The 55,960-nt window shown below is 69.4% G+C and carries 51 protein-coding genes and 5 pseudogenes (1 of these 56 cut by a window edge); 23 read left to right on the top strand and 33 right to left on the bottom strand.

Annotated features, from left to right (window positions below; genetic code table 11):
- The 10 genes from ACFY16_RS25800 to ACFY16_RS25755 form a co-directional block, all read right to left on the bottom strand.
- Positions 1-345 carry the 5' portion of a histidine phosphatase family protein gene (locus ACFY16_RS25800; protein WP_390649726.1) on the bottom strand. It extends 258 nt beyond the left edge of the window, so the window shows 345 of its 603 coding nt (coding positions 1-345); the start codon lies at positions 343-345; its stop codon lies off the left edge, out of view.
- A 56-nt stretch (positions 346-401) separates the two neighbouring features.
- Complete coding sequence (locus tag ACFY16_RS25795) at positions 402-1,169, bottom strand: phosphotransferase (protein ID WP_390649555.1); 768 nt, start codon at positions 1,167-1,169, stop codon at positions 402-404.
- A complete protein-coding gene (locus ACFY16_RS25790; RefSeq protein ID WP_390649554.1) occupies positions 1,166-2,008 on the bottom strand; it encodes a class I SAM-dependent methyltransferase in 843 nt (280 codons plus the stop codon). Before ACFY16_RS25790 ends, ACFY16_RS25795 begins: the two co-directional genes overlap by 4 nt.
- Positions 2,009-2,042: 34 nt before the next feature.
- Complete coding sequence (locus ACFY16_RS25785; protein ID WP_390649553.1) at positions 2,043-2,555, bottom strand: topology modulation protein; 513 nt, start codon at positions 2,553-2,555, stop codon at positions 2,043-2,045.
- Positions 2,556-2,651: 96 nt separating this feature from the next.
- The gene (locus tag ACFY16_RS25780; protein WP_390649552.1) at positions 2,652-3,704 is read right to left on the bottom strand and encodes a hypothetical protein; all 1,053 of its coding nucleotides are present in this window, start codon (positions 3,702-3,704) and stop codon (positions 2,652-2,654) included.
- Entirely contained in the window at positions 3,701-5,431 is a 1,731-nt protein-coding gene (locus tag ACFY16_RS25775) for a carbamoyltransferase (protein ID WP_390649551.1), read from the bottom strand. The genes ACFY16_RS25780 and ACFY16_RS25775 overlap by 4 nt, the downstream gene beginning before the upstream one ends.
- Positions 5,428-6,384: a thymidylate synthase gene (locus tag ACFY16_RS25770; protein WP_390649550.1), complete on the bottom strand. Its 957-nt coding sequence runs from the start codon at positions 6,382-6,384 to the stop codon at positions 5,428-5,430. Before ACFY16_RS25770 ends, ACFY16_RS25775 begins: the two co-directional genes overlap by 4 nt.
- On the bottom strand, positions 6,381-7,592 hold the full coding sequence (locus ACFY16_RS25765; protein WP_390649549.1) for a hypothetical protein: 1,212 nt from the start codon (positions 7,590-7,592) through the stop codon (positions 6,381-6,383). The genes ACFY16_RS25770 and ACFY16_RS25765 overlap by 4 nt, the downstream gene beginning before the upstream one ends.
- Positions 7,593-8,197: 605 nt before the next feature.
- Positions 8,198-8,878, bottom strand: coding sequence for an HAD family hydrolase (locus ACFY16_RS25760; protein ID WP_390649548.1), 681 nt, complete (start codon positions 8,876-8,878; stop codon positions 8,198-8,200).
- A 95-nt stretch (positions 8,879-8,973) separates the two neighbouring features.
- Positions 8,974-9,585: an ATP-binding protein gene (locus ACFY16_RS25755; RefSeq protein ID WP_390649547.1), complete on the bottom strand. Its 612-nt coding sequence runs from the start codon at positions 9,583-9,585 to the stop codon at positions 8,974-8,976.
- 139 nt (positions 9,586-9,724) lie between these two features.
- Between ACFY16_RS25755 and ACFY16_RS25750 the strand changes: the two genes are divergently transcribed.
- Together ACFY16_RS25750 and ACFY16_RS25745 are read left to right on the top strand one after the other, a co-directional pair.
- The gene (locus tag ACFY16_RS25750) at positions 9,725-11,113 is read left to right on the top strand and encodes a Tat pathway signal protein (protein ID WP_390649546.1); all 1,389 of its coding nucleotides are present in this window, start codon (positions 9,725-9,727) and stop codon (positions 11,111-11,113) included.
- A gap of 73 nt (positions 11,114-11,186) precedes the next feature.
- A complete protein-coding gene (locus ACFY16_RS25745) occupies positions 11,187-11,672 on the top strand; it encodes a TrmO family methyltransferase (RefSeq protein ID WP_390649545.1) in 486 nt (161 codons plus the stop codon).
- A gap of 477 nt (positions 11,673-12,149) precedes the next feature.
- On the opposite strand, the gene haaN is transcribed toward ACFY16_RS25745, so the two are convergent.
- The gene (gene haaN / locus ACFY16_RS25740) at positions 12,150-12,623 is read right to left on the bottom strand and encodes a cyclophane-containing RiPP N-acetyltransferase HaaN (protein ID WP_390649544.1); all 474 of its coding nucleotides are present in this window, start codon (positions 12,621-12,623) and stop codon (positions 12,150-12,152) included.
- 47 nt (positions 12,624-12,670) lie between these two features.
- The gene (locus ACFY16_RS25735) at positions 12,671-13,054 is read right to left on the bottom strand and encodes a hypothetical protein (protein WP_390649543.1); all 384 of its coding nucleotides are present in this window, start codon (positions 13,052-13,054) and stop codon (positions 12,671-12,673) included.
- Here ACFY16_RS25735 and ACFY16_RS25730 point away from each other — a divergent pair.
- Positions 13,032-13,466 carry a tyrosine-type recombinase/integrase gene (locus ACFY16_RS25730; RefSeq protein WP_390649542.1) on the top strand — a complete coding sequence of 145 codons (435 nt, stop codon included), beginning with the start codon at positions 13,032-13,034 and terminating at the stop codon, positions 13,464-13,466. The two genes, ACFY16_RS25735 and ACFY16_RS25730, sit on opposite strands and share 23 nt — an antisense overlap.
- Here ACFY16_RS25730 and ACFY16_RS25725 read toward each other — a convergent pair.
- The 3 genes from ACFY16_RS25725 to ACFY16_RS25715 form a co-directional block, all read right to left on the bottom strand.
- On the bottom strand, positions 13,378-14,259 hold the full coding sequence (locus ACFY16_RS25725) for a hypothetical protein (protein ID WP_390649541.1): 882 nt from the start codon (positions 14,257-14,259) through the stop codon (positions 13,378-13,380). The genes ACFY16_RS25730 and ACFY16_RS25725 overlap by 89 nt on opposite strands.
- A gap of 940 nt (positions 14,260-15,199) precedes the next feature.
- Positions 15,200-16,741: a recombinase family protein gene (locus ACFY16_RS25720; protein WP_390649540.1), complete on the bottom strand. Its 1,542-nt coding sequence runs from the start codon at positions 16,739-16,741 to the stop codon at positions 15,200-15,202.
- Positions 16,742-16,807: 66 nt separating this feature from the next.
- Complete coding sequence (locus tag ACFY16_RS25715; protein WP_390649539.1) at positions 16,808-17,230, bottom strand: secondary thiamine-phosphate synthase enzyme YjbQ; 423 nt, start codon at positions 17,228-17,230, stop codon at positions 16,808-16,810.
- Between the two features lie 117 nt (positions 17,231-17,347).
- Here ACFY16_RS25715 and ACFY16_RS25710 point away from each other — a divergent pair.
- Together ACFY16_RS25710 and ACFY16_RS25705 are read left to right on the top strand one after the other, a co-directional pair.
- Positions 17,348-17,885: pseudogene (locus ACFY16_RS25710) on the top strand (ABC transporter permease); the annotation flags it as partial.
- Between the two features lie 166 nt (positions 17,886-18,051).
- Positions 18,052-19,128 (top strand): NAD(P)-binding domain-containing protein, encoded by a 1,077-nt coding sequence (locus tag ACFY16_RS25705; RefSeq protein ID WP_390649538.1) that lies wholly within the window; start codon positions 18,052-18,054, stop codon positions 19,126-19,128.
- A 10-nt stretch (positions 19,129-19,138) separates the two neighbouring features.
- On the opposite strand, the gene mltG is transcribed toward ACFY16_RS25705, so the two are convergent.
- Positions 19,139-20,050, bottom strand: coding sequence for an endolytic transglycosylase MltG (mltG, locus tag ACFY16_RS25700; RefSeq protein ID WP_390649537.1), 912 nt, complete (start codon positions 20,048-20,050; stop codon positions 19,139-19,141).
- A gap of 43 nt (positions 20,051-20,093) precedes the next feature.
- Positions 20,094-21,896 carry an ABC transporter ATP-binding protein gene (locus ACFY16_RS25695; protein WP_390649536.1) on the bottom strand — a complete coding sequence of 601 codons (1,803 nt, stop codon included), beginning with the start codon at positions 21,894-21,896 and terminating at the stop codon, positions 20,094-20,096.
- 93 nt (positions 21,897-21,989) lie between these two features.
- Between ACFY16_RS25695 and ACFY16_RS25690 the strand changes: the two genes are divergently transcribed.
- The gene (locus ACFY16_RS25690; protein ID WP_390649535.1) at positions 21,990-22,445 is read left to right on the top strand and encodes a MarR family winged helix-turn-helix transcriptional regulator; all 456 of its coding nucleotides are present in this window, start codon (positions 21,990-21,992) and stop codon (positions 22,443-22,445) included.
- 68 nt (positions 22,446-22,513) lie between these two features.
- Here the strand turns inward: ACFY16_RS25690 and ACFY16_RS25685 are convergent, their stop codons facing one another.
- Positions 22,514-24,163 carry a peptide-N4-asparagine amidase gene (locus ACFY16_RS25685; RefSeq protein ID WP_390649534.1) on the bottom strand — a complete coding sequence of 550 codons (1,650 nt, stop codon included), beginning with the start codon at positions 24,161-24,163 and terminating at the stop codon, positions 22,514-22,516.
- A 105-nt stretch (positions 24,164-24,268) separates the two neighbouring features.
- A complete protein-coding gene (locus ACFY16_RS25680) occupies positions 24,269-25,036 on the bottom strand; it encodes a L,D-transpeptidase family protein (RefSeq protein ID WP_390649533.1) in 768 nt (255 codons plus the stop codon).
- 255 nt (positions 25,037-25,291) lie between these two features.
- Between ACFY16_RS25680 and ACFY16_RS25675 the strand changes: the two genes are divergently transcribed.
- The 4 genes from ACFY16_RS25675 (at position 25,292) to ACFY16_RS25660 (ending at position 30,343) form a co-directional block, all read left to right on the top strand.
- Positions 25,292-27,148, top strand: a complete 1,857-nt coding sequence (locus tag ACFY16_RS25675; RefSeq protein WP_390649532.1) for an ABC transporter ATP-binding protein — start codon at positions 25,292-25,294, stop codon at positions 27,146-27,148.
- Entirely contained in the window at positions 27,145-28,926 is a 1,782-nt protein-coding gene (locus ACFY16_RS25670) for an ABC transporter ATP-binding protein (RefSeq protein WP_390649531.1), read from the top strand. Before ACFY16_RS25675 ends, ACFY16_RS25670 begins: the two co-directional genes overlap by 4 nt.
- A gap of 619 nt (positions 28,927-29,545) precedes the next feature.
- A complete protein-coding gene (locus ACFY16_RS25665) occupies positions 29,546-30,016 on the top strand; it encodes a DUF5709 domain-containing protein (RefSeq protein ID WP_390649530.1) in 471 nt (156 codons plus the stop codon).
- Positions 30,017-30,067: 51 nt separating this feature from the next.
- Entirely contained in the window at positions 30,068-30,343 is a 276-nt protein-coding gene (locus ACFY16_RS25660) for a type B 50S ribosomal protein L31 (RefSeq protein WP_390649529.1), read from the top strand.
- Positions 30,344-30,390: 47 nt separating this feature from the next.
- Here the strand turns inward: ACFY16_RS25660 and ACFY16_RS25655 are convergent, their stop codons facing one another.
- Entirely contained in the window at positions 30,391-31,185 is a 795-nt protein-coding gene (locus tag ACFY16_RS25655) for a metal-dependent hydrolase (RefSeq protein WP_390649528.1), read from the bottom strand.
- 145 nt (positions 31,186-31,330) lie between these two features.
- Here ACFY16_RS25655 and ACFY16_RS25650 point away from each other — a divergent pair, with 145 nt between their 5' ends.
- Both ACFY16_RS25650 and ACFY16_RS25645 read left to right on the top strand, forming a co-directional pair.
- Positions 31,331-33,844 carry a DEAD/DEAH box helicase gene (locus ACFY16_RS25650; protein WP_390649527.1) on the top strand — a complete coding sequence of 838 codons (2,514 nt, stop codon included), beginning with the start codon at positions 31,331-31,333 and terminating at the stop codon, positions 33,842-33,844.
- 19 nt (positions 33,845-33,863) lie between these two features.
- Positions 33,864-34,730 (top strand): acyl-CoA thioesterase, encoded by an 867-nt coding sequence (locus ACFY16_RS25645; RefSeq protein ID WP_390649526.1) that lies wholly within the window; start codon positions 33,864-33,866, stop codon positions 34,728-34,730.
- Between the two features lies 1 nt (position 34,731).
- Here ACFY16_RS25645 and ACFY16_RS25640 read toward each other — a convergent pair whose 3' ends face one another.
- Together ACFY16_RS25640 and ACFY16_RS25635 are read right to left on the bottom strand one after the other, a co-directional pair.
- Positions 34,732-35,640, bottom strand: a complete 909-nt coding sequence (locus tag ACFY16_RS25640) for a DUF6397 family protein (RefSeq protein WP_390649525.1) — start codon at positions 35,638-35,640, stop codon at positions 34,732-34,734.
- A gap of 126 nt (positions 35,641-35,766) precedes the next feature.
- On the bottom strand, positions 35,767-36,180 hold the full coding sequence (locus ACFY16_RS25635) for a roadblock/LC7 domain-containing protein (protein ID WP_390649524.1): 414 nt from the start codon (positions 36,178-36,180) through the stop codon (positions 35,767-35,769).
- A 93-nt stretch (positions 36,181-36,273) separates the two neighbouring features.
- On the opposite strand from ACFY16_RS25635, the gene ACFY16_RS25630 reads away from it, so the two are divergent.
- On the top strand, positions 36,274-36,702 hold the full coding sequence (locus ACFY16_RS25630) for a PPOX class F420-dependent oxidoreductase (RefSeq protein ID WP_390649523.1): 429 nt from the start codon (positions 36,274-36,276) through the stop codon (positions 36,700-36,702).
- Between the two features lie 30 nt (positions 36,703-36,732).
- Here the strand turns inward: ACFY16_RS25630 and ACFY16_RS25625 are convergent, their stop codons facing one another.
- From ACFY16_RS25625 to ACFY16_RS25605, 5 genes are all read right to left on the bottom strand, one after another.
- Complete coding sequence (locus tag ACFY16_RS25625) at positions 36,733-37,338, bottom strand: ATP/GTP-binding protein (protein ID WP_390649522.1); 606 nt, start codon at positions 37,336-37,338, stop codon at positions 36,733-36,735.
- Positions 37,339-37,587: 249 nt separating this feature from the next.
- Positions 37,588-37,989, bottom strand: a complete 402-nt coding sequence (locus ACFY16_RS25620; protein WP_390649521.1) for a DUF742 domain-containing protein — start codon at positions 37,987-37,989, stop codon at positions 37,588-37,590.
- A gap of 34 nt (positions 37,990-38,023) precedes the next feature.
- Complete coding sequence (locus ACFY16_RS25615; RefSeq protein ID WP_390649520.1) at positions 38,024-38,461, bottom strand: roadblock/LC7 domain-containing protein; 438 nt, start codon at positions 38,459-38,461, stop codon at positions 38,024-38,026.
- On the bottom strand, positions 38,458-40,992 hold the full coding sequence (locus ACFY16_RS25610; protein ID WP_390649519.1) for a nitrate- and nitrite sensing domain-containing protein: 2,535 nt from the start codon (positions 40,990-40,992) through the stop codon (positions 38,458-38,460). Before ACFY16_RS25610 ends, ACFY16_RS25615 begins: the two co-directional genes overlap by 4 nt.
- A 65-nt stretch (positions 40,993-41,057) precedes the next feature.
- Positions 41,058-41,831, bottom strand: a complete 774-nt coding sequence (locus ACFY16_RS25605) for an MHYT domain-containing protein (RefSeq protein WP_390649518.1) — start codon at positions 41,829-41,831, stop codon at positions 41,058-41,060.
- 152 nt (positions 41,832-41,983) lie between these two features.
- Here ACFY16_RS25605 and ACFY16_RS25600 point away from each other — a divergent pair.
- Positions 41,984-42,386, top strand: a pseudogene (locus ACFY16_RS25600) (class I SAM-dependent methyltransferase); the annotation flags it as partial.
- A 34-nt stretch (positions 42,387-42,420) separates the two neighbouring features.
- Here the strand turns inward: ACFY16_RS25600 and ACFY16_RS25595 are convergent.
- Positions 42,421-43,176, bottom strand: coding sequence for an alpha/beta fold hydrolase (locus ACFY16_RS25595; RefSeq protein ID WP_390649517.1), 756 nt, complete (start codon positions 43,174-43,176; stop codon positions 42,421-42,423).
- A 140-nt stretch (positions 43,177-43,316) separates the two neighbouring features.
- On the opposite strand from ACFY16_RS25595, the gene ACFY16_RS25590 reads away from it, so the two are divergent.
- Entirely contained in the window at positions 43,317-43,841 is a 525-nt protein-coding gene (locus tag ACFY16_RS25590) for a PadR family transcriptional regulator (protein ID WP_390649516.1), read from the top strand.
- Here ACFY16_RS25590 and ACFY16_RS25585 read toward each other — a convergent pair.
- Positions 43,827-44,009: pseudogene (locus tag ACFY16_RS25585) on the bottom strand (DUF2236 domain-containing protein); the annotation flags it as partial. The gene ACFY16_RS25590 and the pseudogene ACFY16_RS25585 overlap by 15 nt on opposite strands.
- A 142-nt stretch (positions 44,010-44,151) precedes the next feature.
- On the opposite strand from ACFY16_RS25585, the gene ACFY16_RS25580 reads away from it, so the two are divergent.
- The 3 genes from ACFY16_RS25580 (at position 44,152) to ACFY16_RS25570 (ending at position 46,795) form a co-directional block, all read left to right on the top strand.
- A complete protein-coding gene (locus ACFY16_RS25580; RefSeq protein WP_390649515.1) occupies positions 44,152-44,484 on the top strand; it encodes a hypothetical protein in 333 nt (110 codons plus the stop codon).
- Between the two features lie 8 nt (positions 44,485-44,492).
- Complete coding sequence (locus tag ACFY16_RS25575) at positions 44,493-44,660, top strand: hypothetical protein (RefSeq protein ID WP_390649514.1); 168 nt, start codon at positions 44,493-44,495, stop codon at positions 44,658-44,660.
- A 74-nt stretch (positions 44,661-44,734) separates the two neighbouring features.
- Complete coding sequence (locus tag ACFY16_RS25570; protein WP_390649513.1) at positions 44,735-46,795, top strand: recombinase family protein; 2,061 nt, start codon at positions 44,735-44,737, stop codon at positions 46,793-46,795.
- Here ACFY16_RS25570 and ACFY16_RS25565 read toward each other — a convergent pair.
- A pseudogene (locus tag ACFY16_RS25565) lies at positions 46,744-46,860 on the bottom strand (DUF2236 domain-containing protein); the annotation flags it as partial. The gene ACFY16_RS25570 and the pseudogene ACFY16_RS25565 sit on opposite strands and share 52 nt — an antisense overlap.
- 93 nt (positions 46,861-46,953) lie before the next feature.
- On the opposite strand from ACFY16_RS25565, the gene ACFY16_RS25560 reads away from it, so the two are divergent.
- Positions 46,954-47,247, top strand: a complete 294-nt coding sequence (locus ACFY16_RS25560; RefSeq protein ID WP_390649512.1) for a hypothetical protein — start codon at positions 46,954-46,956, stop codon at positions 47,245-47,247.
- A 136-nt stretch (positions 47,248-47,383) separates the two neighbouring features.
- Positions 47,384-48,349: a hypothetical protein gene (locus ACFY16_RS25555; RefSeq protein WP_390649511.1), complete on the top strand. Its 966-nt coding sequence runs from the start codon at positions 47,384-47,386 to the stop codon at positions 48,347-48,349.
- Positions 48,350-48,833: 484 nt separating this feature from the next.
- On the opposite strand, the gene ACFY16_RS25550 is transcribed toward ACFY16_RS25555, so the two are convergent.
- Positions 48,834-49,016: a hypothetical protein gene (locus ACFY16_RS25550; protein ID WP_073943599.1), complete on the bottom strand. Its 183-nt coding sequence runs from the start codon at positions 49,014-49,016 to the stop codon at positions 48,834-48,836.
- Positions 49,017-49,264: 248 nt separating this feature from the next.
- Between ACFY16_RS25550 and ACFY16_RS25545 the strand changes: the two genes are divergently transcribed.
- The 3 genes from ACFY16_RS25545 to ACFY16_RS25535 all read left to right on the top strand — a co-directional run bounded on the left by ACFY16_RS25545 (position 49,265) and on the right by ACFY16_RS25535 (position 54,978).
- Positions 49,265-52,126: a DEAD/DEAH box helicase gene (locus ACFY16_RS25545; protein WP_390649510.1), complete on the top strand. Its 2,862-nt coding sequence runs from the start codon at positions 49,265-49,267 to the stop codon at positions 52,124-52,126.
- Positions 52,123-53,466 (top strand): SWF or SNF family helicase, encoded by a 1,344-nt coding sequence (locus ACFY16_RS25540; RefSeq protein WP_390649509.1) that lies wholly within the window; start codon positions 52,123-52,125, stop codon positions 53,464-53,466. The genes ACFY16_RS25545 and ACFY16_RS25540 overlap by 4 nt, the downstream gene beginning before the upstream one ends.
- 171 nt (positions 53,467-53,637) lie before the next feature.
- Positions 53,638-54,978: an esterase-like activity of phytase family protein gene (locus ACFY16_RS25535; protein WP_390649508.1), complete on the top strand. Its 1,341-nt coding sequence runs from the start codon at positions 53,638-53,640 to the stop codon at positions 54,976-54,978.
- 23 nt (positions 54,979-55,001) lie between these two features.
- On the opposite strand, the gene ACFY16_RS25530 is transcribed toward ACFY16_RS25535, so the two are convergent.
- Entirely contained in the window at positions 55,002-55,271 is a 270-nt protein-coding gene (locus ACFY16_RS25530; protein WP_390649507.1) for a hypothetical protein, read from the bottom strand.
- Positions 55,272-55,675: 404 nt separating this feature from the next.
- Positions 55,676-55,960, bottom strand: a pseudogene (locus tag ACFY16_RS25525) (xylose isomerase); the annotation flags it as partial.

The following is a 55,960-nucleotide window of genomic DNA, read 5'->3' as shown; positions in this document are numbered from 1 at the left end:
GCGGCAGGCGCGCTCAAGGTAGCCGTTCCAGGTGTCGGATCCGTCCGCCCAAGGCTCGTCCGGGTGGGCATGCGGTCCGCCGTCGGCCGCCGTCTTCACGTCGAACCAGGGTTTGCCGTCAGCAGCACCGTGGATGGGACCGTCGAGGCGCTCGTCGGTGATGAACGGGAGTTGGAGAGCCTGGCTGATGATCTCCGCGGTCTGCCGCAGGCGCAGCCGCGGGCCGGCGTGGAAGACGGTGAAGGGCCGTTCTCGATGTTCGGCGGCCAGTCGTGTCGCGACCCGTCGCACCTGCTCGTACCCGCGGTCAGTCAGTCCAGTGCAGGTTCTGGGGCCACCCACCACTCCGTCGACATTGCACTGGGCTTCGCCGTGGCGGACAAGAACAAGTTCGGTAGTGATCACAGGACGCCGCCTCCGCTCAGGGCGTTGTCGAAGGACTGGCCGTGTCGGTAGCCGTTGTGCCAGATGTACGGGGCAGTGAGCACGGCGTGGAGTCTGGCGAAGTCGTCGAGTCGCGAGCGATCGGTGTCGGCGAGATGGGGATCGTGGCGCTCTGCGGCCTGGTTGTAGGTGGCCAGCGCCTCTTCGACGGCTGGCGGCGGCAGCGGGCCATGGGTGAACGTCAGGGTGACCATCAGCTTCGCCAAGTCGTAGCCCCTGGGGGCGAGCGTGAGGTCGTCTACATCGACGGTGTAGATGGTCCCTTCCTGTGTGATCACGAAGTTCCGGGGGTTGCTGTCCTTGTAGAAGGCGGTCGGTCCTTCGGCCGTCTTCTCCAGCAGGTCCAGCATGGTGTGCAGTGCCTGGTCGTCCGGTAGGTAGCCCTGCTCCCTCCGCCGGTGCAGTGCCGTCCTCCGTGGCGCGAGGTAGTCGCCGAATTCGGTTCCGTCCTGGAATCGATGTGGTACGTCCAGGGAGGCCGTCCGGAGATCGCCGGCCCACGCGGCGCCGTGGGCGTCCCCCAGCAGCGCTGCCAGGCGCGGGAGGTCCTGCGGCTCGGCAGCGCGGCCGTCGATCCGCTCGTAGGTCAGGCTGGTCGGTCCTACGGCGGTGAGGGGCGGCTGTCGCAGCGGGTGGGCGTGCAGAGCGAGCCAGGAGTAATGCCGGGCCGCCCTGGTTGCCTGTTGCGGCGTCTCGTATTGCTTGGTGAAGAGGTAGGTGGTCACGAGTTCCCTCCCCTCGGCTGACCCACCACGTAGGTGATGAGAGAGCTCGTGGTGAAGGGCCTGTCCGGCAAGGACCGGTGGAGGGCTTGCGCGAGTTCACCTGGATTGCTGGGGAGGCCTGGACTGAATTCGTACTTCGGGTTGGTCGCCAGGTACTCGGCCACGTGGTCGTGACCGTCGAAGGTGAAGTGGTGCAACTCCTCCGCGACGGTGACCAGATCAAGTCCTGTGGCAGCGAGTGCCGGGAGGTTGCCGCTGTGCGCGGCGGTGTACAGGCTTTCCCTCCGCTCGGCCTGCGGATCCAGCCCGGCTTCAGCCACCAGGCTGTCCATCTCGCGGTAGCTGTCGAGTGACTTGGTGACGAGCACGGCCAGGCCGTCGGGGGCGAGCACTCGGCTGATCTCCGCGATCGCGGTCTCGGGGTGGGGCGAGTGGTAGAGGCAGAAGGCGGCGACCACCAGGTCGCACGTGCGGGTGGGAAATGGTAGTTGGTGGAAGTCGCCCACGTGGAAGCTCACCTGGACTCCTGGCACCTTGCCGACGCGGCGGCGGGCGTCGCGGATCAGTGGCTCCGCGGCGTCGAGACCGACGATCCGGCGGGGCTTCAGGCGTTCGGCGAGAGTGCGGGTGCTCGTGCCGCGTCCGCATCCGACGTCGACGATCACTCCGAGTCGGGTGGCCGGAGGATGGTGCGCAAGCACCAAGTCGACGACGGTGTCCGGTACGGGATGCCCGTCGGTCTTCGCCCGCATCAGCGCGTTGGAGCGGCAGGCGAGCCTCGTCGCGTGTCCGTAGAGCTCGGTCCGTCGGGCGGGATCGAGGAACGGGTTCTGGATCATGCCGCGCCCTCCCTTTGGGAGGAGGGCCGGGTGCTCAGCGGTGCTCGGCTGCCACCTTGCGCAGCCAGCGCCGCGTCTGTCGCCGGTTGGCCAGCAGCACCACATCGGCGCGGCCGACGGCGAGCTCCTCGATCTTGGCCATGACGCGGGGCCGCATCTTCCGGCGGTACGTGGCCACGTACTTGATCACGCCCCAGTGGATGCGGTTGTGGACACCGTTTCCCTTGTGTCCGGCGCCGTGACGGATCTGCCGGGAGATGATCCCGTACAGCGCTGCGGGCGTCGAGATGTCCATCAGGACCACGGTGTCGCAGGCTTCGAGCCGGATCGGCAGCGTGGAGTTGTAGTTGCCGTCGATCACCCACTTCGGCCGCGCGACGAGCTCGCGCTGCACCTGGGCGAACTTCTCCACGGGCAGTTCGTTCCACTCGTCGTCGTAGAACGCGGCGTCCAGGTGTGTGACCGGGGCGTGCAGGATCCTGCCCAGCTCCCGGGCCACGTAGGACTTGCCGCTGCCTCCGGAACCGACGATGGCCACTTTCTTCATGGTGCTCCAGCCTAGAGCCGCTGTGATGGCCCTGCGGACGTGCCGCCGGGACTCGATCGGACGATGTGGGCCGTACGGCCAGATGGGTGCTTCGCATCACGCCACTCCATGTGCGGCCGGGGCGGGACGAAGGACGGTGCCGAAGACGGCCTCGAGTGCGTCGACCTGTCGGCTGAGACGGAAGAGGTCGAGGCCTTCCAGGCAGGCAGCGATGAGCTCCGCGTGACGCCTGGTGCCGGCGATTCGCCGCAGGTACGCGATGCGCTCGACCACTTCCTCGCCCGACGCCGCGATCAACTCGGACGGCACGAATCTGTCGACGTGGCGGATGTCACTCGGGGCGAGCGGCAGGCAGCCAGCGAGCACCGCTTCGAAGATCCGCTGCGTGACCTGCCCAACGACGGCGTATCGCTCGGGCAGCAGCAGGATGGTGGCCAGCGAGTCGCTGTACACCCGGTACACCTGTTCGAAGGGGATCCGTCCGGCGAAGTAGATGTGCGGCCACCGGCTGGTGTCCGTCCACTTGCCGCCCACCACGTGGTCGTAATGGGCGGCGGCCGGGGCGAAGAAGCGGTCGAAGTGCTCGTCGCGGTCGTACTGGTTACCCACATAGCCGAGGGCGAATTCACGCGGCCCCGCAGCGAGCTGGTCCGGGTCCGCTGTCGCCAGCCGCTGGTCATCGACGGGGAACAGCAGTTTGTGGGCGCCCGGCAAGGGCTCGGCAGCTGCCTCGCACACGGCAACCCGTGGAGACCTCCGCCAAAGGCTTTCGGCTCGCAGCTTGCGGTCCTTGTCCCAGATGACCGTGGGTGTGCCTCGCGTCACGGTGTAGTACCTGATGAGCTCGGCCTGTCGGTGCAGATCGCAGGTATGCCCTACGCTGCCGCACGGCGTGGTGTTCCGGCTCGGGATCGCCCAGCGCCATTCCAGGAACAGGATGTCGATGTCCGGGGTGCCGTCGTTGAAGAGGTAGTCGCCTCCAAGATCGCCCCCGGCTTCCAGGAGGTCCCGGTTGGCCTGCAGGAAGACGATCTGGTGGCCACGGTCGAGGAGGGCGTCCACGAGGGGACGCCGATGGCTTCGGCCCCCATCGGGGGTGTCGGTGATTCCGGTGCCGAGGAATCCCCAAAAGCTGTAACCGATCTTCATTTGGTGATCCACCTCCCTTCCAGGAGCATGGCGTCCAGCCCGGAGTTCGCGAGGCAGTCGAGGGCCATGTTCGGCGTACCGCATATCGGTTTGCCCTTGACGTTGAGCGAGGTGTTGATCAGAACGGGGACGCCGGTGCGGCGGCCGAAGGCCCGCAGGACCTCGTACATGAACGGGTTCTGGTTATGGGTGACCGTCTGGAGCCGCGAGGTCCCGTTGGCGTGGACGACCGCCGGAATGAGCTGTCGCGTCCGGTCTGTCACGCCCGAGGCCATCGACATGTACGGCGCTTCCTGCCCGAGGGTGAAGTACTCGCCGGCATGCTCCGAGAGAACCATCGGCGCGAAGGGACGGAACGGCTCCCGGAACTTCACGGTGGCGTTCAGCCGGTCCACGACGCCAGGCGCCAGGGGCGAGGCGAGGATCGACCTGTTCCCCAGGGCTCGCGGGCCAGCCTCCACCCCGCCTTGGAAGAGGCCGACGATCAGGCCTTGGGCGAGCTGGTCCGCGAGGAACTCGGCGCGGTCGGTGCCGAGGGACTTCTGTCGCAGGCCGGGCCAGGAACTCAGTTCGAGTTCCTGGCCGGCGTACGAGGGCCCGAGGTAGCAGTTCCGGGCGACACCGGACAGGGGTTGCCCGGGCATGCCGTCGGCGTACGCGGCGACGGCCGCGCCAATCGCGGTGCCAGCATCGCCGGGAGCCGGTGGGACAAACACCTCGTCGAAGACGCCTTCTTCGACGATCCTGCCGATGGCCACACAGTTCGTCGCCACCCCGCCACCGACGCAGAGCCGCTGGAGCCCGGTAACCCGCCGTGCCCGCCGGGCGAGGTGGAGCATCACCTGCTCCGTACGTTCCTGTAGGGCGGCTGCGAGGTCCTGATGGACGTCTTCAAGCGGCTCGCTCGGGTGGCGCTGCGGGCAGGTCTCCTGGATGAAGTAGCGCGAGGTCCGGGGGTACCCCGATGTGAGCACCCGCGGCGGGAAGCAGAGGGGATCGACCACAAACCCTGTCGGGGTCGTGCGCACGGCTCGTGCGAACAGTTTCCGGAACCGGGCGGGGTCGCCGAGGGCGGCCAGCGCCATCACGGTGCCTTCCTCGTCCCCGCGGCGCCACCCCAGGTGCTCGGTGACCGCGCCGTAGACATAGCCGAGGGAATCCGGGTCGCTGATCGATTCCAGGGTCTGCGTACGCGGGTTCGCCTTGGCGTGTCCGCGGGCGAGGGTGGTGGTCTGCCGTTCGCCCAGGCTGTCGACAACGAGCACCGCGGCCTCGTCCCATCCGGAGGCCGCGAAGGCGGTCAGCTGATGGGCGCGGTGGTGCTGGACGGAGGTGACGCGGGCGGCGGGAAACCGCTCCCCGAGGTACCGCAGTCTGTCTCGGGTGCGCAGCGCAACCTTCGCGAACCCCCGGGTTCTGGGTAGTGCCCGCTCCCGCGTGCTCGCCGAGAGGGCGAGCCGAAGTGCCGCCGGGCTCTCCGCCAGGTAGCGGTGGGGCTGGAAGTTGTAGGCGACCACGTCCACGTTGTGGGCGTCGAGTCCGGCCTCTCGCAGCAGCCAGTCGATGGCATGGTGCGGGTACTCATGGGTGTGCTTCCGCTGGGAGAGCCGTTCTTCCTCGACGAATCCGATCAGACGGCCGTGGACCACGAGCGCGGCGGAGGAGTCGTGGGTGAACGAGCACAGGCCCAGGACGACTTGGGCAGCATGGCGCCTGGACACGGTCACCTCACCACCATGTCGCCGGAACGGCCGGCCTGTGTGCTGCGTCGGGTGAGCTCCCCGTACCAGGCGGTCAGAGCGGGCCCGAGCGGTTCCTTGATCCCGTCGGCCACTCGCCGAGCCTGTTCGCCCAGGCCGTTCTTCCACAGCCGGTAACTGCGCATGGTCTCGGCCATCGCGTCCCAACCGGGGTGGCCTGTCCCGTGAAAGTTCTCGACGCGGGTCAGCAGGGCGTCGAAGCCGTGCCAGGGCGTGGTGAGGTCCGGCATCACCGCGCTTTCGGTGACCGCGGTGAGCCGCGCGGCCTGGTCGAGGTCCTTCTCGTAGATGTGCAGGGATCCGACGTGGTGGTGGTAGTCGCCCAGTTCGGCGTCGAGCCAGCCCGCGACCAGTTCGTGCAGCGTCGTGGTGAAGAACAGGTCGTATGGGAGACCGATCCAGACATCTTGGCCGCGCATCGTCGTCGACATGTGCAGTCGTCCGCCGCGAAGGTGGAAGCGAAAGCCCAGTGTGCAGGGAACGTCCTTGTGTCCTGCAGTATCCACGGCCGGGTCGTAGAGCTGGATGAGGGCACGGCGTGAGTCGGGGTCCTGTTCGAGGATCTCCACGACGCGGCGTAACTGGTCGACTTGGCCGGCCCAGTTGCGCATGCGTGGCCCGTAGGCACCGCGCAGGACGCCATTGTCGGCGTATTTCCGCAGGCGAGCGTTGTAGTCGTAGATCCACGGTGCGTCGGAGCCGGACAGGTGCCAGACGGTCTCCGCCACGGCGAACGCGGGGTTCAGGATGCGCACCGGCGGCGCGTACAGAAGGCGGGCGCGGGGCTGGGTGAGCCGCATGTGGACGTCGAGGACCTCGCGGGTCGGCATGCCTCGTGGGCTGACCTTGTCGCCGTTCTTGGCCAAAGTCACGGCGCCGGTGACGAGTTCGGCAACACTGTCGGCAGTCAGGTGCGTCATGACGTCGTCGTTCCTTCCATGGCAGAGGAGCCGGATTCGGACTGTTGCTGGTCCGCGCGAGGAATGATCAGGCGGGCGATGTCCGCGGCGCTGGTCCCACGCCAGCGGCACACCGCGTCGACGTTCTTCCGCGTGATCCGCGAACGGCCTTGGCTCAGTTCATTGAGGGCGTGGGCGATGTCGTCGGCAGAGCCGCATTTCTGTGCGAGCCCTTGCTCAGCCAGGCCGAGCGTGTGCTCGCCGGGCAAGCCGAGTTCGAGAACTGGGATGTTCAGCAGGACTGCCTCAATGCCGCACGTCGAGTAGGCGCTCGCCAGGACATCGGCACCGGCGAGGCATCCGCGTGCTCCGACGGCGTGATCCGCAACCGCGGTCGGCGGTCCGCCGGGGCGGTGGAACAGCGACTGGAGCGCATCCCGGCTCTGGGCAGGGTGCGGGGCGACCACGAGCCCCCAGTCGCCGTCGGCTCTCTGCAGCCCGTCGAGGAGGAGCTCGGCCTGGGCCTGGAGGCGATGGGGTACAAGAGGTTGGCAGGCCCAGACGGCGATGCCAGCGGGAGTCGGCCCGGCGCTGTGGACCAGCATGGCCTCCAGGAAGCGACGATGGGAATCGCGGTCGAGTTCGGCGAGGGCGTCGAAGCGCGGTTGTCCGAGTACGTGTACCTGGGCACGCGGATGACGAGCCCATGCCTGCGCCAGCGGAACGTCGCGCTCCCCCATCACCACGATGTCGCGGCTGTGCAGGGCGGCCCAGGAGACGGATTCCGCCGTCCAGGCTCCGTGCTGCACGTGAACGGTGTTGATCCGGCGACGTTGCGCGCAGTGCACCGAGAGGACTCCGAGCGGGCTCGTGTCGTTGCTCACGAGGACGGTGTGGGGCTCGACTGCGGTGAGGACCTCGTTCAGCCACCACTCCGTCCCGACGACCGCTTTCCATGACGGCTGTGTGCACCCAGCGCTCGACGTCGTAATCGCGGCCGCCAGGCGGACCAGCCGCGCCAGGTGGACCTCGTGGTGCTGGATCTCGACCACACGGCCGTCGTCGGGAAGCCGCAGGCCATACACGCCGCCGTTGAACGCGAGCAGGCTCTCCGGCGGAGAGAGCAGGCGCACCCGATCGTCCTCCGGCCTGGGGCAACGCTGAGCCGGATCGGTGGCGAAGTCGAGCAGCAGGCTCTGCCGACCCGCTCGGGCCAGTTCCTGTAGCACCGGGAGCAGCGTCGTGGCATGACGCGACGACCAAGAAACCGCCACTACGTCGGCGCGTGGCGAGGCTATGGGCGACGCGGTCTCGCTGGTCCCCGCCGCCGTCGACCGCATGGGGAGCTTGCGTAACTCCGACGAGTACACCGGGCTTTGGGGCGCGGGCGAGCCCAGGACATAACCGACTCCGGACCAGGTGACCGTGTAGGCCCGGTACTCCCGTGAGCTGGTCGGTCGGAGTCCGACGAGGCCTTCGTACGGTGCCACTCTCAGCGGTCCCGGAGCGGCGGCGAAAGGCTGCCACGCGCTCAGCGCCAGGAGCTTGCGCACGAGCTGTGTCGTCAGTCGGCGCACTGGTACGTGCTGGACGTGCAGCCAGCCCACGCCACCAGAGGTCTGGAGGAGTTGGGCTCCGTAGGAGTCCAGGGCTTCCATCACTCGGTCGACGTGCTCTTCCACCAAGCACGGATCGACCGTCAACGCCTCGAGCTCTCTGGTGGAGATGCTGTCGGGACGGACGTTCTGGAGGGCGGCCTCTCCGATCAGTGCCCAGGAAATGTCTCCGCCGTACTCGGTGCGGGCCGCACCAAGCGCACTGCGATGCATAGTCCTCACAGCACGCTCCCCTCGACGAAGGGCCCGGCGGGTGCCTTGGCATCGACGAGACGGAGCAGGTCCTTGGGCTCTCCCGCGATCTCCGGTGTCGGAAGGCCTGGGGTGCCGTATCCCCACCCTGCGTGCACGTAGGAAACCCCGGCGCGGCGTGCGGCTTCGTGGTCCACCGCCATGTCGCCCACGTACGTCGCGCAGCCAGGATCGGCGCCGAGATCGACGAGAGCGAGCAGTATCGGATCCGGGGCCGGCTTGCCACGCCCGGGGCCGTCCGAGGCCCGGATGGTGGCGAACGGGCAGCCGAGCCGCGTCAGCAGCGGTGCGGCGCGGTCCAGGGTCTTCGACGTGACAACACCGAGTTGCCAACCCGCAGCAGCGAGGGCGAACAGGGTCTCTCTCATGCCGTCGAACTCCCTGGCTGCGGAAGAGGAGTTCGCCAAGGCCTGCGTGTATGTCCGATGGATCGCATCGGTGACGGCTTCGAGGCCGAGAAGTTCCATGATCGCGTCGAAGGGGCGGCCGAGGTGCTGCGCGTATGCCTCGAACGGGATGTTGATCCCGTGGACACGCCGCACCTCACTCCACGCCTGCTCCATCACCGGTCGGGTGTCGAGGAGGACACCGTCCAGATCGAGCAGGAGTACGCGTGGTGCGCGTGGCGATGCGGAATCGGAGATCATCTGCTTCCTCGGGAATGAGCTGAAGTTGGGCTGCAGAAGCGGCTCGTACGGCAAGTCAGCCGCCGCGTCGTCAGGACGGTTCGGTGATGCTCGGGCTACAGGCGCTGCACCAGCGCAAGGACCCGCTTGCCGCTGCCGTCCTCCTTGGGCAAGGCGACCCAGACGTCGGCCGCGTAGGAAACCAGGCAGAGACCGCGGCCACTGGTGGAGTAGGGGTTGAACGACACCGCGGGGATCGGGAGCTTCGGTGAGCTGTCCTCCACCTCGATGCTGACGGCGTCGGCTCGCAGTGCGAGGGTGAGCGTGATGTTCCTGGTCCCACCGGCACCCGGCAGCGACACCGCCTCTCGCGCCGATCGTCCATGACGCTCGGCGTTGGTGGTCAGCTCGCTGACGATCAATACGGAGCGCTCCACGAGGTCTTCGGCTCCCCAGGCGGTGAGCACGTCCCGGGTGAATGAGCGCGCCGTTCCGGGCGCGCGGTCGTTCGCGGCCAGGGTCACGCTCTTCTGCTCCTCAGGGGCGGCGATAACACCGTCCAGTTCACGGAGCAGTTCGGTGTCCTCTCCTTTGCGTCGCTGCCGGTCCGCCACCGCAACGTGGGGCGTTATCTCGGGCGTCCCGAAATCCCGGAGGCGCTCGGAAGCAGTGGGCCGACTGGCTGACGGCGTTCGGGCATCGACACCAGACGGCTGGGCGATGTTCACCGGTTTCCTCCCGCGGCAGGGCAGTTGGTGGTTTCGTTGACACAGAGCGAACCGTGAACCACACCCGGTTGGCATCCCCGTACGGCCAGCGGTGCCGTCAAACCCGTCAAAGATCGTTTTGGTAAGGAGGGGTCAGCCATTGGCGCGCGAGCGGAACGTGAGACTGGCCGCCGTGATCGCGGAAACAGGCTGGTCACAGCCGAAGATTGCGGCTGCCTTCGTACGTGTCGCGGCCGAGGTGGGGGCGCATGAACTCCTCGGCACGGGCCGCTCTCACATCGCCATGTGGGTCGCCGGAACACGGCCCTCGGGCAGAGCACCCCAGATCCTGTGCGAGACGCTGTCCCGGAAACTTCGGCGCCCCGTGTCCCCTGCGGACATCGGCCTCCCAGGGCTGGCAGCGCACATAGCTGCGGCATCCGAATGGCATGTCGATACGCTGACCGCGCTGGTCGACCTTGGGAGGAGCGACGTGGACCTTGAACGCCGCCAACTACTGGCCGGTGCCGCGTACTCGGTGGGCGGACTCGTCCTGCCCGAGCAGCGGTGGTGGGATGAAGCTCCTAAGCAGGCGCAGGCTCGAACTGCTGCCACCAGCCGCAAAGTTGGGACCGCGGAGGTCAATGCCGTCAGGGAGATGACGGAGTTCTTCTCCGCCCGGGACCAACGCCATGGCGGGATGGACGGTCGCAGTGCCCTGCACCAGTACATTCGCGACGACGTTGCCCGCTACGTGGGGAGCACCTTCGCGGACGACCGAACGCGCAGCAACCTTCTGTCGGCTGCCGGCGAGGCCGTGTACGTCGCGGGCTGGATGAGCTTCGACGCGTCGGAACACGAGGCGGCACGACGCTATTTCACACTCGCGCTGAAATTGGCCGCAGAAGCCGACGACGCCCCACTGGCCGGCCACATCCTGAGAGCAATGGCCCACCAGGCCACCGATCTCGGACACGCGAGAACAGGGGTGGAACTCGCGAGGGCATCCGTCGACCGCAAGCGGTACACGCTCGCGACTCCCCGCGAGCGCGCCCTGCTGGGAGTCGTGCGGGCCCGCAGCCTCGCCGCCGACCACCAGAAGCGCGAAGCCGTCGCAGCCCTTCATCGAGCCGAAGACGACCTCGCGGCAGCCAGTCCCGGCGACGAGGACCCGCATCGCGTGTGGTTCTTCCAGCAGGCGTCTCTCGCCCACGAGACCGCCCGTACTCTCTGGACACTGGGAGACCTCGAAGGCGCCCTCCACCAGTTCCAGAGCAGCGTGCTGACAAGGAAGGCGGACACCTTCAGCCGGACCCACGCTGTGACCCTCGGCTACATGGGAACGGTGCAGGCCCGGCAGGGCAACCTCGAAGCCGCCTGCCACACCTGGGCGCAGGCCCTGGACGCCATGGAGGGCGTCCAGTCCGGCCGTGCCCGAGAAGCCGTGGTCAACATGCGCCGCGTACTGTCGCCCTTCCGCAACCGCGGGATCAACGCGGCGGCAGAGATCGACGAGCGGGCCAAGGTAGTCCTCAGCCGAGTAGCCTGACGGCGCGACAGTAACAGGACACTCGTCCAGTGGAGTTGTCATCCGCTGGTCCCGGCGAGGGGAAGGGAAAGCTGTGCCTGCACAGTCCATCGAAGTACCGGTGATCGCGACCGTGGTCGGAGGACACACGGGGCGCCTGGACGACTTCAAGGGCGGCGTGGAGTCGATCATCAGACTGAAACCGGAGTACCCCGTCGAAACCCTGCAGGGCATCGACAAGTTCTCCCACCTGCAGGTCACGTGGTTCTTCAACTTCGGCTCCCCCGACGATGTCGCGCTCCATGCCCGGAGTCCGCGCGACAACCCCGACTGGCCGGCATCCGGAACCTTCGTCCACCACAACCACCGTCGGCCGGCCCGGTTGGCGACTTCGTTCCCGCGACTGCTGGGCGTTGACGGGCGGGACCTGCACGTTACTGACCTCGACGCGGACGATGGCACGCTCGTCGTCGACTTGGTAGCGGCGTTTCAGGAGATGCTGCCTCGTAGTCCCGTCACGCAGCCTTCCTGGCCCAGCGAGATGCTGAACGACTACTGGCGGGATGCGAAGGAACGGTGATGCGGCCCTGCGGTGGGGCTGGAGCGTACTGATCCGGGATCTCCAGCCTCGTCCCCTCATGAGGCGGGCCGTTCGACAGGACGCCAGTTCGGCCAGAGACATCAGGTCCGTTACGAGACAGCCTCCAGGCAGGTACTGCATCGTCTGGTCGCTCGGCGATCAGTGTTGCCTGCTGTGGCGATCGCAGGCGCAGACTCACTCAGGCGGTTCCACAGGCCCGGCGCAGGATCGGGAATCCAGCCCCAGCTGGGTGCCTTGATCAGAGACTCGGTCAGGTGGTCGCAGGCTCCCGGCAGGTGGGCGCATCCGGCTGGCGAGATGAGGATGGTGTCCGGGGCGAAACGCCGCCACTCCTTCGGTACGACGGCCGCGTACCGCTTCCTCGGCACGGCACCGTTGGGCGGGCAGCAGCAGCCCTCGCCAACGATCAGGTCACACCGCTCGCAGTACTGCTTCTTCGGCACGTTCCGTTCCTTGTCACACGCTCTGGGGGGCTACCCGGTAGAAGATCTTTCCTTGGTGTTCCTCGAAGCCCTGGGAGCGGTAGAAGCCGCGGGCGATCGGGTTGTCGCTGTCGGCCATCCACTCGACGCGGCTGCATCCAGGCCGCGCTGCCGCCATGGTGCGTAGCTCGTCCATCATCCGCCCTCCGATGCCCTGACCTCGCAGGGTGTCGCGGACGTAGAGCTCCTTGAGGAACAACGAGTGCGAGGACCCGGCAGCCGGCCAGAAGAAGGAGTAGGCCGCCATCCCGACGAGGTCGCCGGTCTCGTCCTCCACAACGAGGGCGGACGCCAACGGTGGTGATCCGAACAGGGCCTCCTCGACCTGCGGGGTCCGCTCATCCATGGGCTGGATCTCGGTGGCACCGTAGAACTTCTCAATTTCCTCGATCAGTTCGGCCACTGCCTGGACGTCACGCTTCTCGGCCGGGCGGATCGTCACGGTCATCGGGGCTCCCCTCTCTCGTCACTTTATGCACTCACCGGTTACAACGCTCAACGCGCCGGCGGCGGTTCGGTTCGGGCGCTGATTGATCGGGACGGCGTTGACTCGATCGTGCTCCAGTCGTGCTCCTTCAACGGCACCTGTACGTGGCGTATCAGGTATTCCAGGTCCGCGCAGTAGACGGAAGGATTTCGGTAACCGCGGGCGGAGCTGAAGCGGTGTGGGAGGTAACCACCCCCGCAGACTGCGACCAGCGGGCACTCCTGGCAGTTCTTGGCCAGTGCGGCCGGGCCGGACTGCCGGTGCAGCAGCTTCGGGTGGTCCAAGACCTCGTCGAAGGAGTGCCGGAAGACGTCGAAGCCGAGCCACGTGGCGCCCTCCTCGACGGACCGGAGAGTGTCGACGCCCTCGATGGTGCCGTCCGACTCGATCACGACGGTCGACGAGTACCCACCCGTCGAGGTGACCCGACCGTGGGGCAACAAAGGCGGCGACCCGGTCACGGTGCGGCTGATCTTCTACACTCGGGAGAAGACCGCCATTCAGTCGAATTGGTTCAACTCCTACCGCTGGAAGCCCGCTCTGGCGGCGGCCGGCCTCATCAAGCCCCTTGACCCCAACGCGAAGGGACGGCGCTGGGAGAAGTCCCGCGACAAGATGATGCACGCCCTTCGGCACCTGTACGCGTCGATGATGATCAACGGCGGGGTAGACGTGTACACACTCGCGGATCGGCTCGGACACGCCGATCCTGCGTTTACTCTGCGTAAGTACGTGCACCGGATCGTGGGAGCCGGTTCCAAGATCCGCATCGCGGTCCGGAGCGCCTACACGAGGACCGCGTGACTCCTGCAATGTTCGGCTTGTGCAGCGCCCGTGCAAGATGATCTTCGGACGGTTCGTTTGCGCAGGTCAGATGCGTTGTATAGGAGTTCCGGGACTTCTGACCGGCCGCGGTGAGTTTCTGGCTGTAACGGGCCTCGCCGTCATAAGGGGAGACGATCTCCAGTCCGGCCCACGGGACACAGGCCGTGGCGGGATCTGGCCGTCCGTCGGCCTGCGGAGGCAGGGCAGCCCTGCGGGGCATCGTGCGCCGGCTCAACCGGTCGGTGGCGGACTTCGGACCCCGCCACCGCAACCGGCCCGCCGCGTCGTACCAGCACTGCTGCACCCACATCCGCCGTAGCAGTTGGACCTGCAGGAGAACACGCAGCCGTGGCGGACCATCGGCTCGGAAAACCGCTTTCAGCAGCCTCATCCCGTCCTCGCCGACCCGCAGGGCATGCTCCTCCAGGGCCGCCTTGCCCTTGGGCAGGCGGTGGTAGAAGGCCGGACGTCCGTAACGGTCGCCCCAGCCCGGCTCGATCAGTGGCACCAGCCATTCCTCGTCAGCCAGGGCGAGTTGCTCCAGCGCGACCCGCAGGCTCTCGGTGACCAACTCCGTACGATTCAACGTCCGTACCGCGGCCAGCACATGGGTGGGGTGCGTGCGCACTGCACCGCGGCGCTTCACCAGCCCTGCGGCGACGAGGTGGTCAACCATCACGACCAGCAGCCGATCCGCGCGGTTGCCCTCGGCCATCCGGTCCCGGAACTCGCTGAGCACTGAGTAGTCGAACCCGGCATCATCAAGATCCATGCCGAGGCAGTCACCTCCAGCGCCCGATGACACCTACGGAGAAGTTCGAGTACCCCCACCACCAGGCAACACGGAAAGCGATTGTCACACTTCGAGCGGGGGAAGCATTACATCCTCCCTCCCGATCCGGTCGTTTCACCAGAACGTGCCAACTCTCTAAGCAGTCAGTCGGTAGGTCGCAGTCGAGGCCCCAGATCGTAGAGGCTGGACGGTTGGTTGAGCCAAAGCCACCTCAACCCCCGATCGGGTCCGTATGAAGTTCCGCTGAAGCCGAAGCCTCGCTTCCAGCGCTCCGTCCCTCCATCCTCCATCTCCTGTGATGTTGCGGAGCCAAAGACACAATCGCCACGAAGTCGACCGCATATAGAGAGGACCAAGGTCTGGTGCAGATTGGAAGGTGAACAGAAACGCCGCTTGAGGAGCTTTCCTACGATCTGTACGAATGATCGACTCACGGCAGATCATTCCGAAGTGGCAGCCACAGAGGCATCCATACTTTCCGCTCAGCTTCGCGTCTCCGCCCTCATGACAGGGGCACCGCTCGCCTGCCCCCTCCAGAAACTCTCGGCCACAAAGAACAGAACCATCTTCTATTCGTATCGAAACCTCATCGGCCAGGACGATCCGTACGAGCCCGCAGGATTCTGGAGACCCGACATGCCGCTTCGTTGGCACAGCCTCGGCGATCGCCTGGTCGACCAATCGGTCTCGCGACGTGATCACCCATACTGCATCGGAAACCGTGTGCTCAACTCGCAACTCTGCCACCGCGCTCTTACGCAGTTCCTCATCGCCCATCCCAACCACCCAACTCACCTTGCCGCCTGTCCGCCGTACCGAAAGACTTCCAGTAATACTCGGCTTGCACAGGCCGGAGTTGCGCGGTAATGGCTTACGTGGGTGATCCGCCCGTCAGCGCATCACCCACGTAAGCCTTCCCCTACAGCGTGTCCGTCGGACTCTGCTCGGGGCCGTGTATGAAGCCGGGTACCCAGCGAACCGGGGCGCTGGCCGGGAAGAGGGTCACCCGGATACCGAAGTCGATCAGAATCTCCTTGCGGGCCTGCACGTCCGCAGCGCCGAACCAGCGGTCGGCAACGGTCTCACCCGTAGGTCGCCGGACCATGCCGGGCGTCCGCTGGGGCTCGGCCTCGAGGGCAACCAGCTCGCGCCCCAATGCGGCATATCGATCCCGGAACCAAGCGGCGTCGTCCGCTGAATCGTAGAGGCCGGCCTCACGATCGGCTCGAAGTCGTTCGCGGCTGGCCCGTGTCTCCGCTATGCGCTCGGGGACGCCGTTTCCCGGGTCGTACACCGTCTCGTAGATCAGCCCGTCTCCGAGCTCCTGGAGAAACCATTCCTCGACATACGAGTCGAGGAGGTGGGCGTTGATGAGCGGTGCAGGACGGCAGTGCTGGGCGTGCCGCCAGCCCTTGTTCCGGGCTGTACAGGTATAGCGCGGAGGAGCGTCCTTTGACGTCTGGGTGTACAAGCGCGTGTGGCACTGTCCGCACAGGGCGACGTACGTCAGAAGGTACTCACGGTTCGAGTGGCGCGTCCAAGGAACCTTCCGATCGAGTACGGCCTTCTTCAACGCCTCATGCGTCGCCCGGTCCCACAGTCCTTCGCAGAGCCTCATGGGGTTGCCGTCCCTCCCAAGCACCGGCTTGTTCCGGTGCATCAGGTAGCCGAGGGTGGCCTCCGACAGGAGGATGTTCCTCAGGCTCTGCGGGGACCACGGCCGTCCCCCCGCCGACTTGCCATACATCACGGCCAAGTGATCTGCGGGCGACAGCTCTCCGGCACGGTTGAGGCGGGCAGCCTCACTGCTGGTGGTGACGTTGTCGGAATCGGCCAGGATGCGACGGGCGACCTCGCGTATCACCTCGGAGGCGTGCGGGTGAAGTTCGACATGGTCGATCTTGCCTCCCACCACCTTCCGCACGTATAGGAAGCCGTAGGACGGCTTGCCCTTGGGGCGGCCTGCCGCACGGGTCTTGATCGTCGCGTCGCGGTTCCTGCGCTGGATCGCGCGGAGTTCCATCTGCGCGCCCCAGGCTTCCATGGTGAAGCGATTCTCGTCGGCAGGGTCATCAAGATCCCAGGCGCCATCGTGTCCGTACGTGACGAGCATCTTCTTCTCGTCCCGCATCTTGTATCCGGTGTTCAGGCAATCGACGACGTTGCGGCCGAGCCGGTCCACCGCTGCCGCGACCAAGCCGTCGTAAGGTCCCCTCTCGTCGCGGAGCCAAGGGCCGAGCTTGGGGCGGGTCATGGGGTCGGTGGCGCCCGAAACCTCCCAGTCGTCCGCCCAGCCGATGATGTGCGCGCCGACGGAGGCGGCGGCAGTGAGCACATTCTCCCGCTGGCGTTCGGGGGACGACGTTGCCAGCTTCACGCGCGATAGCCGCCGCACTCCGAGCAGACATTTGCCGCATCCGTCATAGGGGCGTTCGATCACACTTGGGTCCGTACCGCGCATGTTTCTCTCCGTTCGCGCACGCATGGTACGGAGAATTGGCGGCACGACCCCCGGGAGCGATCTTGGTCAGCCGAGGAAGCTCAGGCGAACCTGACGGTTGCCTTTAGAGATGTTCGTGTCGACCAGGCACACCGACTGCCACGTCCCCAACTCCAGCCTCCCGCCCAGCACCGGCAGTGTCGCGTGGGGCGGGACGAGCGCCGGGAGGACGTGGTCGCGGCCGTGGCCGGGGCTGCCGTGGCGGTGCTGCCAGCGGTCGTCGGCGGGGAGGAGGGCGTGAAGGGCGGCGAGGAGGTCGTCGTCGCTGCCCGCCCCCGTTTCGATGATCGCGATGCCCGCGGTGGCGTGGGGGACGAAGACGTTCAGGAGGCCGTCACGGCCGCCGGCCGCCTCCCGCAGGAATGCCTCGCAGTCACGGGTGAGGTCGACGACCCGCTCTTCGGAGCCGGAGGCGACGTGCAGGACTCGAGTGGTGAAGGCATCTGACATGGCCCCATCCTCACCCATGGACCCGATTCCGCACGCGACTGGCACCCGACCCACGACACAGGATGCGGCGCTTCATGGCGTATCCCCTCACCGGACGCTCTCCCCCGTGGAGCGCTCATGAGCACCGGTCACGCCCCGCCCGGCTTGCCCGAACCCGGCATCACGCCATGGCCGACTCGGGCACCGCCAAGTCCAGTTCCACCAAGTCGCACGCCGCCCAGGCCGACGTCACCGAACGCCCCCGCTCGCCGTACGCGCGTCCCGCGCTGGTTGCGCCGCACCACCGGGGCCCCGTCCTGTTGCTGACCCTGCGCCAACTCCTCAGCGGCACAGGTGCGTTGACCTCCGACGTACTGGCCTCGCCCGGACGGATCTCCCAGGTCACCGGCGATCCGATCGGCGACGGGTCGCTCCCCTCCGCGATGGGCATCACGCTTCAGCGCGTCACGTCCGGACTGCTGCTCGGCACGGTCATCGGTACCGGACTCGCCCTCGTCTCGGGTCTGTTCAGGATCGGCGAGGACCTCGTGGACGCCCCCGTCCAGATGCTGTGCACCGTGCGCTTCGGGGGTCATCCCGCTGTTCATCATCTGGTCCGGCATCGGCGAGACCCCCGAAGGGCGCGATCATCACGCTCGTCGTGACGTTCCCGCTTGGCCCACCTTCACCTCCGGCCCGCCGCTGCCGGAGGCCGTCAACGCCAAGGCCGTCGACATCGGCGGTGTCGGCAACACCCGCCCTCGCCTCCACGGGCTCGTGAATGACGTCACCTCCACACTCCTCGGGGGAAGATCCACGACCGCACCCCTGTTAGTGGAAGCGTGAACAACACGCGCGAGGTCGAGGCAGTCGTCCTGGGCGCTGGTCAGGCCGGCCTGTCCAGCGCCTATCACCTGCGGCGCACCGGATTCCTCCCGGAGCGCGACTTCGTGGTTCTCGACCACTCCCCCGGCCCGGGCGGCGCCTGGCAGTTCCGGTGGCCCTCGCTGACGTACGGCAAGGTGCACGGGATGCATTCGCTACCCGGGATGGAGCTGACGGACGCCGATCCCGCGCGGCCCTCCTCCGAGGTGATCACCGAGTACTTCGACCGGTACGAGCGCACCTTCGACCTGCGGGTACGGCGCCCTGTCGACGTGCGGGCCGTGCGCGAGGGCTCCGGTGGCCGACTGCTCGTGGAGACGTCCGACGGTGCCTGGTCGGCTCGCGCGCTGATCAACGCGACCGGCACCTGGGACCGGCCGTTCTGGCCGCGCTATCCCGGCCAGGAGACCTTCCTCGGACGGCAGTTGCACACCGCGCAGTATCCCGGGCCCGAGGAGTTCGCCGGGCAGCGGGTGGTCGTCGTGGGCGGCGGGGCGTCCGGTACCCAGCACCTGCTGGAGATCGCCCCGTACGCTGCCGCGACCACCTGGGTCACCCGGCGGCCGCCCGTCTTCCGCGAGGGCCCCTTCGACGAGGACGCGGGCCGGGCCGCCGTGGCACTGGTGGAGGAGCGGGTGCGGCAGGGGCTGCCGCCGAGGAGCGTCGTCTCCGTCACCGGCCTGCCCCTCAACGACGCGATCAGGCAGGGGCTGGCGGACGGCGTCCTGGACCGGCTGCCGATGTTCGACCGGATCACCCCGAACGGCGTGGAGTGGAAGGACGGGCGGCGCGCGGCCGCCGACGTCATCCTGTGGGCGACCGGCTTCCGGCCCGCCGTCGACCATCTGGCACCGCTGCGGCTGCGCGAGCCGGGCGGCGGGATCCGCGTCGACGGGACGCGCGCGGTCACCGACCCGCGTGTTCACCTAGTCGGCTACGGCCCGTCGGCGAGCACGATCGGCGCCAACCGGGCCGGACGTGCGGCGGTACGGGACATCAGGCGTCTGCTCGCGGGAGAACCGGTGGCCGCCTGACGTCCCGCCCTCACTTGGTCGCGGACTGCGGGCTCGTAGCCGTGGGCTGCGGGCTCGCAGTCGTGGGCTGCGGGCTCGTAGTCGTGGACGGCGGGCTCGCGCTCTTCTGCAAGGCGTTGAACTCGGCGACGTTGCGCAGGTGCTGCTGGTAGTCGGCCGTGAACCGGGTGTCGCCCGGCTTGACGGTGACGAAGTACAGCCAGTCGCCCGGGGTCGGGTTGATCGCGGCTCTCATCGCCTCCTCGCCGGGGTTGTCGATCGGCGTGGGCGGCAGTCCCATGCGCTGGTAGGAGTTGTAGGGGCTCTCGATCCTGGTGTCGTCGGCCGTGGTGCGCAGGGTGGAGCGGTTGAGCGCGTAGTTGATGGTGGAGTCCATCTGGAGCGGCATGCCGCGCTCCAGCCGGTTGAAGACGACCCGGGCCACCTTGCCCATGTCGGCCTTGGTGGCGGACTCGGCCTGGATGATGCTGGCGATGGTGACCGCCTGGTAGACGTTCATCGCGTTGCGCTGCGCGCCGGACGCGATGGGCACCTTGTTGAACTTACGGTTCGCGGTGTCGACCATGGCCGACAGCAGCGACTGGGGGGTGGCCTTCTCCGCCACCGGATACGTCGCCGGGAACAGATAGCCCTCAGGATTTCCCTCGGCGTCGTTCGGCAGCTTGAGGCCGGCCTTCGCGAGCGACTGTCTGGTGGCACCGGCAGGCAGTTCGAGGGCCTTGTCGACGGCGTCGTAGACCTGGCTCGACCGCCAGCCCTCCGGGATCACCAGCGAGGCGGGCCTGGCGGGCTCGTCGTCGTCCAGGCTCAGCAGCGGCACCGCCACGGCGGTGCCGGCCACGACGGCCCCAGTCGCGATGAGGGCGAGACGGCCCCGGCGCGTCAGTCGAATCGTGCTCCGTGGCGGAGTGTTCATCTGCATGCGGGCACGGTAACCCGTATACCGTCACAAACCCGGCATATCTTCAGCTTGTCGGCTCCAGTTGGGCGTCCCGGCGTACGAGGGCCGCGTACCGCCCGTCCCGCTCCAACAGCTCCTCGTGCGTGCCCCGTTCGACCGCACGTCCGGAGTCCAGGACCACGATCTGGTCGGCACCCCGAATGGTGGACAGCCGATGCGCGATGGTGAGCGTCGTGCGGTTGGCGGACAGGGCGTCGATGGCCTCCTGGACGGCGTGTTCGGTGCGGGTGTCCAGGGCGCTGGTCGCCTCGTCGAGGATCAGTACCGGCGGATCGCGCAGGATCGTGCGGGCGATCGCCAGGCGCTGCTTCTCACCACCCGAGAAGCGGTGGCCGCGCTCGCCGACGACCGTGTCGTAGCCGTCGGGCAGCGACGCGATGTGGTCGTGGATCTGGGCTGCCCCGGCCGCCGCGTACAGCTCCTCGTCGGTGGCGTCGGGCTTGGCGAAGCGCAGGTTCTCGGCGACCGAGGCGTGGAAGAGGTACGTCTCCTGCGAGACGACGCCGACCGCGCGGGCCAGGGTGTCGAAGTCCAGGTCACGGACGTCGACGCCGTCGAGGGTGACGCGGCCGCCCGTGACGTCGTACAGGCGTGGCACCAGATAGCCGAGCGTGGACTTGCCCGCGCCGGTCGCGCCGACGAGCGCGAGGCTGCTCCCCGCGGGGACGGTGATGTCGATGCCGTCGAGAACCGGGCCTCCCTTGCCGTCGTAGCCGAAGGTGACGTCCTCGAAGCGGACCTCGCCCTTGACACGGTCGAGACGGACGGGCTCTTCGCGCTCGGTGATGTCGATGGGCAGGTCGAGGTACTCGAAGATGCGCTGGAAGAGCGCGAGCGAGGTCTGGATCTGGACGCCGGTCGACAGGAGGCTCACGGCCGGGCGGAACAGGCCCTGCTGGAGCGAGACGAAGGCGACGATGGTGCCGATCGAGACATCGGGGCCGCCTGCCTGGAGGGCGATGCCCGCGGTCCAGTAGATGACGGCGGGCATGGCGGCCATGACGATCGTGATCACGGCCATGCGCCAGCGGCCTGCCATGCTCGACCGCACTTCGAGGTCGACCAGTTGCTCGGACTCCTCGGAGAAGGACCGCGTGAGCGAGTCGGAGCGGCCCATGGTGCGGCCGAGCAGGATGCCGCTGACAGAGAGCGACTCGGTGACGGTCGCCGCCATCGCGGCCATCTGCTTCTGGCGCTGGGTGGTGATCTTCTTGCGTTCGTTGCCGACGCGACGGCTGATCCACACGAAGACCGGCAGCAGAAGCAGCGAGACGACGGTCAGCCGCCAGTCGAGAGCGATCATCGCGACGATCGTGGCGACCACGCTGGTGAGGTTGGAGACCAGGGAGGTCGCGGTGGAGGTGACGGTGGCCTGCATGCCGCCGATGTCGTTGGCGATGCGGGACTGCACCTCGCCCGTGCGGGTGCGGGTGAAGAAGGCGAGCGACATGCGCTGCAGGCGACCGTAGACGGCGGTGCGCAGGTCGTGCATGACGCGCTGGCCGACGGTCGTGGAGATCAGGGTCTGCAGGACGCCGAAGACGCTGGTGAGGACGGCGCTGAGGATCATGCCCAGCGCGAGCAGGCTCAGCAGGCCGGTGCGGCCCTGCGGAATCGCGACGTCCAGCGTCTCCTTCAGCAGGAAGGGGGTGGCCACGGTGACCAGGGACGAGGCGCCGACCAGCAGGCCGACGACCGTGAGCCGGGCGCGGTAGGGCTTGAACAGGGTGAGGATGCGGCGCACCTGCCGGGGTTGGTCGGTCGAGGTGCCGGGAGAGGGGGTCCAGTCGATGTGGTCGCGGGGCATGGCTCCTACGGAGGGTGAGAGGTCGAGGACTGATGGAGCATAGCTCATTGTTACCTATACTCACAATGAACATGGTCCTGATATTGTTCCCGTATGACCACCCCCGATCCCGACGGCCTGCTCGCCGAGCAACTGCTCCGGCTCACGCGCCGGGTGCACCGCATCCAGAAGCATCACCTGGCGCAGCGCGGGCTGGGCGTGACGCCGGCCCAGGCCCGGCTGCTGCGCACACTGGCACACTGCGACGCTCCCCCGCGCATGGCCGACCTCGCCGAACGCCTGGAGGTGGTGCCTCGGGCCGTGACAACCCTGGTCGACGGACTGGAGGCGAGCGGCAAGGTGCGCCGGGTCCCCGATCCGACCAACCGCCGGGTGATCCGCATCGAGCTCACGGACGACGGCCGCACGGCCCTGCGTGAGTTGCGCGGTGCGCGCGTGTCCGCCGCGCAGGAGATCCTGGCCCCGTTGACGGGCGAGCAGCGGGAGGTGCTCGGGGGGTTGCTGGACACGCTGGTGGACGGGATGCCGGAGCGGGGGCGGACCTGCTGAACAGCGGGCGACGGCCGCCAGAACAGGCGGCGGCCGCACCCCGAGTGACGCATCGCACACAACTGGGCTCAGCAGCCGCGCCGGTCCTCCATGAGCACCCCCTGAACTGTGGTCAGGGACCGGTCGTAGCAACCGTCCGAGCCGTACCACCGGTACCGCTCGCCCGTCGTGCCGACCGCGTGCCGCTGGTCGCGCGGCACATTGACGGTGAACGTGGCGTCACCCGTGTAGGTGTCGTCGAGCCGCGACCATGCCGTACGCCTGGCGCCGCGCGTCTCGACGACCGCGGCGCGGTCGCCCAGCGTCAGCACGGTGCGCAGCCGATCGTCCCCGCCGATCGTGGTCGTGCCGTCCATCGTGTACGTCCGGTGGGTGCGCGTCGTGCGGGCCGCTCCGCGTCCGTCGATGGTCACCGACTCGTCGTCGGTCCAGGTGGCGTCCAGGCCATCGGTGTTCTCGCCGTCGGTCCAGCGGTGCGCGGAGGTGTTCGCCAGCGAGCGGTTCACGGTGGTCGTGACCCGGCCGTGCGAGGTGTCGACGTACCCGGCGACGGTGAACCGGTGCCCGCCCTCGGTGTCCACCCGGTGCTCCGAACCGGGAGTGTACGTCGAGGAGTTGGCGAGGTCGCCGGACTTGTGCACGGTGAGTTCACCGGTGACGTGCGTACGCCGCGCGTCCTGCCAGACGAGCACGTTGACAGGAGTGCTCCAGCCGGCCTGCCCCTCGGGCACACCGACGACGGAGACCTCGACGCGGTGCGGGCGGCCGTCGTTGAGGATCCCGGCAAAGGGGGTCAGGTCGTATTCGATCGGCTTGATGTCGAAGGCGCGCGGTCCCGGAACGACGTACCAGAGGAAGGGATTGGACCAGCCGCCGGTCCACACGGTCGGGAACGGCGTGGCGATTCCGGCGAGTTGGCCGTCGACCTTGATCTGCACCTCACGGTAGGGACCCTGGTCCGCCTTGCAGGAGTAGGGCGCCGCATCGGGCACCGTCAGGTACCAGTACTCCTCGCAGCCTCCGCCGGAGCCGGTGGCGTACACCTCGGCGACGATGCGTTCACTGTTGCGCGGGGTGATGAGGGTGGCGCCGTCGGCGAGGGTCAGCACGCGGTCGGGGATCGCTGCCTGTCTCGCCTCGTGCGACGCCTGCGACGCGGGGTGCGCCTCCTGCGGCGCGTAGAAGGTGAGCGTGACCTTGACGTCGATGACGCCGGTGTACGTGTCGTCGACGACGTTTCCGATGAGCATCTCGACGTCCTGGCCATGGCGGAACGTGTCGCTGTAGCGCGTGACGTCCTTCTCCACGGACCACTCGATGCCGGCGGGCGACGGCTCCGGTGTCGACGTACGGAAGATCTCCACGCCGCCGACGTGCAGATAGCCGAGCCGGTCGAACTGCCGCCCCTGGACCCTGCCGTCGAGCCGAAGCACGACCTTGCTCCAGCGGTCGCCGCAGCCGTCGGGGGGTGCGTAGGCGCCCCTGTACGGCGTGAAGTCGCGGAACTGCGCCTCGGCGACGGTGACTTGGCAGGACTTGGCGTCCGGCTTGGCCACGGGCGGGCCGGCGGTGAGCGGGTCGTGCCAGTCGGTACCGAACTCGGCGGGGACATCGGCGGACGAGGGGGCAGCCGCGGCTTGGGCGGGCCCCGCCCCGACGAGGGCACTCAGCAGGAGGGTCGCTCCGGTGAGCATGGACATGATGATCCGGCTTCTCATGGCCGGTGTTCTACGGGGAGTTGGCCGTCACCGCAATGAGGCCTCCCTCATGCGTACGGCCCTCCATGCGTACGGGACCTCCGTGCGACATGTCCTCCATGCGTACTACCAGGCCTCGAGGTCGGCCCTGTCTCCCATCACCACCACAGGATGCCCGTTGGGGTCAAGTGTGCGCAGCAGGTACTCCATCGCGGGTTTGGACAGGCTGACGCAGGCCGACGTACCGCTGCCGTGGTCCATGTGCAGCCAGATGCTGCCGCCCTTGGCATCACCCTCGGGGCGGGTCGGGTCGTTCGGCGGGGTGCCCTTGACGCGGTTGTAGTCGATGGCGATGACATAGTCGAAGTCGTGCCAGTGCGACCTGGCCCACCAGCGGGGGGCCGCGAAGTCGGCGGACCGGGTGTACGGGAGTCCGGCACCGGGGTCCGCGAGGACCCCGCCGGCGTCGGTGAGCGTGAACACGCCGATGGGGCTGCGCCTGTCCCCTTCGCGGTGGTCGGTGGTCCAGCCCTTCTTGCCGTTGTGCGCGGGCCAACTGCGGGTGCGGTCCCAGGCGGAGCCGCGTTTCGTGTAGAGCACGACCATGGAGTCGGCGGAGTCCCTGCCGTCCCCGTAGACCGCCACGACCTGGCGGGAGTCGGCGGGGATCTGCCGCTGAAAGCGCTCTGCGACGTCCGGGATACGAGTCGGGTCCGCGACACTCGGGCGGGTACGGTCCGCCTCGGCGGGGGATCCCGCCTCGCCGGAGTGTCCCCCATCCGGACCACCGCAGCCGGACAGTGCCGCCACGGTTACCAGGATGACCAGGGTCGCCAATTGATGGCCGCGGGCCGCCGTCGGGAACCGCGCACGCCGTGCGCCGCCACTCTGCATCGCCCCATCCTCGCATCACTTTCCGGACGTTTGCGTCGGGTTGTGTACATCCAGGCCACGCCCGACCGATCCGGACCGCTCGCCGTCCGTAGCCGGAGTGTCGGTAGCCGGATCTGTACGGCGCCCCGGAAAACGGGTTGATTTTGACCACGCTCCGACGCGAACCTTTCACGGTTTGCTGCCGCGCCTCGCGGTTCCTTCGGTTGCCTTCCCTCCCCCTTCCCTCCATCCCCTGACACGAGCCACTGGGACGTCATGCAGATTCAAGACCTTCCGTATCCCGACCCGGGTGTGCCGGACGCACGTTCGGGGCCCCGGTTCCTGTGGTGGCTCGGCCGGAACCAGCTGGGCGGACAGTTCCGGGCGCTGGCCTGGGGACTGCTGCACTTCGTGGCCGTCTCCGCCCAGCCGTTCTGCGTCGGCTACGCCGTCCAGGCCGTCGTCGACCGCTCCGGCGCCCGGCTCGCCCTCGCGGGCGGACTGATGGCCCTGTGCTGTGTCGGCATCGCCGTCGGCGACACGTTCCTCCACCGGGCCGCGGTCACCAACTGGATCACGGCGGCGGCGCGCGTGCAGCAGCTGCTGGCCCGCAAGGCCTCCCAGTTGGGCTCGGCGCTGACCCGGCGGGTCGCGGCCGGAGAAGTCGTGGCCGTCTCCACCGGTGACGTCGAGAAGATCGGCTGGTTCGTGGAGTCCGTGTCCCGGTTCACCGCGGCCGCGCTCACCGTCGTGCTGGTCTGCGTGGGCCTGGTCGTCTACCAGCCGGCGCTCGGTCTGGTCGTCGCCGTGGGGCTCCCCGTGCTGGCGCTCGCCGTGCTCCCGCTGCTGCCACGCGCCACTCGGCGGGCCGACTTCCAGCGCGAGAAGGCCGGACGCGCCACCGAGCTGGCCTCCGACACCGTCGCCGGCCTGCGCGTGCTGCGTGGCATCGGTGGCGAGGAACTGTTCCTCGACCGCTACCGCCGCGCCTCGCAGGAGGTCCGCCAGGCGGCCGTGCGCAGCGCCCGGATGTGGTCCCTGATCTCGGCGATCCAGGTACTGCTACCGGGCCTGCTGCTGATCGCCGTCGTCTGCTACGGCATCCACCTGGCCCGCCAGGGCCGGATCACCGTCGGTGAACTGGTCGCGGTCTACAGCTCGGTCATGGTGCTCACCTATCCGCTGCGGCACTTCGAGGAGATCGCCATGGCGTACTCCTTCTCACGGCCCTCCGCCCGGCGGGCGGCCGGCGTGCTGTCGCTGGAGCGGGTCACCGACACCGGGGGCTCGCGCGCGGCCGACGTGCCGTCCGGCGACCTGTACGACCCGGACACCGGTCTCCTCGCACCGGCCGGCCGGCTCACGGCGGTGGTCTGCGGCGACCCGGACGCGGCGGGACGGCTGGCGGAACGGCTCGGCGGGCACCCGGCGGAAGCCGGCATCTCTGTACTGCTGGACGGTGTGCCCCTGGACGAACTCCCCCTCGACACCGCACGGACGGCCGTCCTCGTCCAGGACAAGGACCCCGTGCTGCTCTCCGGCTCACTGCGCGAACTGCTCGACGTGCCCGCCTCGGGTGCCGTCGACCCGCGGGATGCGCTGGCGGCCGCGCAGTGCGGGGACGTCCTGGAGGCACTCGTCCAGGGTTCGTTCGACGCCGAGGACCCGATGGACGCCCGCGTCACCGAACGCGGACGCTCCCTGTCGGGCGGCCAGCGCCAGCGCCTCGCGCTGGCCCGGTCACTGATCACGGATCCGGGGGTCCTCGTCCTGGACGAGCCGACCTCCGCCGTCGACTCGCACACCGAGGCAAGGATCGCGGAGGGCGTGCGCCGGTTGCGGGCGGGCCGCACGACGGTGGTGTTCACCTCCTCGCCGCTGCTCCTGGACCGCGCCGATCGGGTCGTCCTCGTACACGAGGGCGAGGTCGCGGCGGTCGGCGTACACCGGGAGCTGGTGCACACGGAGCCCCGGTACCGAGCGGTGGTGACGCGGGAGACGGACGAGGAGCGGGCCTTCGGCGCCGGATCGGAAGCCATGTCGAAAGCCATGTCGGCCGCATCAGCCGCATCAGGACCAGAAGACGAAGGCGCCTTCCGAGGCGCCCTGGAAGAGATCGAGGAGACCGCATGATCGGCGTGGCGCCACCGGCCTACGACCCGGCGGCCCCGACGACGGCGAACACCCTGCCCGTCGGCGCCCCCGCGACCGTACGCGCCTATGTGGCCGAACTGTTCCGCCGGCATCGCCGTGCCTTCCTGCTGCTCATCACGGTCAATACGGTCGCCGTGGTCACCTCGATGGTGGGCCCGTGGCTGCTGGGCGCCCTCGTCGAGCGTGTGTCGGACCGGGCGCAGGAACTCCATCTGGAGCGCACCGCCGCCGTGTTCGTGATCGCACTGCTCGTCCAGGCCGTCTTTGTGCGGCAGGTGCGCCTGCGGGGCGCAATGCTGGGTGAGCGGATGCTGGCCGACCTGCGCGAGGACTTCCTCGTGCGGGCGGTCGGGCTGCCGCCGGGCGTCCTCGAGCGGGCCGGCACGGGCGACCTGCTCTCCCGGATCACCACGGACATCGACCGGTTGGGCAACGCCATGCGTGAGGCTGTGCCGCAGCTCGCGATCGGCGTGATGTGGACGGCGCTGCTGCTCGGCGGGCTCATCATCACCGCGCCGCCCCTGGCCCCGGCCGTACTGCTCGCCGGGCCGCTGCTGGTGTTGGGCTGCCGCTGGTACTTCAAACGGGCGCCCTCCGCCTACCGTTCCGAAGCCGCCGGGTACGCCGCCGTCGCCGCCGCCCTCGCCGAGACCGTGGACGCCGGTCACACCATCGAGGCGCACCGGCTCGGGGTCCGCCGCGTCGAGCAGTCGGAGCGCCGGATCAAGGAGTGGACGGCCTGGGAGCGCTACACGCTCTGGCTGCGGTCGGTGCTCTTCCCGGTCATCACCGTCACCCATGTGACCGTGCTCGCCTCCGTCGTGATGATCGGCGGGGTGTTCGTCCTGCGGGGCTGGATCGGTGTCGGTCAGCTGACCACGGGTGCGCTGATCGCCCAGATGCTGGTCGATCCGGTGAACCTGATCCTCCGCTGGTACGACGAGCTGCAGGTGGCCCAGGTGTCGCTGGCCCGGCTGGTCGGGGTCCGGGACATCGAGCCCGACGCGGGGGAGGAATCGGTGTCCCCCGACGGACGCGACGTCGACGCCGAGCGCGTGCACTTCGGCTACCGCGCGGGCGTCGACGTGCTGCGCGATGTGTCGCTGGCGGTCGCCCCCGGCACCCGGCTGGCCCTGGTCGGCCCGTCGGGCGCGGGCAAGTCCACGCTGGGCAGGCTGCTCGCCGGCATCTACGCCCCCCGGGAAGGCCGAATCGCCCTCGGCGGCGCCGAGCTGTCCCGGATGCCCGCCGAGCGGGTCCGCTCCCACGTGGCCCTCGTCAATCAGGAGCACCACGTGTTCGTGGGTTCCCTGCGCGACAACCTCCTGCTCGCCCGTACCCACGCGGTCGACGCCGAGCTGTGGGCGGCACTGGGCGCGGTCGACGCCGACGGCTGGGCGCGTGCGTTCGATGACGGCCTGGACACGGAGGTCGGCTCGGGGGGTCTCACGCTCACCCCGGCCCAGGCACAGCAGATCGCGCTGGCCCGGCTGGTACTGGCCGACCCGCACACACTGGTCCTGGACGAGGCGACCTCGCTGCTCGACCCGCGGGCCGCACGCCACCTGGAGCGCTCCCTGGCCCGCGTCCTCGACGGCCGTACGGTGATCGCCATCGCCCACCGCCTGCACACCGCCCACGACGCGGACGTCATCGCCGTCGTGGAGAACGGCCGCATCAGCGAGCTGGGCAGCCACGACGATCTCGTCACAGCGGACGGCGCGTACGCGGCTCTGTGGCGGTCCTGGCACGGCTGACGGTGGTGGGGGTACCAGGCGCGGGTGGATGCGGGGCGGCCGACAGGGTTCGGCAACCGTGTAAGGGCCGCCGCTGCCGGACGACTGACCGCGGTGGGCCAAGGGGGCCCTCTGCCCGGAGCGGAAAGGATCACCGGGTCGGTCAGCCGGACCTGGCATGGAACGGGGTCCGCCGACAGGCCGGAGACCGGGGCGCGGCCGGCAGGCTCGCGGCTCCGAACGGCGCCGGGCCCCCGCCGGCCAGGGCCGACCCCGGTCGGCGGAACCGGGCCGGGTGCAGGGCTGACCAGGGCCCGGCGCCGGCCGTGGACGGCCGTGCGGGGGCAACCACGCCGGGCGGAGTGGGCCACCCGAGCTTGTCCTTTCGGTGGCGGCCGGAAGTCCCGGTGTGGCTCGCGCGGGGGCAGTGGGAGTCGGGGCCAGTTCCGGTAGTGGGCCTCTCCTCGTCGTCTGGCGTTGCGCAGTCCCGAACCCGGGTGGAACGCTGGAAAGCGGCACAGGTTCGGGAAGCGCCCGGGAAGCCCCCGGGGCGTGCCGCGTGCAGCCTGCGCCCCGTGCGGCGGCGGCCCGTGGCCGACCGCGGTGCGAGCGGGCCCGTTCCCACCACCTGGAGGTACCCGTGAACAGCGCCGACGGATGGGGAGACGACGTCTACCAGCCCGACGGATCCGAGATCCAGGCTGACGCGGGGCTCCTCGACGTGGAAGACACGCTGGAGAACGACGGCGTAGGTGATCCCCTCGACCGGGGCTGGTCCCCTCCGGACCGGCCATGGGCGGTGGAGCGCGCCGATGTCACGGCCGAGGAGCGGCATCGGGGCGAGACCCTCGACCAGCGTCTGGCGGAAGAGGTGCCGGATCTCGAGGTCCCCGACGGCGACGGCATCGGCGACTGCGAGGACACCGACGGGGAGGCCCTGGACAACGAGGTCGGCGCCCTCCGCTCCGGCCGGCTCGTCGCTCCCGACGAGGGCGCGCACGAGGACGAGGAGAGCGCCCTGGTCGCCACGGACGTGGGCATCGACGGTGCGGCCGCCTCCGCCGAGGAGGCGGCGATGCACATCGTCGACGAGGACACCCTGTCCGGCTGAGCCCGACGTCCCCGGCCCGCCGGATTCTCCACCGCCGCACGAGGAGCAGCCATGCAGCAGGACAAGCAGCCCGACTACCACCCCGTCGTCTTCCGCGACCGCGCCGCCGGATACGCCTTCCTCACCCGGTCCACCGCGACCAGCGACCAGACCGTCGAGTGGGACGACGGCGAGACCTACCCGGTCGTCGACGTGGAGATCTCCTCGGAAAGCCACCCGTTCTACACGGGCAAGGCACGGACAGTGGACTCCGAGGGCCGCATCGCCCGGTTCGAGCGTCGCTACGGCGGCGAGGGCGGGCAAGGCTCCGGCGACGACGCGACCTGAGCCGCCACCGGCACCGCCGACTGCCTCCGTCGGACGATCAACACCCCTCAGATGAAGTTGAGCGCCGCGGCGCCGCCCACTCCGCCGAGCAGCATGAACACCGGCATCAGCACCCTGAGCTCGACCCAGCTGCCCGCCCGGAATCGCATCGCCTTCGGCGGCCCGAGCGGGTACCAGCGCTTGCGTCCCAACGGGATCGGCCACAGGATTGGGCAGCCGGAGACGGTCAGGGCGTCCCCTATGTCGTGCACCAGGGCGCCGAGCACGATCGGCAGCCCCAGCCACAGGTACTCCTGGCCCGGCGCCGTGAACAGCCAGTCCGAACCGTTGCCCGGCTGGTCCAGGACACCGGCGAGGATCCACGCACTGGTCGCGGCCAGCAGCCACACCAGTACGTCGCTGCTGGAACCGCGGGCCGCCCGCCACAGCAGGCCCTCGATGGCCAGCACCATGTGCACGAAGAGGATCGCCAGCACTGCCCAGCGGCCGCCGGTGATCGCCACCGCCGAGGTGCCCGCACCGATCAGGACCGCCCACAGCCAGGTGTGCGTGAGCGTGCGGTGTCCCCCGGAGCGGCGCGGGTCGCCCTGCTTCTTCGTGGCCTTGTAGACGGCGTACGAGAGCTTGTCGACGATCTCGCAGAGCCAGCGCGAGAGCGGACCGAACGCACGGGAGATGGTGGCGGCCTTGTGGTCGAGATCCGGGGCGAGCGCGGCACCGGCGCAGATCAGAGCGCCGGAGAGCAGGACCGGCCAGGGCATCGGGTGCCCGGCCGCGGCGGTCGCCGCCCCGACGCCGAGCCAGGCTGCGGCGCCCGACAGTGAGTGTGCTGGTCCCATCATGGCCGTTGCCCGCCCCATTCCTCGTGTGCCGCTGTCCAGTTGACCGGGTGCGTTGACGCTCCGTCGGCGACACAGCGTAGCGGTCGTGATCTTCGGACTCGCATCCGATTCCCGCATCGGGACCAAGGCCAGGCAAGATGGGTGCGTGACCCTCATCGATCAGCTGCCGCCGACCCCAGACCCCGACGCCCTCTACGAAGCCTTCGAGTCGTGGGCCGAGGAGCGCGGTCTCACGCTCTACCCCCACCAGGAGGAGGCGCTGATCGAGGTGGTCTCCGGCGCCAACGTGATCGTGTCGACGCCCACCGGCTCCGGCAAGAGCATGATCGCGGCGGGCGCCCACTTCGCGGCGCTCGCCCGGGACGAGGTCACCTTCTACACCGCCCCGATCAAGGCGCTGGTCTCCGAGAAGTTCTTCGAGTTGTGCAAGATCTTCGGCACTGAGAACGTCGGCATGCTCACCGGCGACGCGTCCGTCAACTCCGACGCGCCCGTGATCTGCTGCACCGCCGAGGTGCTGGCGTCGATCGCGCTTCGCGACGGCAAGGACGCCGACGTCGGCCAGGTCGTCATGGACGAGTTCCACTTCTACGCGGAGGGGGACCGCGGCTGGGCCTGGCAGATCCCCCTGCTCGAACTGCCACAGGCGCAGTTCGTCCTGATGTCGGCCACGCTCGGCGACGTCTCCTTCTTCGAGAAGGACCTCACCCGGCGCACCGGCCGCCCCACCGCGGTGGTCCGCTCGGCGAACCGCCCCGTGCCGCTGTCCTACGAGTACCGGTTCACACCTCTCACGGAGACGCTCACCGACCTGCTGGAGACCAAGCAGGCACCCGTCTACATCGTGCACTTCACGCAGGCGCAGGCCGTGGAGCGCGCGCAGGCGCTGATGAGCATCAACATGTGCACGCGGGAGGAGAAGGAGCAGATCGCCGAGCTGATCGGCAATTTCCGCTTCACCACCAAGTTCGGCCGCAACCTCTCCCGTTACGTGCGGCACGGCATCGGTGTGCACCACGCCGGCATGCTGCCCAAGTACCGGCGTCTGGTGGAGAAGCTCGCCCAGGCCGGTCTGCTGAAGGTCATCTGCGGCACGGACACGCTCGGCGTCGGCGTCAACGTGCCCATCCGCACCGTGCTGTTCACGGCCCTGACCAAGTACGACGGCAACCGTGTGCGCACCCTGCGCGCCCGTGAGTTCCACCAGATCGCGGGCCGCGCCGGGCGGGCCGGCTTCGACACAGCGGGCTTCGTCGTCGCGCAGGCGCCCGAGCACGTCATCGAGAACGAGAAGGCACTCGCCAAGGCCGGGGACGATCCCAAGAAGCGCCGGAAGGTGGTCCGCAAGAAGGCACCCGAGGGCTTCGTCGCGTGGGCCGAGACCACCTTCGACAAGCTCATCACCTCCGACCCGGAACCGCTGACGTCCCGCTTCCGGGTGACGCACACGATGCTGCTGTCGGTGATCGCCCGGCCCGGCAACGCCTTCGAGGCGATGCGCCGGCTGCTGGAGGACAACCACGAGCCGCGCAAGCAGCAGCTCAGGCACATCCGGCGCGCGATCGCCATCTACCGCTCCCTGCTGGACGGCGGCATCGTCGAGAAGCTCGACGAGCCGGACGCCACCGGCCGCATCGTGCGCCTCACGGTCGATCTCCAGCAGGACTTCGCCCTCAACCAGCCGCTCTCCACGTTCGCACTGGCCGCGTTCGAACTCCTCGATCCGGAGTCGCCGTCCTACGCGCTGGACATGGTGTCGGTCGTGGAATCGACACTGGACGACCCGCGGCAGATTCTCGCCGCCCAGCAGAACAAGGCGCGCGGCGAGGCCGTTGCCGCGATGAAGGCGGACGGCGTCGAGTACGAGGAGCGTATGGAGCGTCTCCAGGACATCAGCTACCCCAAGCCCCTGGAGGAGCTGCTCTTCCACGCGTACAACACCTACCGCAAGAGCCACCCGTGGGTGGGCGACCATCCGCTGTCGCCGAAATCCGTCATCCGTGACATGTACGAACGGGCGATGTCCTTCACGGAGTTGGTCTCCCACTACGAGCTGGCGCGCACCGAGGGGATCGTGCTGCGCTACCTGGCCAGCGCCTACAAGGCCCTCGAGCACACCGTCCCGGACGACCTGAAGTCCGAAGACCTTCAGGACCTGATCGCCTGGCTCGGCGAGACGGTGCGCCAGGTCGACTCCAGCCTGCTGGACGAGTGGGAGCAGCTGGCCAATCCCGAGGAGATGACGGCCGAGGAGGCCCAGGAGAAGGCCGACCAGGTGAAGCCGGTCACCGCCAACGCGCGCGCCTTCCGTGTCCTCGTCCGCAATGCCATGTTCCGCCGCGTCGAGCTCGCCGCTCTCGATCAGGTCGGGGAGCTGGGCGAGATGGACGCCGAGTCCGGCTGGGACGCCCAGGCCTGGGGCGACGCGATGGACAAGTACTGGGACGAGTACGAGGAGCTCGGCACGGGCCCGAACGCCCGCGGCCCCAAGCTGCTCCTGATCGAGGAGGAGCCGCAGCACAGCCTGTGGCGCGTCCGCCAGATCTTCGACGATCCCAACGGCGATCACGACTGGGGCATCAGCGCCGAGGTAGATCTCGCGGCCTCGGACGCCGAAGGTCGCGCCGTCGTCCGCGTCACCGACGTCGGCCAGCTGTGAGCCAAGGAGAATCCCACCCATGACGAACCCGGCCGAGAGGCTCGTCGACCTGCTCGACCTGGAGCAGATCGAGGTCAACATCTTCCGTGGCCGCAGCCCGCAGGAGTCACTGCAGCGGGTCTTCGGCGGCCAGGTGGCGGGCCAGGCGCTGGTCGCCGCCGGACGAACCACGGACGGCGAGCGCCCGGTGCACTCACTGCACGCGTACTTCCTGCGCCCGGGCCGACCGGGCGTGCCGATCGTGTACCAGGTCGAGCGGGTCCGGGACGGGCGGTCGTTCACCACCCGCCGGGTCACCGCCGTGCAGCAGGGTCGCACGATCTTCAATCTCACCGCCTCCTTTCACAAGCCTGAGGAAGGTCCCTTCGAGCACCAGCTGCCGCCGGCCCGCAAGGTCCCGGCCCCGGAGTCCCTGCCGACGGTCACGGAGGAGATCCGGGAGCATCTGGGCACGCTGCCCGAGCAGTTGCAGCGGATGGCGCGCCGCCAGCCCTTCGACATCCGGTACGTGGACCGGCTGCGCTGGAGCGCCGAGGACGTCGACGGCGCCGAACCGCGCAGCGCGGTGTGGATGCGTGCGGTCGGTCCGCTCGGCGACGACCCGCTGGTACACACGTGCGCGCTGACGTACGCGAGCGACATGACCCTCCTGGACGCCGTTCGTATCCCGGTCGAGCCTCTGTGGGGTCCGCGGAACTTCGACATGGCGTCGCTGGATCACGCCATGTGGTTCCACCGACCGTTCCGCGCGGACGAGTGGTTCCTGTACGACCAGGAGTCGCCGATCGCGACGGGCGGGCGGGGTCTGGCCCGCGGACGGATCTACGACCTGGAGGGTCGCCTGCTGGTGTCGGTCGTCCAGGAGGGCCTGTTCCGGGCGCTGTAGGTCAGGAGCTTCTGCGGCGCAGCCGGCCCAGCAGGCCGCGGCCTCGTTCCGGCTGTTCCGGCGCGTGCTCCTCGCTTCGGGGCTCGGGCGGGGCCTGGTGGGTTGCGTGCGTGCCCTGGTGGGGTGCGGGGCGCGGTGCGGGCCGGTGTCGGCGCGCCTCCTCGAGGGTCCGGGTCAGGTCGGCCCTCAGCCAGCCGATTTCGTCCGGGTCGGACGCCGTCATGATCTTCTCGGCGATGTGCGCGGACGGTGAACCCGGAGCAGCCTGAGCGGGTGGCCCCGGCCGGAACCGGTTCACATGGGCGCGTTCGTAGGGATCCGTGACGATCTCCGCGGTCTGGACAGGGTCGAGCAGGGCCGCCAGGGCTCCCGCGCGCTGCCAGGGATCGTCGGCCTGCCGCAGCAGGAATCCCAGGTGTCGTCCCCGCCAGTTCCGGGGCCGTAGGTCCAATCCCGAGTCCAGTTGGTCCCGCAGCCCCTCGGGCGTACGCCCGCTCAGCAGCCGGGTGTTCTCCGGCCCGGCAGCGAACTGTCGCAGTTCGTCGGCGAGATACAGCCAGACCACCGCGCGATAGCGGTTGAGGTAGAACTTCGCCGGGGTCACCAGGCCCAGGCGCGCCAGACGTGTGAAGCGAGCGGCCGTCACGTCCATGAGGGCCGCGCCTGCCCTGGTCCCCACGACTTTGACACTGTCGCGGAGCCCTTCGGGAAAGCCTTCCGTTGAACGCAGCCGCTCGATCTCGGCGTACGCGACGCGACGCGCTCCGCCGCCTCCTTCGTCGGGTACGGTCCGGATGCGTCCGAGGTGTACGGCGAGATCGAACTCTCCCCGCTTGAGACCCAGTTCCTGGGCGGCGCGGCTCGGCGCGCAGGAGAGAACGTGCGGTTTCGTGATGGTGTGGCCGGGCATGGTCGGTCTCCCCCGTGGAGTCGATGGCTCACGCCGTGCGCGCTCGCCGTGCAAAAACCGTAGCCGCATCGGCGAATCTCGTGGCGAGCCTGTGGATAACTCCACGGGGGATAACGAAGTTGCAGGTCAGAGCTCTGCGGTCGAGGATCGCTCGGACTGGCGCGCGTCCACGCCGAGGTGCTCGCCGACCCGGTTGACGAGCAGGGTCATCTCGTAGGCGATCTGGCCGATGTCGGCCTCCGCACCGCTGAGCACGCACAGACAGCTGCCGGTGCCTGCCGCGGTGACGAACAGCACGGCTTCGTCGAACTCGACCATCGTCTGGCGTACCCTGCCGGCGCCGAAGTGGCGTCCCGAGCCCTTGGCCAGGCTGTGCAGCCCGGACGACACGGCGGCGAGATGCTCCGCGTCCTCCCGCCGTAGCCCCGTACTCGCCCCCGTCACCAGTCCGTCGTTGGACAACACCAAGGCGTGCCGTACATGTTCGACACGCTCGGTCAGGTCGTCCAGCAGCCAGCCGAGTCCCTGGTTCTGCGCCATGATCCGGTCTCCCCGTACGATGTCTCCCCCTGTCCGGAGGATCTCTCCGCCAGCCTTCCCCACCGCTGGGCGCCGGGCAAGGAGGATGGGGACATGGCACAGAAGATGACCGATGACGAGTGGCGAGCGTTCGTCTCGTACGGGACCCGCACCGGGAAGCTGTCGACCGTTAGGGCAGACGGGAGCCCGCACGTCGCGCCGATCTGGTTCCTGCTGGACGGGGACGAACTCGTGTTCAACACCGGCAAGGAGACCGTGAAGGGGCGCAATCTGGCCAGGGACGGCCGGGTCGCGCTGTGCGTGGACGACGACCGGCCGCCGTTCGACTTTGTGGTGCTGCGGGGACGGGCCGAGCTGTCCGAGGACCTGGACGAGGTGCGGCTCTGGGCCACTCGCATCGCCGCCCGGTACATGGGTGAGGAGCGGGCTGAGGAGTTCGGCGCCCGCAACGGTGTCCCCGGCGAACTCCTCGTCCGCGTCGCCATCGAGAAGATCCTGGCAGAGAAGTCCGTCGCCCACTGACGGCGTCGCCTGTCCCCGGGGGCCTTGCGGTCACCCCACCGAGTCGAGCAGCCGGGCGGTGTGCATCCGCCCGGCGTACTCGACGAGCCGGATCAGCACCTCCTTCCCCGAGTCGCGGTCGCGGGCGTCACAGAGCACCACGGGAGTTCCCCGGTCGAGGTCGAGGGCCCGCGACACCTCCTGGGCGCCGTAGGCCCGGGCTTCCGAGAAGCAGTTGACGGCCACCACGAAGGGGATGTGGCGGTGCTCGAAGTAGTCCACCGCGGGAAAGCAGTCCTCCAGCCGCCGGGTGTCCGCGAGGACCACGGCCCCGAGGGCCCCCTGCGACAGCTCGTCCCACAGGAACCAGAAGCGGTCCTGGCCCGGTGTGCCGAACAGGTAGAGGGAGAGGCCGGAGCGGATGGTGATGCGTCCGAAGTCCATCGCGACGGTCGTCGTGACCTTCTGGTCCACGCCGTCGGTGTCGTCCACCAACTGGCCGGCTTCGCTGAGCAGTTCCTCGGTGCGCAGCGGCCTGATCTCGCTGACCGCACCCACCAGGGTGGTCTTGCCCACGCCGAACCCGCCGGCGACCAGTATCTTCAACGCCAGGGCGGCCGTCTCGCCGTCCATGGCATCGGAGTGCTCGGAGACCATCGATCACTTCTCTCGGGAGTGCCGGCAACGGTCGACGTCAGTACATAGGTGCCGAGCCCGGGCGGAAGGTCCGCACGCGGCTGCTGGGCGAGTGCGCGAAGTCAGCATCATGACAACCACGCTCTCTTTCCGGTGGATTCGACCGCTTTTTATCCGATCCGGCCGACTCACGCCCGCTCGATGCACACAAGGCGGTTGAAGTCTGCGCTGTACGCGTCCATAAGAGTCCGCGTGGTTCTGAACGTTCATCTACAGTGCCCGCAGCCCCTCGATCACTTCGCGCAGGATCCGTTCGTCGGGCAGCTGCGCCGGCGGTACCGGACGGCTGACGGTGACGCAGCCGAGTTCCAGCAGGTCGCCGAGGAGCACCCGGACCACTCCCACGGGAAGGTCGGCGTCCGCGGCGAGTTCGGCCACGGACTGTGTCTCCGTGCGGCACAGGTCGATAAGAGCCCGGTGCTCAGGACCGAGACCGATGTCGTCGTCGACTCCGGGCGCCCCCGGGTCCAGAGTGACGAGCGCGATCAGGTCGAAGCGCACCCCGGTGGGGCCGGGCTTGGTTCGGCCGCCCGTCATGGCGTACGGACGCACGAGGGGCCCGGCCTCATTGTCGTACCACTGGCTGCCCTGCTCGCGCGGGGCGTCTCGCATGCCTTCGGTCATCTCCGCGGACCGCTCTCTCGTCTCACCCGGCGGCCGGCGGCCGCGCGCCGACCCGCGGCGCGCTGTGGAGGTGCTCGCCGACACGCTTGACCAGCCGTGCCATCTCGTATGCCACCAGACCGATGTCGGCGGTCACTGCGGTGAGGACGGCGAGGCACGAGCCGTCGCCCGCGGCAGCCACGAACAGGAAGCCGTCGTCCATCTCCACCATCGTCTGGCGCACACCGCCGACGCCGAAGTGCCTGCCCGCGCCCTTGGCCAGGCTGTGGAAGCCGGAGGCGACCGCGGCGAGGTGTTCGGCGTCCTCGCGGCGGAGGTCGGTCGAGGCACCCACGGCAAGTCCGTCGTTGGACAGCACCACGACGTGCCGTACTTCGCTCACACGCATCACCAAGTCGTCCAGCAGCCAGTCGAGTTCGCCCGATCGCTGGGCTGCCCTGATGCTCGGATCGTGGATCATGCGGAGTCTCCTTCGCCTCTGTCGCTGCCCGGTGCGGAGTCCGGGGTGGCACCGCGGCCGGGTTGCCTGCCGCCGCCGCGGGTCCAACCTGCGCGGTAGGCCGCCATGCGGTCCCGTACGAGTTCTGGGGTGCGCTGGTCGTCACTGCGCGGGTCAGCCGGCTGCGCCGGTTCCTCGGAACGCCGCTCGCGCAGTTGTGGGGCGAGGCTCGCCTGGCGTACGCGGCGCGGGAGGTCGTCGGATCCTTGGGAGTCGTCCGGGGGACGGTGCAGGCGCAAGGTGGTGACTCCGGGGGGTGGGTCTTCGGTCCTGCTGTCCGCCCCGCTGTCGGCCGCGGCCCGTACAGGGGCGACCAGCGCGGGTCTGTCGGCGGAGGGAGGGACGGCCTCCTGGTGCGCGGCGGCACCCGCCACGCGCGCGTATTCGCGTTCCGTGGGTCGCTGGGCTTCCTCGGTCTCACGGGGGGCACGTTCCGGCGTGCCGCTCTGCAGCAGGGCGGTGGGCAGCAGGACGACCGCGGTGGTACCGCCGTAGGGCGAGGTCTGCAGGTGCACCTTGATGCCGTGGCGCGCGGCGAGCCGGCTGACCACGAAGAGACCGAGCCGGTCGCTGTCGAACAGATCGAGGGCCTCGGACTGCGCGATGCGCCGGTTGGCCTCGGCGAGAGTCTCCTTGCCCATGCCCAGCCCACGGTCCTCGACCTCGATCGCGTAGCCGTTGCCCACGGGTTCGCCGGTGATGCGCACACGCGTGTGGGGCGGCGAGAACTGGGCGGCGTTCTCGACGATCTCGGCCAGCAGGTGGGTGAGGTCGGCCACTGCGGCACCGGTGACGGACGCCTCGGGGAGTTGTCGTACCTCCACGCGCGCGTAGTCCTCGATTTCGGAGACGGCCGCACGGATCACGTTCGTCAGGGAGACCGGCATGCGCCAGGCCCGGCCGGGGGCAGCTCCGGAGAGGATGATCAGGCTCTCCGCGTGGCGCCGCATGCGGGTGGTGAGGTGGTCCAGCCGGAACAGGTCACTCAGTTCGTCGGGGTCGTCGGACCTGCGCTCCATGCTGTCGAGGAGGCTCAGCTGGCGGTGGACGAGGACCTGGCTGCGTCGCGCGAGGTTGACGAACACCCCGGAGATGCCGCTTGCCAGTTCGGCGCGCTCCACGGCGGCCCGAAGCGCGGCGCGGTGCACGATGCCGAGGGCCTCGGCGACCTGTCCGGTCTCGTCCTCCGCGCGCGGTCCGGGCGGCGCTTCGGCCCGGACGTCGATTTCCTCGCCGGCACGCAGTTTCCGCATGGTCTCGGGGAGTTTGCGCCGGGCGATCTCCAGGGCGCTGTTGCGCAGGCTGACCAGTTCGACCACGAGGCCGCGCCCGATGCGCACCGAGATGACGAGCGACGCTGCGACGGCGGCGAGGCCGAAGAGCACCGCGGCACCGGCAGGGGTGAGCAGACCGCGGGTGAACGGGTCGGCCCGGTCGGCGACGCTGCGTCCGGCGTCCTCCTCGATCGTCCGCATTCCGCCCTGCACGCGTGGGTGCGCCTTGTCCCACGTGGCTTCGGGTGCCGCATCGATCGCCCGTGGGCCAGGGCCGCTCGCGAGGACCTTGTGCTCGACGGCGCCCACGCTGGTGTAGGCACTGCTCTCGGCGAGGTTCTGCCAGGCGGCGCGCTCGGAGCCACGCAGGTCCGCTACGGCGGCTTCTGTGAGGGCGCGGCGGGTGTCGACGGCCCCGGTGAACAGCCTGAGCCGCTCTCCGTCGAGCCGGCCGGCGAGGCGCGCGCTGGAGAGCACCGCGTCCTCCTGGGCCAGTGCCTCTCCCGCGCGGGAGAACTCGAGCAGCACGCGCGCGTCGGAGCCGAGGTCGGCGTCCTGGATGCCGGTCAGCGCGCCGCCCACGCGGAAGGCCGCCGTGATGGTGTTCGTGTAGCGCCCGTACGCCTCGTCCCATCCGGCGCGGCCGTCGAGCACCTCGGTCCGCAGCGAGCGCAGTTCCTCCACGCCGGTGACGAACTCTTCGAGTCGCCGGGCGACTCCGGCGGGCAGTTCCTGGCTGTCGGCGACGGTGTTGTGGTCACCGAGGCGCAGCTTCGCAACAGCCCGGTCCGTGCGCTCCGTGAGCTTCCGGTAGTCGCCGCCCGGCGTGGAGTCCGGGTCGGTCGCGTAGCGCACGGCGGTGGCGCGTTCGGCCTGGAGTGCGGCGACCGCGGCCGCGACGGGAGCCCGGACCTGGGAGTCCACGCGCTGCAACTGCCGCAGCCTGGAGACGTCCTGGGCGGTGGAGACGGTGGCGGACGCCCACAGCGCCAGCAGCGACACGACGGGCACCATCAACAGACATACGATCTTGGCCCGGACTGTACGCGGCCGTAACCGCCAGCGCCCCACGCGCGTGTGCACGCTGTCCGTCGGCGCGGCCGAGGGCTCGTCGGGGCCCTCGTCTGCGGGTGGTCCGGCATGCGCGCGGCGACCGCGCGCGGGGGACGGGGGTGGCGTCTCGGCGCCGGCTGTGGCGGTCCTACGGGGTGTACGCATGGCCTCCTCGCTCGGAAGTGGTTCGGGGCGTTACGTCCGGACCGGCGCGCCGGTCCGGAACGCCGCTAGCGGACGGCGCTCTCGACCGGCTGCTGAGCCGAAGCAGATGCCTCGCGCTCCCCCGTCGTCGGCGACAACGCGACGAAGGCCGAGGTCAGGAAGAGATAGGACCCGAGGCCCACGGCGAGGGGGAAGATGAACTGCATCGCCGTGGCCCCGGGCAGAACCCCGCCGGAGGGCGTGACACGCACGCTCACCGCGAACATCCCTGTGTAGTGCATGCTGCTGACCGCGGCCCCCATGACGAGGGAGGCGACGGTCACCGCGGAGGGCGACTTGATGTTGAGGGCCGCCCACAGGGCCGCGGTCGCCGCGACGACCGCGATCAGGACGGAGAGCGCGACGAGCACCGGGTCGTAGGTCACGTCGCCGTGCAGTCGCATCGCGGCCATGCCCAGGTAGTGCATGCTCGCGACGCCCAGCCCGGTGGTGAGTCCGCCGATGAGGAGTGCGCGCGTGCGGTCGCGGCTGTAGCCGACGACGAAGACGCCGGCGGAGACGACGGTCATGGCGACGAGGAGGCTCAGGACGGTGAGCGGCACGTCGTAGCGGATGTCGGTGCCGCTGACGCCGAAGCCGAGCATGGCCACGAAGTGCATGGTCCAGATGCCGGTCCCGATCGCCGAGGCCGCCGTGACGAGCCAGTTGCGGCGCGAGCGCCCGGTGGCGCCGAGTGCGCGGACGGTGCATCGCAGCCCCAGCGCGGCGCCTATGCAGGCCATCACGTACGACAGCGCGGGGGTCAGCCAGCCGAAGGTGGCGTGGTCCAGGTGTCCCATGGCCCGTGGACGCTAGTCGGGGCATGGGCGCACAAACGGGGCGCATTTCGAAAGGTGTTGGAAAGTGGCGAAGAAATGTTCCTGCACGATCGTGCAACGCTCGAACATGTGCGCCGATTCGTCATCCGTGTCGGTGAGGGATCACACCGAACATGACCGAACACCACACACACGTCCAGAAGTTCTTCACCACCAGGGCCGCCGACCGGGACACCCGGTACCCCGACGACGACCCCGTCCATGCGGCCACGATCGCCGCCCTCCGACTGCGCGAGGGGGACCGCGTGCTCGACGGGGCTGCGGCACCGGGCGCGCCATACCGCCCCTGCGCGCCGCCGTGGGCTCCTCGGGAGTGGCCGTCGGGCCGATCTGACGTCGGCCATGCTGGAGGCCGCGGCACGGGCCGGGAGGGGCCGTGACGGGCGGTTGCTGCTCACCGACGTCGCCGCGCTTCCTCTGCACCCGGAGTCGCTCGACGCCGTATTCACGGCGGGCCTCGTCTCCCATCTGCCCGATCCGGCCAAGAACCTGCGGGAGTTGGCGCGCACGGTGCGCTTCCTCACCCTCGCGGTCCGGAAGGGCTGAGCCCTCAACTGCGTCCCTTGACCTCCGCTATGAAGGCGTCGGGATTGTCGAACATGACGTTGTGACCGGCGCCGGGAACAGTCACCACTCGCACACCCGCGGCCTCCAGCGCCTCCCTGCCCGCGAGTTCACCGCTGAGTCCGCCCTGCAGGTACACGCGCTCGATCGCCAGCTCTTCGAGGATGGTGCGCATGACGGGTTCCGAACCGCTTCTGAGCCCGACCGCGGAACGGTGCAGGGCGCGCGGATCGGCCAGCCGCATGGTCGCCGCCCACAGCGATCCGACCTTCTCCAGCACGCGCGCGTAGTCGCCGTCGACGAACGCGTTCTCCTCGTAGGAGGCGATGCCGCTGCTGCCCGCCGCGGGCGGAGGGAAGGGGTCGAGGTTGGCCTCGGTGAGGACGAGCCGGGACACGAGGTCGGGCCGACGACGGGCGAGCACGATGGCGACGGAGCCGCCCATACTGTGCGCGACGAGCTCGGCTCCGGTCACGCCCGCCACGTCGAGCGCTGCCGCCAGGGCGTCGGCGTGATCCTCGAGCGTGTAGCCGAAGTCTTCGGGCCGGTCGCTGGTTCCGTGCCCCGGGAGGTCGACGAACAGACTTCTCCGGCCCACGAGTTCGGGCCTGGCTGCCACGTGCACGTGATACACCGCCGAGGCCGCCCCCAGCCCGTGCACGTACACCCGCGCGGGTTCCGCTCCCGGCACCTCCGTCCAGCGGATGCAGCTTCCCTTGTCGTCGAACTCGGCCTGCTTCATCGCGTCTCCCTCGCGCCATCGGCTTCATTTCCGCAGTCACCGAGAAGATACCTCGAAGTCGAGGTATAGAGAAGACGATGTATGAAGGAGGAGAGGTATAGCCTTCACGATGTACACCGCGAGTGCGCGAGAATGCGGGCATGCTGGAGTTCGCCATCCTCGGTTTCCTGTACGACGCCCCTTTGCACGGCTATGAGCTGCGCAAACGCATCACCGCCCTCACGGGGCACGTGCGGCCGGTCGCCGAGAGCACGCTGTACCCCGCGATCAAGCGCATGGAGAAGGCCGGTCTGCTGGCCCGCGCCACGGAGCCGGGTGCCGTGGCAGCCCCGCGACACGTTCTGACGCTCACCGACGAGGGCAGGCGCGAACTGCGGCGCCGGCTCGCCGAACCCGCCCAGCGCGACATCACCGACGAGAACCGCTGGTTCACGGTGCTCGCCTTTCTGCGGCACCTGGACGACCCGGGCGCCCAGTCGGCCGTGCTGCGGCTCAGGCTGGCCTTCCTGGAGGAGCCGGCGAGCTTCTTCTACGCCGGTGACCGCCCGCTGCGCGCAGAGGAGCTGGACGATCCCTTCAGGCGCGGCATCCTGACCATCGCGCGTGCCACGTCCCGAGCCGAACTCGCCTGGCTGCGGGAGACTCTGGACTCACTGGGCGGCTGACCCGTCCACATGACGTACGGGGCAGCCCCGAACGCCGGGGACCGGGCGGGTGCCGAGGTCCTTCAGCAGGTAGCCGTCCGGGTAGCTCTTGATCTCCCAGTTCTGACGCGCGTGGTGCGGTGCGCGCCTCGGCGGCAGCAGACGGACCGCGCGCCCCCGCATCCGTACACCCCCGCATCCGTACACCTGGCCGTTACCACAGCCAAGGCAGAGGTCAGAGCAGAGACGCGGAAAGAGATCTTCGAGAGCGACGCGGCAGATCGCCGTGGTCGGCCAGATCGCATATGGGCCCCAGGAACCCGTTCACACGGTGGTCCTGGGGCCCTTCCGTGCCCCGCTGAAGCTCACCGACCCGGAGCGCTTCCAGGCCGCTGTAAAGCGGCCCTGCACGGATGCGAGGGAGGCCGGCCGGAACCTGGCCTGGGACTCCAAGACCGGCAAGGGGCAGGGTCGCTTCATGCTGGTCCCGGCATTCTTGAAGCCCCGGGACGCCTGGGACTTCTACCGCGGCGATGACGGTCCGGCGGCCGTCATCGCTCAGGCGCTCAGCGATCTACCGCCCAGGACGATTGGGCCCGTGTGCATCTGCGGTCTCCGTGAAGACGTGCGCTGTCACGCGCACCCGGACGGCCGGACGAAGTAAGGAGCACCATGCAGGACGACGGCACCATACGGGCCGAAGAGGCCGGAGCCTGGCTCAGAACCAGGAAGCCCGAGATCAGCATTCGCTGGGACGCCAGCGAGGCGGCCGATGAGGACGCCTACCGACGTCTACTGAAACTCCTGTTCAGCCCCCGCGCTGGCAGCGATGCGGCCTAAGATCCCGCCGTACGAGTGACCCCGGCGCGCGGGCAAGGCGCAACCGGGGTCCGGCCAGTCGCGAAGGGACTGACGTGACCAAGACTCTCACGAGCGCCATCGACGTGGTCCACAGGGCCACACACCAGCAGACGCTGCGGGCAGTCGATTACCTCAGGGTTTCGACCGAGCAGCAGAAGCAGGGGTACGGGATCAGCTACAGCGGCAAGAAGACCGCGAAGTACATCCTGTCCAAGGGCTGGGATCACGTCGACGCCTTCAAGGATGAAGGCGTGTCCGGCTCCCTGCCCTGGCAGGAGCGCGACGACCTGCCCCGCCTGATGAAGCTGGCCCGGCAGGATCCCAAGCCCTTTGATGTGGTCGTGGTCTCCGAAACCCGGGCCATCGGCCGCACCGATCGCGTGTTCTGGCGCTGGGTGTGGGAGCTGCAAGACCTGGGCGTCTTCGTCGCCGTGGTGGACAAGGACATCGACAACACCACGGAGGACGGCGAAGCCTCCATGCGCGAGGAGGCGAACTACGCCTTCAAGGAGTACACGCGCATCCGGGTGCGCACCCAGAGCGGCATCCAGGAGAAGGCCGAGGAGGGCGGGCACCCTGGCGGCATCGCGCCGTACGGGTGGCGCATCCAGGACCAGGGCAAGAAGGGTAAGTCCCATCTCGTACTGGACATCTGCCCGGCAGACGAGCACTGCAAGGCCGCCCACGAGGTGGACGTCTTGAAGCAGGCCTGGCATCTGATCGTCGTCGAGAGCAAGAACTGCCGCCGGACGGCGATGTCCCTGAATGCCGAGGGAATGCGCACGCGGACGGGTAAGCCGTGGACCGCGGGGAACCTGCGCCGCAGGCTTCAGTCCAAGGCCATTCAGACGGCGGAGATGGTCTACCGCAATCCCGAGACCGCGGGGAAGAACAATGGCACGAAGCTGGGTATGGACGGCCAGCCGGCCCACGGCCAGACCGTCACCATCACATTGCCCCGCCTCTTCACAGAGGCAGAAGTGGACCGCCTGAACAAGGCCCTGGCCCGCAATGCCCGCACTCGAAAGAGCGCGGACGCGGCTCACGTCCACCCGCTGTCGAAGCGGGTCTACGGCTCCTGCGGGAAGCACTACACCGGCCTGGACCGGTGCGACCGGCCGGGCCGCATGTACCGCTGTACAGGGAAGATCGAGGGCGCCCCCGGGACCAAGGTCTGCACCTGTTCACAGGTGGATGCCGAGGCGCTCGAAGAGCGCGTGTGGGGCGAGGTCTGCGGACTCCTGCAAGACCCCGATCGGCTTACCACCATGGCCATGGACTGGCTGGACATGGCAACCGGCCAGCAGGACAACCACGCTGACCGCCTCGCCGATCTGGACCGGCAGATCGAGGCTCAGGACGAAGCCATTGCCACAATGATGATCGTGGCCGCCAAGAGCGGCAAGACCCCCGAAGCCATCGCCAAGGCCACCAAGACCCTTGAGGCCGAGCGGGAGGAGCTGGTGGGGCTCAGGGCCGAGGCCCTGGCCTGGCAGCAAGAGAGCGAGCTCGCACAGCAGCGAGCCCACGATCTCCAGGCTCTGGCCGACATGGCCCGCATTCGCATGCGGGCCATGACCCCGCAGGAGAAGGCCGAAGTCTGCGACCTGCTTGACCTGAAGGTCACGCTGGCAGGGCCCATCCCAAAGAAGGTTCGGGCTGACGACACGCTGACCGCCTGGTTCCGCGCGCGAGGTCGCGGCGTCCCGGTCCTGGATGACGTGGCCTGGGGGGCCGTCAGGACCCTGTTCGAAGGCTCCGAGGTCCGCAAGCGCCAGGACCGCCTGCCGCACCGTCAGGTGCTCGAAGCAGTGCTCCTGAAGGCCCGTACGGGCGTCACCTGGAAGGAACTCCCCGAGCATTACGGGAAGACGACGGGGATCACCACCCGCTATCAGCGGTGGGTGGCCTCGGGCCTCTTCGAACAGGCCATGGACGCGCTGACGGAGTGCGAGAGCACTCCCCTGCCAGCGCAGTACCCCCTGCCTCCACTGCTGGTGGAAGGCAAGATCGACCCACGCCTACTCATCCGAGTTCCGGCGGAACCTGAGCAGACGGTCCCGAGTGCCCGGGTGAAGTCCCAGGGGAACTCGTACGCCGAACTGAGCTGGTAGATCTCCAGCGAGTCCTTGTAGGGGTCCAACCGCCGGATCTGTTCGAGCCGCTCGAACCGCTTCACCGCATCGTCCCCCTTCTGCCACCGAAGCTCCAACTCTAAGTTGAAGAGCAGGAGATGACCGGCGAACAACCACACAGGGGGAAGGTGGTCAGCATGTTCAACAGGTACCGAAAGGCGTTCGGCGGATTCGTCGGCTCGGTGCGACCGGAGGCGAGGAGCGAGCGGAAGCGCGCACACAACTTGTTCGAGGCCGCCGCCGCATACGTCTCGGCCTGCGCGGAGGACGATCAGGAGCGGATCGACGAGGCAGCGGGCTGGGTGTCGCCGGAGGCACTGTCGTTCGGCGTGAGCGAGCTGGCGTGCCGCGCGGTCATCGCCCTCGCGCGGGAGCGCGACGAGTCGCCGAGGGTGGTGGCGCGTGAGCTCCTCGGGCTGCCGGCGACCTGAGGCGCCCCGGTCACGGGTGGTCGATTCGTCCCCTCCAGGCAGAAAACTGCAGCTCCGGTGCTCTTGGGAGTCGTGACAAGCGGCTTCCGGGCGCACTAGGGTGCGCGCCGATGGACGAACCTATGGGGAGGCTGGGATGGCCGGGACGGATGAGAACGCCGTCGCCGCCGCGGACGACGCGCTCTATGTGCTCACGGCGCTGCTGCTGACGCCGGCGAAGTTCCCGAGTGTGCTGGGCGACGACTATCCGGAGGCCTGCGCGGCGCTCGGCCTGGCGCCGCTCGCCGACGGGTACGGCCTGGTGTTGGGGCAGGACGGCGATGGGGCGCGGTGGACGGTCGCCATCGACGACGTGTCGCTGGTCGCCGTCGCCATCGCGTCGTGGGACTGCGGCATGGAGTACGACCTGTCCCCCGAGGAGCGGACGGTCGTGGCCGCCCTGCCGGGCTGGCCTCTCGAGGTCGCGGTCGCGGCACCCGGCGTGCCGGCGCCGCACGATCCGGCCCCCGAGTTCGCGGATGGTCCGCCGCTGTGTCCGCCGGACACGACCACTTGGGGACCGGCCCAGCGGCGGCTGGGCGCGGACGAGATCGCGCTCCAGTGGGCGATGTGGCGGGAGCAGCTCGACGACGGCTCGTTCGCGAGCCCTGAGAACGGCTCCGAGGCGGCTACCGGCGTGGACGGCGACGCCAGGGCGGCCGAGGGCGCCGGTGTCGGCTCTGGGGCCTCTGAGGGCATCGAGGCCGGCTCCAGAGCGTCCGAGGGCGCTGAGAGCCGCTCCGGGGCGTCCGAGGGCGCCGAGGGGGCCGCGGAGGGCGCTCCCAGGGGGCCCCGCCACAGCGGGATCCGGCGCGTCCTCGCGGAGGCCCGGGCATACGTCGAGTCTCCACCACCTCTGGGACGCGTGCGGTCGTCCTTCGCATCGGGCGACGCGCGGACCCTGCGCGCCGACGGTCCGGGCTGGTCGCTCGTGGCGAGAACCGACGACATCGCGTTCGTGCTGCTCGACGAGGAGCCCGGGGAGGTCCTGCCGGTGGGGCGCGGGCCGGAGCTGCCAGGTCTGTTGGCGGCGCTCGACAGGTTGGCCGTGCGCCCTCACTGAGCCGGCTCTGCGATGCCGCCCGGTCGGCGACACGGCTCCGGTTCAACTGCTCCTGTCCGGGTCGAGGGGGATCGCACCCTTGGCGAGGGCCACCGGTGCCCCGGTGGCCCTCGGCATGGGCTTCCTCCGTGCAGGACGGCCACCGTTTCGTCAGGACGGCGGACTGCCGGGAAACATGGGGCAGGGTCAGCAGATCCGGCACCGTTTCCAGGAGGAGGCGCCACGTGCCGGTCGCGGCGGGCGGTGACCGAGGCGACGGCGTCGTACCGGCGGACGAAGCGGGGCGACTGCTGCCGTGCTCCCCGTTCGCGTCGCGCCGCCACGTGTGCGACCACCGCCAGAGGTGCGAGGCGGACCGGCGAGTCGAGCGCGCCGTGGGCGGCGTGGGGGCGTCGAGGCGCGGCAGCCACCGGTCTGCCGGGCCGGGCCGTCGGCCGTCCGCGGGCCGCGCCATCGGCAGGCCCGCGGACGGCAGACGGAGGCCTCAGCGCCCCAGTTCCTTGCGCGTGACCCGACGCAGCCTGCGCCGCTGCGAGGGGTCCAGCGCGAGGTACGCGGCCGCGGGGACTCCCAGGACTATCAGGAGCGCGGCCCACCAGGGCAGCCAGATCAGCAGGATGAGTCCGGCCGCCACCCCTCCTGCGGCGATCTTCGCATTCTTCGACATGTGTGTGTCGCCTCCTTCGCGGCCACTGCCGCTCTCTGCTCTGAAAACGGGCCCGCGCTTCTCGCGGTTCCGAATCGCGACCCTGAGAGGCCCCTGAGACCCGACCCTCACGCGCCCCTGAGAAGAGTGACTCCCCTCACCGGCAAGTGACCCGGTCGCACTTCAACCAATTCCGCGTGAACCCCACCTGTGCTGTACCCTCGGCGGCTCCGGCCCAGGTAGTCAAATTTGAGGAGTGCGGTTTCGCTGTGCAGAGGGTTCCCGCGGCAACACCGTCCGAGATCTCCGAACTGGCATGCTGCTCCGCCGTGTTCGTACCCGGCGACCCGGCCCGCACGGGCAGTGTCGCCTTCTGGCGTCCCGACGGCGGCGCTCCACCGGCCGTCCAGTCAGGATCCGTCGCGAACCTGACCGTCGTGCTGCCGCGCGGCGACGGTGCCGAACGGGTGAGCGTGGCCGCCCTCCTGCTGCCGGTGCGTACGGCGCTCCCCCTGCTCACACGCGCGCGTGCCGTCGCACACGGCCACCGGGCGACCGTCTTCTGGGGTACGGCCGGCGTACTGGCCCTGCACCTCGTCGCCCGTGGACTGCTGCTGCCCGGCTTGTCCGCGAACGACCACGACGCCTGGCGGGTGGGTCCGCTCGGCGCGGACGACGCCGAGCGGATCCGCCGACTCGCCGCCGCGATGCCACCCGAGGCGCACGCCGTGCCGGTGAGCGATGCGGAGCCGCCGCGGCTGCCGAACCCGGAGCGGCTGCTGCGCGCTTTCCTGGACGCGGCCGCCGACGCGCTGCCCCGGTCACCTGCCGCCGCGCTCGTGACGGGCGGTCCGGCCTACGCGGCGCAGCAGCCACAACATCTGCCGGAGCAACGGAGGTGGGCGGCCGACGTCGCCGCGGGCCATGACGCCGGCGTGCGGATCTCGCTGCGGATCGAAGTGTCCGGTCTGATGCCCGAGGCGCCCGACGAGTCCGTGCCACAGTTCCGGGTCGTGCCGCAGGTGCACAGCCTGAGCGATCCCGCGCTCGTCGCGGACGCCGCCGAGGTGTGGGCCGGATCGGGCGCCGGGGCGGAGCTGGGCAGCCACGCGCGCGTGGCTGCCCTGCTCGCCCTCCGCCGGGCCGCCCGGGCCTGGCCCGCTCTCACGCCCCTGCTCTCCGCGAGCGTGCCGGATGCCGTCGACCTCGTCGACGAGGAGGTCACCGAGCTCCTCGGTGAGTGCGCGCGGGCTCTCGCGGCCGCCGGCGTGGACGTGCACTGGCCCAGGGAACTGGCCCGCGACCTCCGTGCGCGTGTGGTGGTCGGCCCGCCGGACGACGAGGCGGGCCCCGGCAGGCTTTCCTCGAACGCGCAGCCCTTCCTGTCCACCGACGCGCTGCTGGCCTTCTCCTGGAGGTTCGCGCTGGGCGAGCAGCGCCTCACCCGAGAGGAACTGGACCGGCTTGCCGAGGCCAGTCGCCCCGTCGTACGGCTGCGTGACCAGTGGGTTCTGATCGACCCTCAGGACGTGCGCCGCGCCCGCGCGCAGCAGGACCGGAAAGTCACGCCGGTCGACGCGCTGAGTGCCGCTCTGACGGGCTCCACCGAGGTCGACGGCCGCAGGGTCGACGTCCAACCGACGGGATGGCTGGCTGCCCTGCGGGAGCGGCTCGCCGACCCCGAGACGCAGGAGCCGGTCGGTCAGCCCGCCGCACTGCACGCCACGCTGCGGGACTACCAGCGCCGGGGCCTGAACTGGCTGGCCCGGATGACCTCCCTGGGCCTGGGCTGCTGTCTGGCCGACGACATGGGTCTCGGCAAGACGATCACTCTGATCGCCCTCCATCTGCACCGGCAGAACGACGCGACCGCCGCCGGTCCCACCCTGGTGGTCTGCCCGACTTCCCTGCTGGGCAACTGGCAGCGCGAGATCGAGAAGTTCGCGCCAGGCACAAGCGTGCGCCGCTTCCACGGGCCCGGGCGCAGCCTGGACGCCCTGGCCGACGGGGAGTTCGTGCTCACGACGTACGGCACGATGCGCCTCGACGCGCGCCGGCTCGCCGGGATGTCTTGGGGCCTGGTCGTGGCCGACGAGGCACAGCACGTGAAGAACCCGTACTCGGCAACGGCCCGCGCGCTGCGCTCCATCGACGCACGCGCGCGTGTGGCGCTCACCGGAACCCCGGTGGAGAACAACCTGTCGGAGCTGTGGGCGATTCTCGACTGGACGACTCCGGGTCTGCTGGGCCGCCTCGGCACGTTCCGTACGCGGTACGCGCAGGCGGTAGAGGGTGGCCGGGATCCGGCCGCCGCGGCGCGGCTCACCAGGCTGGTGGGCCCGTTCCTGCTCCGTCGCCGCAAGTCGGATCCTGGGATCGCGCCCGAACTGCCGCCCAAGACCGAGACCGACCGCGCCGTGTCGCTCACCGACGAGCAGGCCGGCCTGTACGAGGCCGTGGTGCGGGAGACACTGGCGGAGATCTCCGGCGCCGACAGCATGGCTCGGCGAGGACTGATCGTGAAGTTGCTGACCAGCCTGAAGCAGATCTGCAACCACCCGGCGCAGTTCCTCAAGGAGGAGCGGCCGAGGATCACCGGACGCTCCGGGAAACTGGAACTCCTGGACGAACTACTCGACACCATCCTCTCCGAGGGGGCGAGCGTTCTGGTCTTCACCCAGTACGTACGGATGGCGAGCCTCATCGAGCGGCACCTGACGTCCCGTGGTGTGCGCTCGCAGTTCCTGCACGGCGGGACCCCCGTCGCCGAGCGCGAGGCGATGGTGCGGCGCTTCCAGGATGGTGAAGCCCCCGTCTTCCTGCTGTCGTTGAAGGCGGCGGGGACGGGGCTGAACCTGACGCGGGCCGAGCACGTCGTGCACTACGACCGCTGGTGGAACCCTGCCGTCGAGGCTCAGGCGACGGACCGCGCGTACCGCATCGGCCAGACCCGGCCTGTGCAGGTGCACCGGCTGATCGCCGAAGGAACCATCGAGGACCGCATCGCCGACATGCTCGCCCGCAAGCGTGAGCTGGCCGAGGCGGTGCTCGGCTCGGGCGAGGCCGCGCTCACGGAATTGACGGATGCGGAGCTGGCCGATCTGGTGGAACTGCGAGGAGGCGCGCGATGAACCGGCACGACGACATGGAGCGTACGTTCGCCGCCCTGCCGTCCGCGCGCGGGCGGGGTTTCGCAGAGACTTGGTGGGGGCGCGCCTGGCTGAGGGCGCTGGAGGACACGGCGCTCGACGCCGAGCAGGTGCGGACGGGCCGCAGACTCGCTCGCGCGGGAGCCGTGGGTGCGGTCTCGGTGCGACCGGGGCGCATCACGGCCGTCGTCCAGGACCGCGACGGCACCCGACATCGCGCCGACGTCCTGCTGGACGTGTTGTCCGGCGATCAGTGGGACCGCTTCCTGGATCTGGCCGTCGAGCGATCCGGACATGTGGCGGCGCTGCTCGACCGGGAGATGCCGCCGCACCTGGTCGAGGACGCGGCGGCCGCCGGCGTCGACCTGCTGCCCGGCACGGGCGATCTCGAGCCCGAGTGCGGCTGCGGAGCCTGGGACCACTGCGGACACACCGCGGCCCTCTGCCATCAGTTGGCGCGGCTGCTCGACCAGGATCCCTTCGTCCTGTTGCTGATGCGGGGACGCGGGGAACGCGCCGTGCTGGACGACCTCCAGGCCCGCGCCACGACCACCCCCGCCGACACGCCGTCCGAGGCAGAAGGAGTGGACGCCGTGGACGCGTATGCGGCCGGGGACATCCTGCCTCCGCTCCCCGATCTGCCCGAGCTCCCCCGGGAGCCCGGTGTGCCACCGTCGCTGGACACCGATGCCCCACCCGCGCCCGGGGTCGATCCGAGCGCGCTGGAGTTCCTCGCCGCCCGGGCCGCCGAGGACGCCCGTCGCCTGCTCGCCGAGGCTCTGCTGGGCGAGCCCGAACCGGGGGCGCCGATCGAAGCCGACGTGTCCGAAGTGGAGTTGACGCCCGCTCAGGACGCCGTGCGGCTCGCCTCGGGCAGCGACCCCGACAGCATCCTGGTCGACCGGCTCGCCCACGGGTCGGGCCGCGACCGCGCTGAACTGACCCTGGCGGTGCGGGCCTGGAGACAGGCAGGCGTGGCGGGGCTGTCCGTGCTCGAGGAACAGTGGACTGTCGAGGGCGAGGCACTCGCACGCGCGCGTGTGGCCCTGCAGTCGGCCTGGGAGGACGACGAGCGGCCGACCCTGCGCGCGTGGGGTAACCGATGGACGGCCGTCGGTACGCCGGGACAGCTGCGCCTGGGGCGTGACGGCCGCTGGTGGCCGTACCGGAAGGAGGGCAGCCGCTGGGTGCCCGCCGGAGAGGCGGACCGGGATCCCGCCGCAGCTCTTTCCTCTGCACTGTCCGAGCTATCCGATCTCGGCGATCTCGGCGAAGAAGGCCTCTGGGCGAACGGATCTCCTGACGGGCAGCGGCTGCCGTGAGACCCGGTGTCGGTCCGCCGAGCGGCCGACGTCCGTCGTTCACCCGGCCGTCGTAAGGCGTTCGACGTGAGGCCCAACTCTGACCGCTGTCACCGCCCTTGTCCCGTCCGACCGTGGTCACGAAGCCGCGTCTTCTGACCGCTGTCCCGACCCTGTCCCTCAGGAGGCTCCATGTCCCCGCAAGCCACCGGCCGGCGCCGCGTCCACCGTTCCGTCGCGGCCGGCGTACCCCTCGCCGTGCTGGCCGCCCTAGTGGCGGCCGGCCCGGCCACGGGTGCCCCGTCCGCGGACGCTCGCGTCACCCGCACGGCGACGCTCGGCGACCTTTCGCTCGGCACGTTCAGCAACACGCTGCTGCCCGGCACGGTGGACGAGGACCGGGGCGTGGACCTCGGCGGCATCGGCAGCGACATCTATCCGGCGGGCCGCAAGGGCGAGTTCTGGGCGGTCACCGACCGCGGGCCCAACGGCCAGATCAAGGTGAACGGCACAAAGCGCCGTACGTTCCCGGTGCCTGGCTTCGATCCGGCGATCGTGAAGATCCGGATGTTCGGTGACACTGTGAAGGTGGTCGGCGCGATCCCGCTCACCACCTCGTCCGGGAAGCCAGTCACCGGCCTGTCGAACCTGCAGGGACGCGATGAGGCTCCGTACTCCTACGACGCGAAGACGCCCCTGTCCTACAACCCGAACGGGCTGGACACCGAGGGGATCGTGCGGGCCGCGGACGGGAGTTTCTGGCTCGTCGACGAGTACGGTCCCTCCCTCGTCCATGTCTCCGCGCGCGGGAGGGTGCTCACGCGGTACGTGCCCGAAGGGCTGAACCTCACCGGCACGGACTACCCGGTGGTCGAGGCACTGCCGTCCGTGCTGCTGCACCGGAAGATCAACCGCGGTTTCGAGGGACTCGCCCAACTGCCCGACGGCGACCTGGTGATGGCGGTGCAGAGCCCGCTGTCCCTTCCGGACGCGGACGCCGGAGACGACTCGCGCACCACCCGACTGCTGCGTTTCTCGCCCAAGAAGCAGGCGGTCACGGCCGAGTACGCCTACCGCTTCGACCCGGTGAACGTGGTCGATCCGAGTGAGGACGACACCTCCGAGCTCAAGATCTCCTCGGTCGTCGCCGTCGGCGGCAACCGGCTGCTGGTCGAGGAGCGCACCGACAAGGCCGCCCGGCTGCAACTCGTGCGTCTGGACCGCACCGCGGACATCCTCGGAGGCGCCTGGGACGACGACACGACCTCGCCGTCGCTGGAGCAGATCGACGACCCGGCGGCCTCGGGTGTCCCGGTGCTGGCCAAGCGGCTGGTCGTCGACCTGAACACGGTCGCCGGTGTGCCCGGGAAGATCGAAGGCGTCGCGCGTGTGGACCACGACACACTCGCCCTCATCAACGACAACGACTTCGGAATGACGGACGGCGCGGGGGCCTTCGACACGCAGGGCCGGCTGGTCGACAGCGGCATCGAGACGACGGTGACCTACGTGCGCCTGCCGCGGGACATCTGACTCTCGGAGCGGTCCGCACGTCGTCACGGCGCCAGGGACGGGAGCAACGACGCCCAGTCGCTCGGTATGTCGCTCGGCAGTCCGCTGGGGAACTGCGACGGTAGAGAAGGCAATCGGCTGGGCAGCCTGCTGGGCAGCTCGGTAGGGATGCTGAAGGACGGTGCGGGCGAGCGGCTGGTGCTCGTGCCGCTCTCTGCGGGCGGCTTCCGGTCCGGTGCGTCGTCGTTCCCGGAGGCCATCAGCGCCACAACAGCGGCGACGACCCCGACGGCCACGATCGCTGCGAGCAACACGAAGAGGGGGTTCCGGCGCCGCCCCGGGCCGTACTCGTCTTCTGGAGGCGGCCCGTAACCACCGTCGCCTCCCGGAGGAGGCCCGTACCCGCCTCCATGGTCGTCCGGAGGAGGGCCATAGCCCCCTCCGGAAGCGTGGTGGCCCCCTGCCGCCCCATGATCCGGGCCGGAGTGTCCAGGAAGTGGTCCGAAACCACCGCCCGGAGGCGGGATGTCACCCGGCGGACCGGGCGGCTGTGGCGGTACGGGCGGCATGGCCATACCGTCCAGGGTCGCGCCGGAGCGCTCCTGACGCGACCCCCGCACGGAAGTTGACACGGACTCATGCCATGGACCGCATGATTCCGAGGCATTCCGCGCGGGGACCGATCACAGCGTAGCTACGCGGACACGCGCGCGTGCGCTCAGCCGCGTGCGCCCAGCAGGTGGTCCATGGCCAGCTGGTCGAGGCGCTCGAAGGCCATGCCACGCGCGGCGGCCGCGTCCACGTCGAAGTCCTCGAACGCGGCACGGTCGGCAAGGAGGGCCTGCAGGCCGTCACCGGCCGTGGGCTGCGCCAGCTCGTCCAGACGCGACGCACGCAGCGCCTCCTGGACCTCCGGGTCCGCACGGAAGGCCACAGCCCGCTCCTTGAGGATCAGGTAGTTGCGCATGCAGCCCGCCGCCGACGCCCACACACCCTCGAGGTC

It is taken from the genome of Streptomyces sp. NPDC001315 (assembly GCF_042896175.1).
In the GTDB taxonomy this organism is placed as follows: Bacteria; Actinomycetota; Actinomycetes; order Streptomycetales; family Streptomycetaceae; genus Streptomyces.
This window is presented reverse-complemented; position numbering and strand designations above follow the sequence as displayed.

Bases quoted from the DNA above. Each gene is read 5' to 3' on its own strand.
- haaN (WP_390649544.1), bottom strand. From the start codon at position 12,623: ATGACCGTGACGATCCGCCCGGCCGAGAAGCGTGACGTCCAGGCAGTG.
- ACFY16_RS25695 (WP_390649536.1), bottom strand. From the start codon at position 21,896: ATGCCCCGCGACCACATCGACTGGACCCCCTCTCCCGGCACCTCGACC.
- ACFY16_RS25725 (WP_390649541.1), bottom strand. From the start codon at position 14,259: ATGGATCTTGATGATGCCGGGTTCGACTACTCAGTGCTCAGCGAGTTC.
- ACFY16_RS25615 (WP_390649520.1), bottom strand. From the start codon at position 38,461: ATGATCCACGATCCGAGCATCAGGGCAGCCCAGCGATCGGGCGAACTC.
- ACFY16_RS25680 (WP_390649533.1), bottom strand. From the start codon at position 25,036: ATGCAGAGTGGCGGCGCACGGCGTGCGCGGTTCCCGACGGCGGCCCGC.
- ACFY16_RS25595 (WP_390649517.1), bottom strand. From the start codon at position 43,176: ATGAAGCAGGCCGAGTTCGACGACAAGGGAAGCTGCATCCGCTGGACG.
- ACFY16_RS25670 (WP_390649531.1), top strand. From the start codon at position 27,145: ATGATCGGCGTGGCGCCACCGGCCTACGACCCGGCGGCCCCGACGACG.
- ACFY16_RS25640 (WP_390649525.1), bottom strand. From the start codon at position 35,640: ATGCCCGGCCACACCATCACGAAACCGCACGTTCTCTCCTGCGCGCCG.
- ACFY16_RS25770 (WP_390649550.1), bottom strand. From the start codon at position 6,384: ATGACGCACCTGACTGCCGACAGTGTTGCCGAACTCGTCACCGGCGCC.
- ACFY16_RS25535 (WP_390649508.1), top strand. From the start codon at position 53,638: ATGTCCCCGCAAGCCACCGGCCGGCGCCGCGTCCACCGTTCCGTCGCG.
- ACFY16_RS25690 (WP_390649535.1), top strand. From the start codon at position 21,990: ATGACCACCCCCGATCCCGACGGCCTGCTCGCCGAGCAACTGCTCCGG.
- ACFY16_RS25660 (WP_390649529.1), top strand. From the start codon at position 30,068: ATGCAGCAGGACAAGCAGCCCGACTACCACCCCGTCGTCTTCCGCGAC.
- ACFY16_RS25610 (WP_390649519.1), bottom strand. From the start codon at position 40,992: ATGCGTACACCCCGTAGGACCGCCACAGCCGGCGCCGAGACGCCACCC.
- ACFY16_RS25675 (WP_390649532.1), top strand. From the start codon at position 25,292: ATGCAGATTCAAGACCTTCCGTATCCCGACCCGGGTGTGCCGGACGCA.
- ACFY16_RS25635 (WP_390649524.1), bottom strand. From the start codon at position 36,180: ATGGCGCAGAACCAGGGACTCGGCTGGCTGCTGGACGACCTGACCGAG.
- ACFY16_RS25790 (WP_390649554.1), bottom strand. From the start codon at position 2,008: ATGATCCAGAACCCGTTCCTCGATCCCGCCCGACGGACCGAGCTCTAC.
- ACFY16_RS25730 (WP_390649542.1), top strand. From the start codon at position 13,032: ATGGTGCCGTCCGACTCGATCACGACGGTCGACGAGTACCCACCCGTC.
- ACFY16_RS25575 (WP_390649514.1), top strand. From the start codon at position 44,493: ATGCAGGACGACGGCACCATACGGGCCGAAGAGGCCGGAGCCTGGCTC.
- mltG (WP_390649537.1), bottom strand. From the start codon at position 20,050: ATGCAGATGAACACTCCGCCACGGAGCACGATTCGACTGACGCGCCGG.
- ACFY16_RS25760 (WP_390649548.1), bottom strand. From the start codon at position 8,878: ATGATCTCCGATTCCGCATCGCCACGCGCACCACGCGTACTCCTGCTC.
- ACFY16_RS25625 (WP_390649522.1), bottom strand. From the start codon at position 37,338: ATGGTCTCCGAGCACTCCGATGCCATGGACGGCGAGACGGCCGCCCTG.
- ACFY16_RS25590 (WP_390649516.1), top strand. From the start codon at position 43,317: ATGCTGGAGTTCGCCATCCTCGGTTTCCTGTACGACGCCCCTTTGCAC.
- ACFY16_RS25655 (WP_390649528.1), bottom strand. From the start codon at position 31,185: ATGATGGGACCAGCACACTCACTGTCGGGCGCCGCAGCCTGGCTCGGC.
- ACFY16_RS25715 (WP_390649539.1), bottom strand. From the start codon at position 17,230: ATGTCAGATGCCTTCACCACTCGAGTCCTGCACGTCGCCTCCGGCTCC.
- ACFY16_RS25540 (WP_390649509.1), top strand. From the start codon at position 52,123: ATGAACCGGCACGACGACATGGAGCGTACGTTCGCCGCCCTGCCGTCC.
- ACFY16_RS25630 (WP_390649523.1), top strand. From the start codon at position 36,274: ATGGCACAGAAGATGACCGATGACGAGTGGCGAGCGTTCGTCTCGTAC.
- ACFY16_RS25645 (WP_390649526.1), top strand. From the start codon at position 33,864: ATGACGAACCCGGCCGAGAGGCTCGTCGACCTGCTCGACCTGGAGCAG.
- ACFY16_RS25785 (WP_390649553.1), bottom strand. From the start codon at position 2,555: ATGAAGAAAGTGGCCATCGTCGGTTCCGGAGGCAGCGGCAAGTCCTAC.
- ACFY16_RS25685 (WP_390649534.1), bottom strand. From the start codon at position 24,163: ATGAGAAGCCGGATCATCATGTCCATGCTCACCGGAGCGACCCTCCTG.
- ACFY16_RS25620 (WP_390649521.1), bottom strand. From the start codon at position 37,989: ATGCGAGACGCCCCGCGCGAGCAGGGCAGCCAGTGGTACGACAATGAG.
- ACFY16_RS25560 (WP_390649512.1), top strand. From the start codon at position 46,954: ATGTTCAACAGGTACCGAAAGGCGTTCGGCGGATTCGTCGGCTCGGTG.
- ACFY16_RS25780 (WP_390649552.1), bottom strand. From the start codon at position 3,704: ATGAAGATCGGTTACAGCTTTTGGGGATTCCTCGGCACCGGAATCACC.
- ACFY16_RS25720 (WP_390649540.1), bottom strand. From the start codon at position 16,741: ATGCGCGGTACGGACCCAAGTGTGATCGAACGCCCCTATGACGGATGC.
- ACFY16_RS25550 (WP_073943599.1), bottom strand. From the start codon at position 49,016: ATGTCGAAGAATGCGAAGATCGCCGCAGGAGGGGTGGCGGCCGGACTC.
- ACFY16_RS25605 (WP_390649518.1), bottom strand. From the start codon at position 41,831: ATGGGACACCTGGACCACGCCACCTTCGGCTGGCTGACCCCCGCGCTG.
- ACFY16_RS25555 (WP_390649511.1), top strand. From the start codon at position 47,384: ATGGCCGGGACGGATGAGAACGCCGTCGCCGCCGCGGACGACGCGCTC.